The 48,406-nt window shown below is 68.5% G+C and carries 50 protein-coding genes (1 of these 50 running past the window's edge); 17 read left to right on the forward strand and 33 right to left on the reverse strand.

Going from position 1 to position 48,406, the window contains the following annotated elements:
* On the reverse strand, positions 1–193 hold the 5' end (the start) of the coding sequence (gene dnaK / locus DXK21_RS07645; RefSeq protein ID WP_114817188.1) for a molecular chaperone DnaK. 1,721 nt of this gene lie to the left of the window's left edge; the window shows 193 of its 1,914 coding nt (coding positions 1–193); it begins with the start codon at positions 191–193; the stop codon falls past the left edge of the window.
* Between the two features lie 468 nt (positions 194–661).
* Between dnaK and DXK21_RS07650 the strand changes: the two genes are divergently transcribed.
* Positions 662–1,279: an alpha-ketoglutarate-dependent dioxygenase AlkB family protein gene (locus DXK21_RS07650; protein WP_114817189.1), complete on the forward strand. Its 618-nt coding sequence runs from the start codon at positions 662–664 to the stop codon at positions 1,277–1,279.
* A 73-nt stretch (positions 1,280–1,352) separates the two neighbouring features.
* Complete coding sequence (locus DXK21_RS07655) at positions 1,353–2,258, forward strand: dienelactone hydrolase family protein (protein ID WP_114817190.1); 906 nt, start codon at positions 1,353–1,355, stop codon at positions 2,256–2,258.
* A gap of 212 nt (positions 2,259–2,470) precedes the next feature.
* Here DXK21_RS07655 and grpE read toward each other — a convergent pair whose 3' ends face one another.
* Both grpE and hrcA read right to left on the reverse strand, forming a co-directional pair.
* The gene (gene grpE, locus DXK21_RS07660) at positions 2,471–3,115 is read right to left on the reverse strand and encodes a nucleotide exchange factor GrpE (protein ID WP_114817191.1); all 645 of its coding nucleotides are present in this window, start codon (positions 3,113–3,115) and stop codon (positions 2,471–2,473) included.
* Positions 3,112–4,200: a heat-inducible transcriptional repressor HrcA gene (gene hrcA, locus DXK21_RS07665; RefSeq protein WP_376856798.1), complete on the reverse strand. Its 1,089-nt coding sequence runs from the start codon at positions 4,198–4,200 to the stop codon at positions 3,112–3,114. The genes grpE and hrcA overlap by 4 nt, the downstream gene beginning before the upstream one ends.
* A gap of 50 nt (positions 4,201–4,250) precedes the next feature.
* On the opposite strand from hrcA, the gene rph reads away from it, so the two are divergent.
* Together rph and DXK21_RS07675 are read left to right on the forward strand one after the other, a co-directional pair.
* Complete coding sequence (rph, locus tag DXK21_RS07670) at positions 4,251–4,967, forward strand: ribonuclease PH (RefSeq protein WP_114817193.1); 717 nt, start codon at positions 4,251–4,253, stop codon at positions 4,965–4,967.
* A gap of 84 nt (positions 4,968–5,051) precedes the next feature.
* Positions 5,052–5,492 (forward strand): hypothetical protein, encoded by a 441-nt coding sequence (locus DXK21_RS07675; protein ID WP_114817194.1) that lies wholly within the window; start codon positions 5,052–5,054, stop codon positions 5,490–5,492.
* 267 nt (positions 5,493–5,759) lie between these two features.
* On the opposite strand, the gene pnp is transcribed toward DXK21_RS07675, so the two are convergent.
* The 14 genes from pnp to htpX all read right to left on the reverse strand — a co-directional run bounded on the left by pnp (position 5,760) and on the right by htpX (position 22,202).
* Entirely contained in the window at positions 5,760–7,994 is a 2,235-nt protein-coding gene (gene pnp / locus DXK21_RS07680; protein ID WP_114817195.1) for a polyribonucleotide nucleotidyltransferase, read from the reverse strand.
* Positions 7,995–8,293: 299 nt separating this feature from the next.
* On the reverse strand, positions 8,294–8,563 hold the full coding sequence (rpsO, locus tag DXK21_RS07685; protein ID WP_114817196.1) for a 30S ribosomal protein S15: 270 nt from the start codon (positions 8,561–8,563) through the stop codon (positions 8,294–8,296).
* A gap of 47 nt (positions 8,564–8,610) precedes the next feature.
* A complete protein-coding gene (gene truB / locus DXK21_RS07690; protein ID WP_114817197.1) occupies positions 8,611–9,543 on the reverse strand; it encodes a tRNA pseudouridine(55) synthase TruB in 933 nt (310 codons plus the stop codon).
* Positions 9,543–10,001, reverse strand: coding sequence for a 30S ribosome-binding factor RbfA (gene rbfA, locus DXK21_RS07695; RefSeq protein ID WP_114817198.1), 459 nt, complete (start codon positions 9,999–10,001; stop codon positions 9,543–9,545). The genes truB and rbfA overlap by 1 nt, the downstream gene beginning before the upstream one ends.
* A 62-nt stretch (positions 10,002–10,063) precedes the next feature.
* Complete coding sequence (locus tag DXK21_RS07700; protein ID WP_245945140.1) at positions 10,064–10,804, reverse strand: DUF2459 domain-containing protein; 741 nt, start codon at positions 10,802–10,804, stop codon at positions 10,064–10,066.
* Positions 10,805–10,811: 7 nt separating this feature from the next.
* Positions 10,812–11,336, reverse strand: coding sequence for a hypothetical protein (locus DXK21_RS07705; protein WP_114817199.1), 525 nt, complete (start codon positions 11,334–11,336; stop codon positions 10,812–10,814).
* Between the two features lie 149 nt (positions 11,337–11,485).
* Positions 11,486–14,521, reverse strand: a complete 3,036-nt coding sequence (gene infB, locus DXK21_RS07710) for a translation initiation factor IF-2 (protein ID WP_114817200.1) — start codon at positions 14,519–14,521, stop codon at positions 11,486–11,488.
* A 79-nt stretch (positions 14,522–14,600) separates the two neighbouring features.
* Positions 14,601–15,305, reverse strand: coding sequence for an RNA-binding protein (locus tag DXK21_RS07715; RefSeq protein ID WP_114817201.1), 705 nt, complete (start codon positions 15,303–15,305; stop codon positions 14,601–14,603).
* 18 nt (positions 15,306–15,323) lie between these two features.
* Positions 15,324–17,051, reverse strand: coding sequence for a transcription termination factor NusA (gene nusA / locus DXK21_RS07720; protein ID WP_114817202.1), 1,728 nt, complete (start codon positions 17,049–17,051; stop codon positions 15,324–15,326).
* Positions 17,051–17,659, reverse strand: coding sequence for a ribosome maturation factor RimP (gene rimP, locus DXK21_RS07725; RefSeq protein ID WP_114817203.1), 609 nt, complete (start codon positions 17,657–17,659; stop codon positions 17,051–17,053). Before rimP ends, nusA begins: the two co-directional genes overlap by 1 nt.
* Before the next feature lie 174 nt (positions 17,660–17,833).
* Entirely contained in the window at positions 17,834–19,783 is a 1,950-nt protein-coding gene (locus DXK21_RS07730) for a methyl-accepting chemotaxis protein (RefSeq protein WP_114817204.1), read from the reverse strand.
* A 109-nt stretch (positions 19,784–19,892) separates the two neighbouring features.
* Complete coding sequence (locus DXK21_RS07735) at positions 19,893–20,396, reverse strand: DUF1993 domain-containing protein (RefSeq protein WP_114817205.1); 504 nt, start codon at positions 20,394–20,396, stop codon at positions 19,893–19,895.
* A 34-nt stretch (positions 20,397–20,430) separates the two neighbouring features.
* Positions 20,431–21,174, reverse strand: a complete 744-nt coding sequence (gene trmB / locus DXK21_RS07740; protein WP_114817206.1) for a tRNA (guanosine(46)-N7)-methyltransferase TrmB — start codon at positions 21,172–21,174, stop codon at positions 20,431–20,433.
* A 53-nt stretch (positions 21,175–21,227) separates the two neighbouring features.
* The gene (htpX, locus tag DXK21_RS07745) at positions 21,228–22,202 is read right to left on the reverse strand and encodes a zinc metalloprotease HtpX (RefSeq protein WP_114817207.1); all 975 of its coding nucleotides are present in this window, start codon (positions 22,200–22,202) and stop codon (positions 21,228–21,230) included.
* A gap of 85 nt (positions 22,203–22,287) precedes the next feature.
* Here htpX and DXK21_RS16900 point away from each other — a divergent pair, with 85 nt between their 5' ends.
* Together DXK21_RS16900 and DXK21_RS07755 are read left to right on the forward strand one after the other, a co-directional pair.
* Positions 22,288–22,536, forward strand: a complete 249-nt coding sequence (locus DXK21_RS16900; protein ID WP_245945141.1) for a DUF1674 domain-containing protein — start codon at positions 22,288–22,290, stop codon at positions 22,534–22,536.
* A gap of 96 nt (positions 22,537–22,632) precedes the next feature.
* Positions 22,633–23,394, forward strand: a complete 762-nt coding sequence (locus tag DXK21_RS07755; protein WP_114817208.1) for a hypothetical protein — start codon at positions 22,633–22,635, stop codon at positions 23,392–23,394.
* A gap of 317 nt (positions 23,395–23,711) precedes the next feature.
* Here the strand turns inward: DXK21_RS07755 and pyrF are convergent, their stop codons facing one another.
* On the reverse strand, positions 23,712–24,446 hold the full coding sequence (pyrF, locus tag DXK21_RS07760; RefSeq protein WP_114817209.1) for an orotidine-5'-phosphate decarboxylase: 735 nt from the start codon (positions 24,444–24,446) through the stop codon (positions 23,712–23,714).
* A 99-nt stretch (positions 24,447–24,545) separates the two neighbouring features.
* On the opposite strand from pyrF, the gene DXK21_RS07765 reads away from it, so the two are divergent.
* Positions 24,546–25,244, forward strand: coding sequence for a MarC family protein (locus tag DXK21_RS07765; protein ID WP_114817210.1), 699 nt, complete (start codon positions 24,546–24,548; stop codon positions 25,242–25,244).
* A gap of 122 nt (positions 25,245–25,366) precedes the next feature.
* On the opposite strand, the gene DXK21_RS07770 is transcribed toward DXK21_RS07765, so the two are convergent.
* From DXK21_RS07770 to DXK21_RS07790, 5 genes are all read right to left on the reverse strand, one after another.
* A complete protein-coding gene (locus DXK21_RS07770) occupies positions 25,367–26,173 on the reverse strand; it encodes an SDR family NAD(P)-dependent oxidoreductase (RefSeq protein WP_114817211.1) in 807 nt (268 codons plus the stop codon).
* A 10-nt stretch (positions 26,174–26,183) separates the two neighbouring features.
* On the reverse strand, positions 26,184–26,657 hold the full coding sequence (locus DXK21_RS07775; protein ID WP_114817212.1) for an Rrf2 family transcriptional regulator: 474 nt from the start codon (positions 26,655–26,657) through the stop codon (positions 26,184–26,186).
* 268 nt (positions 26,658–26,925) lie between these two features.
* Complete coding sequence (locus tag DXK21_RS07780) at positions 26,926–27,999, reverse strand: phosphotransferase family protein (RefSeq protein WP_114817213.1); 1,074 nt, start codon at positions 27,997–27,999, stop codon at positions 26,926–26,928.
* Positions 27,996–29,501 (reverse strand): glycerol kinase GlpK, encoded by a 1,506-nt coding sequence (gene glpK / locus DXK21_RS07785; RefSeq protein ID WP_114817214.1) that lies wholly within the window; start codon positions 29,499–29,501, stop codon positions 27,996–27,998. The genes DXK21_RS07780 and glpK overlap by 4 nt, the downstream gene beginning before the upstream one ends.
* Positions 29,498–29,806 carry a hypothetical protein gene (locus DXK21_RS07790; protein WP_114817215.1) on the reverse strand — a complete coding sequence of 103 codons (309 nt, stop codon included), beginning with the start codon at positions 29,804–29,806 and terminating at the stop codon, positions 29,498–29,500. The genes glpK and DXK21_RS07790 overlap by 4 nt, the downstream gene beginning before the upstream one ends.
* Before the next feature lie 63 nt (positions 29,807–29,869).
* Here DXK21_RS07790 and DXK21_RS07795 point away from each other — a divergent pair, with 63 nt between their 5' ends.
* The 3 genes from DXK21_RS07795 (at position 29,870) to DXK21_RS07805 (ending at position 33,243) form a co-directional block, all read left to right on the forward strand.
* A complete protein-coding gene (locus DXK21_RS07795; protein ID WP_114817216.1) occupies positions 29,870–30,844 on the forward strand; it encodes a threonine ammonia-lyase in 975 nt (324 codons plus the stop codon).
* Positions 30,845–31,007: 163 nt separating this feature from the next.
* A complete protein-coding gene (locus DXK21_RS07800; protein ID WP_114817217.1) occupies positions 31,008–31,475 on the forward strand; it encodes a MaoC family dehydratase in 468 nt (155 codons plus the stop codon).
* 94 nt (positions 31,476–31,569) lie between these two features.
* Positions 31,570–33,243 carry an MHYT domain-containing protein gene (locus DXK21_RS07805; protein ID WP_114817218.1) on the forward strand — a complete coding sequence of 558 codons (1,674 nt, stop codon included), beginning with the start codon at positions 31,570–31,572 and terminating at the stop codon, positions 33,241–33,243.
* On the opposite strand, the gene DXK21_RS07810 is transcribed toward DXK21_RS07805, so the two are convergent.
* Positions 33,240–34,172, reverse strand: a complete 933-nt coding sequence (locus DXK21_RS07810) for a Gfo/Idh/MocA family protein (protein ID WP_114817219.1) — start codon at positions 34,170–34,172, stop codon at positions 33,240–33,242. The two genes, DXK21_RS07805 and DXK21_RS07810, sit on opposite strands and share 4 nt — an antisense overlap.
* Before the next feature lie 5 nt (positions 34,173–34,177).
* The gene (locus DXK21_RS07815; RefSeq protein ID WP_114817220.1) at positions 34,178–35,338 is read right to left on the reverse strand and encodes a DegT/DnrJ/EryC1/StrS family aminotransferase; all 1,161 of its coding nucleotides are present in this window, start codon (positions 35,336–35,338) and stop codon (positions 34,178–34,180) included.
* A gap of 215 nt (positions 35,339–35,553) precedes the next feature.
* On the opposite strand from DXK21_RS07815, the gene DXK21_RS07820 reads away from it, so the two are divergent.
* The 3 genes from DXK21_RS07820 to DXK21_RS07830 all read left to right on the forward strand — a co-directional run bounded on the left by DXK21_RS07820 (position 35,554) and on the right by DXK21_RS07830 (position 38,103).
* Positions 35,554–36,645 carry an AGE family epimerase/isomerase gene (locus tag DXK21_RS07820; protein WP_245945142.1) on the forward strand — a complete coding sequence of 364 codons (1,092 nt, stop codon included), beginning with the start codon at positions 35,554–35,556 and terminating at the stop codon, positions 36,643–36,645.
* A gap of 8 nt (positions 36,646–36,653) precedes the next feature.
* A complete protein-coding gene (locus DXK21_RS07825; RefSeq protein ID WP_114817222.1) occupies positions 36,654–37,160 on the forward strand; it encodes a D-glycero-alpha-D-manno-heptose-1,7-bisphosphate 7-phosphatase in 507 nt (168 codons plus the stop codon).
* 67 nt (positions 37,161–37,227) lie between these two features.
* Positions 37,228–38,103 carry an alpha/beta fold hydrolase gene (locus DXK21_RS07830; protein ID WP_114817223.1) on the forward strand — a complete coding sequence of 292 codons (876 nt, stop codon included), beginning with the start codon at positions 37,228–37,230 and terminating at the stop codon, positions 38,101–38,103.
* A 196-nt stretch (positions 38,104–38,299) separates the two neighbouring features.
* Here the strand turns inward: DXK21_RS07830 and DXK21_RS07835 are convergent, their stop codons facing one another.
* The 3 genes from DXK21_RS07835 to DXK21_RS07845 form a co-directional block, all read right to left on the reverse strand.
* Entirely contained in the window at positions 38,300–38,524 is a 225-nt protein-coding gene (locus DXK21_RS07835; protein ID WP_114817224.1) for an alkylphosphonate utilization protein, read from the reverse strand.
* A 63-nt stretch (positions 38,525–38,587) separates the two neighbouring features.
* Entirely contained in the window at positions 38,588–39,172 is a 585-nt protein-coding gene (locus DXK21_RS07840) for a DUF4168 domain-containing protein (RefSeq protein ID WP_114817225.1), read from the reverse strand.
* A 157-nt stretch (positions 39,173–39,329) separates the two neighbouring features.
* Positions 39,330–41,375, reverse strand: a complete 2,046-nt coding sequence (locus DXK21_RS07845) for an NAD(+) synthase (protein ID WP_114817226.1) — start codon at positions 41,373–41,375, stop codon at positions 39,330–39,332.
* 306 nt (positions 41,376–41,681) lie between these two features.
* Between DXK21_RS07845 and ftsY the strand changes: the two genes are divergently transcribed.
* From ftsY to DXK21_RS07860, 3 genes are all read left to right on the forward strand, one after another.
* Entirely contained in the window at positions 41,682–42,617 is a 936-nt protein-coding gene (ftsY, locus tag DXK21_RS07850; RefSeq protein WP_114817227.1) for a signal recognition particle-docking protein FtsY, read from the forward strand.
* 5 nt (positions 42,618–42,622) lie between these two features.
* A complete protein-coding gene (locus tag DXK21_RS07855) occupies positions 42,623–43,267 on the forward strand; it encodes an inner membrane-spanning protein YciB (protein ID WP_114817228.1) in 645 nt (214 codons plus the stop codon).
* Positions 43,268–43,546: 279 nt separating this feature from the next.
* Positions 43,547–44,194 (forward strand): MarR family winged helix-turn-helix transcriptional regulator, encoded by a 648-nt coding sequence (locus DXK21_RS07860; protein ID WP_114817229.1) that lies wholly within the window; start codon positions 43,547–43,549, stop codon positions 44,192–44,194.
* A gap of 156 nt (positions 44,195–44,350) precedes the next feature.
* Here the strand turns inward: DXK21_RS07860 and DXK21_RS07865 are convergent, their stop codons facing one another.
* The 5 genes from DXK21_RS07865 to DXK21_RS07885 form a co-directional block, all read right to left on the reverse strand.
* Positions 44,351–44,590, reverse strand: coding sequence for a hypothetical protein (locus DXK21_RS07865; protein ID WP_114817230.1), 240 nt, complete (start codon positions 44,588–44,590; stop codon positions 44,351–44,353).
* Positions 44,591–44,662: 72 nt separating this feature from the next.
* Positions 44,663–45,223, reverse strand: coding sequence for a DsbE family thiol:disulfide interchange protein (locus DXK21_RS07870; RefSeq protein WP_114817231.1), 561 nt, complete (start codon positions 45,221–45,223; stop codon positions 44,663–44,665).
* Complete coding sequence (gene ccmD / locus DXK21_RS07875; RefSeq protein ID WP_114817232.1) at positions 45,220–45,372, reverse strand: heme exporter protein CcmD; 153 nt, start codon at positions 45,370–45,372, stop codon at positions 45,220–45,222. The genes DXK21_RS07870 and ccmD overlap by 4 nt, the downstream gene beginning before the upstream one ends.
* Before the next feature lie 11 nt (positions 45,373–45,383).
* A complete protein-coding gene (locus DXK21_RS07880; protein WP_114817233.1) occupies positions 45,384–46,103 on the reverse strand; it encodes a heme ABC transporter permease in 720 nt (239 codons plus the stop codon).
* A gap of 223 nt (positions 46,104–46,326) precedes the next feature.
* Positions 46,327–47,352, reverse strand: a complete 1,026-nt coding sequence (locus DXK21_RS07885) for an adenosine kinase (protein ID WP_114817242.1) — start codon at positions 47,350–47,352, stop codon at positions 46,327–46,329.
* Positions 47,353–47,450: 98 nt separating this feature from the next.
* Here DXK21_RS07885 and DXK21_RS07890 point away from each other — a divergent pair, with 98 nt between their 5' ends.
* Positions 47,451–48,341 carry an ATP-grasp domain-containing protein gene (locus tag DXK21_RS07890; RefSeq protein WP_114817234.1) on the forward strand — a complete coding sequence of 297 codons (891 nt, stop codon included), beginning with the start codon at positions 47,451–47,453 and terminating at the stop codon, positions 48,339–48,341.
* Positions 48,342–48,406: the final 65 nt, after the last annotated feature.

Here is a 48,406-nt window from a genome sequence, read left to right on the forward strand (position 1 = left end):
TGTTGGTCGGGTTCGTGACCGCCTGGCGACGCGCAGGCTGGCCGACGAGGACCTCGCCGCTGTCCTGGATCGCCACGACCGACGGGGTCGTGCGGTTGCCTTCGGCGTTCTCGATGACCTTGGGGTTCTTGCCGTCCATGACGGCCACGCACGAGTTGGTCGTGCCGAGGTCGATGCCGATGATCTTGGCCATGAGCTTGTCTTTTCACTCCTTGCGGCGGGCGATGCGGCGGCCTTCGAAAAGCGCCGCGCGTGACCGCCCCCAGTTGGGCTGAAAGCCGTCCCGGACATCCGGTCGGGCGGGTTGAATGGTTTCGGTCGAAAGCCCCAAGAATTTCGGGGTTTCTTCCGGACAGGCCCGGATATGGGAAAGACCGCAGGGGCTGCAAGGGTTTCGTGCGGTTCAGGACAGATTCGGCGCCGTTTCCCGCAATAGACCCTCTCCCGGCGGCTGAGGGCTCGAGCCTCCAAGAGCGAAGTCTGCACCCCCGCCGTCACCCCGGACGGCCCGAAGGGACGATCCGGGGCCCAGTCGCTGGATCCGAGGACGACTCGGCGGAATGTTGGGCGCCTGGGTTCCGGGTTCGCTTCGCGCCCCGGAATGACGGCAAGGATGGACGAGACGCTTCTCCCATTGAGGGATGGGGCTTAAACGGGGAAGATGTCTCCACCTCGCGAAACCCCGACCGGCCTGCCCGGCTTTCGCCTGTGGCCCGGCGCGCTGGACGCAGAAGCCCAACAGGCCCTGCTGACCGAGGTGCTGGCGGCGGCGCAAACCGCGCCCTTCTATCGTCCCATCACCCCCGGCGGACGGCCCTTTTCCGTCGAGATGACCGGCATGGGGCCGTTGGCCTGGGTTTCGGACCGGGCGGGCTATCGCTATCAGGCGACCCATCCGATCACCGAGCAGACTTGGCCGCCGATGCCGCAGACCCTGCTCGACCTGTGGGACGCCCTGACCGGCTGGCCCGTCCCGCCCGACGCCTGTCTGGTCAACCTCTATCGTCATGAGGCCAAGATGGGCCTGCATCAGGATCGCGACGAAACCGACCTGACCGCTCCCGTCCTGTCGGTGTCGCTGGGCGATACAGCGGTGTTTCGCATCGGCCCCGCCGAGGGCGGGAAGACGCAGAGCCTGAAGCTGGCCTCCGGCGACGTCTGCGCCCTGACGGGGCCGGCAAGGCTGGCGCGCCACGGGATCGACCGCCTGCTGGCGGGGTCGTCGCAGCTGATTCCCGGCGGCGGGCGCATCAATCTGACGCTGCGGCGGGCGCGCTGAAGGGGACTCGACGGCGGCGTCAAAGCCGGGCCACAGTCCCTGCCTCATTTTGACGCCGCACCGGAGACCCGCGATGACCCTGATCACCCGGCCCGAGGGCCTGAGCGCCGACCAGATCGCTCCCAGCTGCCGCAGTCTGGGCGTGGCCGCCCTCGGCGGCGTCGCCTTCGCCGCCTACGCCCCCGCCGCGCTGAGCCAGGCGGCCAGCCCGATCACCACCGACAGCGCGGACCTGACCACCGCCAACGTCTCCTATGCCGCGCCCGACGGTTTCGACCTGCCGGCCTTCGTCGCCCGGCCCGAGGGCGAAGGCCCCTTCCCCGTCGTCATCGTCGTGTCCGAGATCTTCGGCGTGCACGAATACATCCGCGACATCTGCCGTCGCCTGGCCAAGGCCGGCTACGCCGCCGTCGCCCCGGCCTTCTTCGTGCGCCAGGCCGATCCCGCCCCGCTCAGCGACATGTCGGCCGTCATGGCCATTGTGGCCGCCGCTGGATACGAACAGGTCATGAGCGACGTGGGCGCCACGCTGGACTGGATCGGTCTTCAGTCCTGGGCCAAGTCGGACAAGGTCGGGATCACCGGCTTCTGCTGGGGCGGCAAGGTGGTTTGGCAGGCCTGCGCCCGCTTCCCGCCGCTGGACGCCGGGGTCGCCTGGTACGGTCGCCTGGCCCCGGCCGCCAACGCCACCGACGAACAGAAGACGGCCGGACGCCCCTGGCCGATCGATCTGGCGGGCGAGCTCAAGGCCCCGGTCCTGGGCCTCTATGGCGGCCAGGACAGCGGCATTCCCAATGACACGGTCAAGGCGATGAACGACGCCCTCGCCGCCGCCGGCAAGACCGACAGCCAGATCATCCTCTACGACGACGCCCCGCACGGCTTCCACGCCGACTATCGCGCCAGCTACCGCGAGGCGGACGCGAAGGACGGCTGGGAAAGATTGCTGGCCCTGTTCGAGGCGCGACTGAAGCACTGACCCCGCCATAGGCCCCTGCCGTCATTCCGGGGCGCGAAGCGAACCCGGAACCCAGGCGGTCGACACTTCACCGGCCCTGTCATGAAGGCGAACGCCTGGGCCCCGGATCGTCCCTTCGGGCCGTCCGGGGTGACGGCGAAAGAATGCGGTCTCAAATAAAAAAGGCCCGGAGCGTCTGCTCCGGGCCTTTCCCGTTCTCAATCAGCCGACACTCACGCCTTGGCGTCGAAATTCCCGCCGGTCGTATTGGCTTCCGAATAGGCGCCGCCCGAGGCCGGGCCCGAGCCCTTGGCCGCGACCGCCACCATGGCGGCGCGCACGGTGCGGCCGAACAGGGCGTAGCCGGGTTGCAGGGTCTGGATCACCGTGCCGCCCGGCACGCTGTCCGAGGGCTGCTCCATCACGGCCTGATGCAGGTGGGGGTCGAAGGCCTCGCCCGGCTCGGGCGCGACGCGGGTCAGGCCGTTGGATTCAAAGGCCGACAGCAGGGACTTCTGCGTCAACTCCAGACCCGTCACCATGGCGGCGACCGGACTGTCGGCCTCGACGCCCTCCAGCACCTTGGGCGCCGACAACAGGCCGCGCTCCAGGGTGTCGGCCACGCTCAGCAGGTCCTTGGCGAAGCGCTGGATGGCGTAGGCGCGGGCGTCGTTGGCCTGGGTCTCGGCGCGGCGCTTGATGTTCTCGGCGTCGGCCACGGCGCGCAGGGCGCGGTCCTTCCACTGGTCGCGCTCGGCGATCAGGGCGTCGATCACGGCCATGTCGCCGTCGTCAGCGCCTTCGGCTGCGGCATCGATGGCGGATTCTCCCATGTCCTGCTCGAGTTGGTCGCGGGTCTCGTCGTTGATGTCGTTCACGTCTCTTGTCCGTCCAGAATCCGGCCCAGCACCCGGGCGGTATAGTCCACCAACGGAATGACACGGGCATAGTTCAGTCTTGCAGGGCCGATGACGCCAATGGCGCCCAGCATCCGCTGCCGACCCGTCATATAGGGCGCCGCGATCACGGCGGAACCCGAAAGCGAAAACAAGCGTGTTTCGGCGCCGATGAAGATGCGCACGCCCTGGGCCGCGCCGACCCCGTCGAGCAGGCCAATCAGCTGTTCCTTCTGCTCCAGATCGTCGAACAGGACGCGGACCCGCTCCAGATCCTCGAGAGCCTGGGCGTCCTGCAACAGGTTGGCGCGGCCCCGCACGATCAGGGCCCGATCGCGCTCCCCGCCGCCGGACCAGGCGGCCAGACCATCCTCGACCAGACGGGCGGCGGCGGCGTTCAGTTCCGACCGGGCGGCGTCCAGTTCAGCGCTCATCTCGGTGCGCGCCTCGGCCAAGGGGCGACCCTTGAGCCGGGCGTTGAGGAAGTTGGAAGCCTCGCTCAGCGTCGAGGGCGTCACCCCCGCCGACAGGGGCATAAGCCGGTTCTCGACCGTGCCGTCATCGCCCACCAGAACGGCCAGGGCCTGATCGTGGCCCAGGGCCACGAACTCGACGTGCTTGACGCCCGCGTCGCGCACCGGGCTGGCGACGATGCCCGCCCCGCCGGCCATGCCGGACAGCAGGTTGGTGGCGGCGTCCAGCGCCTCCTCGAAGTTGCGGCCCTTCCCCGCCAGCCGCGCGTCGATCTCGCGTCGCTCGTCCTGGCCGATGTCGCCGACCTCCAGCAGGCCGTCGACGAACAGACGCAAACCCGCATGGGTCGGCACCCGCCCCGACGAGGTGTGCGGCGAGGCCAAAAGGCCCGCCAGGGTCAGGTCCTGCATGGTGTTGCGGATCGACGCGGGCGACAGGGCCAGCCCCCCGCGCGAGATGGTGCGCGACCCGACCGGCTCGCCGGTTTCCAGATAGGTCTCGACGATGCGGCGGAAGATATCGCGCGCACGGGCGTCCAGCGTCCCCAACCCGGCGGGGGCGCTTCCGAACGGAGACGGGTGGGGGGCATACAGGCTCACGCTTTCAGGATAAGCACGCCGCACTCAGGTTCCAAGGAAATCCCATGCGCCCGTCCGAACGCACCCCCGAACAACTCCGCACCGTCACGCTGGAAACCGGCGTCAACCGCTACGCCGAGGGCTCGTGCCTGGTGTCGTTCGGTCACACCAAGGTCCTGTGCACCGCCTCGATCGAGGAAAAGGTGCCGGGCTGGATGCGCAACACCGGCCAGGGCTGGGTCACGGCCGAATACGGCATGCTGCCCCGCGCCACCCACACGCGCGGCCGTCGTGAAGCCGCCGCCGGCAAGCAGTCGGGCCGCACGCAAGAGATTCAACGCCTGATCGGCCGCTCCTTGCGCGCCGTGGTCGACCTGAAGGCGCTCGGCGAGCGCCAGGTCCTGATCGACTGCGACGTCATCCAGGCCGACGGCGGCACCCGCACCGCCTCGATCACCGGCGCCTGGGTCGCCATGGCGACGGCGCTGAACTACCTCAAGGACGAGGGCGTGCTGAAGACCGACCCTATCATCGACCAGGTCGCCGCCGTGTCCTGCGGCATCTTCAACGACCTGCCGGTTCTGGACCTCGACTATGAGGAAGACTCCACCGCCGAGGCCGATTCCAACTTCGTCCTGACCGGCGCGGGCGGCATCGTCGAGATTCAGGCCACCGGCGAGAAGCGCGGCTTCAGCCGTCCCGAGTTCGACCGCCTGTTCCAACTGGCCGAGATCGGCTGCGCCGACCTGTTCGCCCTGCAACGCGCGGCGCTCGGCAAGTAGGCTGGACCACTAAAAACCGAAGACTAGGCCGCGAGGGCCGATCAAGGCATGGTGGGGTCTTCTGCGAACGGAGATCCCCGCCCCATGCCGTCCATGATGCGCCCCGCCCTCGCCGCCTCTCTTCTGGCCCTGTCGCTCGCTCTGGCGGGGTGCGGCCAGCCGCAGCCTGCGCCCGCCGAGGCGCCGACCGCGGGCGCTGACGCCTCGCTGTCGCAGGAACCGATCGACGCCGTGCCGATCACGGCCGAGCCGACGCCGGCGCCCGCCCCGGTCGCCCCGCCCAAGCCCAAGACCGAACCCGTCGTCTCCAAGCCCGCAGAACCTGTCGGCGAGCCGGGCTCCTGCCTGGCCGAGATCGGCGAGGCCCGGTCCAAGCGGCTGGTCGAACGCTGCATCCAGGTCAGCCCCGCCACCCGCCCGCCCTGCAACAGCGCCAACCCCTGCGACATGATCCAGGGCGAGATCGACCGTTCCTGCGCCATGTACGGGCCGGATGAAGCCAAGCCGAAGGAATGCGCCGCTTGATCCAAGACGCCGCAGCCTCTCCCTCCCCTTGATGGGGAGGGTGGTCGCGGAGCGACCGGGTGGGGAGGGCCAGGCTGATTATCCGCAGCGCCTGACCTGCCGAAGCGCCCCCACCCGTCTGCCGCTTCGCGTCAGCCACCCTCCCCATGCAGGGGAGGGAGAAACAGCGCTCAAGCAGCCCGCGACCGCGTCGCGGGCGATAGCGCCCTAAAAAGAAAAAAGGCCCCGCTGTTTCCAGCGGGGCCTTCTTCATTTCAATCGCGAGGCCTAGTCGCGACGGCGACGGCCGCGGTCGCCGCCGTTGCGGTCGCCTTCACGCTTGGGACGGCCGCCGGTGTCGTCGGACAGCGGGGCTTCACCGCGTTCAGCGCGCTCGGCGTTGATCTTGTCGGTGATGTCTTCGCCGGTTTCCTGGTCGACGACCTTCATCGACAGCTTGGTCTTGCCGCGATCGTCGAAGCCCAGGAACTTGACCTTGACCTCCTGGCCTTCCGACAGGACGTCGGCCGGGTTGGCGACGCGTTCCAGAGCGATCTGGGACACGTGGACCAGGCCGTCCTTGGCGCCGAAGAAGTTCACGAAGGCGCCGAAGTCGACAACCTTCACGACCTTGCCGGAGTAGATCATGCCCAGCTCGGGTTCCGAGGCGATGGACTGAATCCAGGCCTTGGCGGCGTCGATCTTCTCCTGGTCGTTGGCGGCGACCTTGATGGTGCCGTCATCGCCGATGTCGATCTTGGCGCCGGTCTTCTCGACGATCTCGCGGATGACCTTGCCGCCCGAACCGATCACTTCACGGATCTTGTCGACCGGGATCTTGATCGTTTCGATCTTCGGAGCGTGCTCGCCCAGCTCAGCGCGCGGGGCGTCCATGGCCTTCGACATTTCGTCGAGGATGTGCAGACGACCGGCCGAAGCCTGCGTCAGAGCCTGTTCCATGATCTCCTTGGTGATGCCGGCGACCTTGATGTCCATCTGAAGGCTGGTGATGCCTTCCGAGGTGCCCGCGACCTTGAAGTCCATGTCGCCCAGGTGATCTTCGTCACCCAGGATGTCGGACAGGATGGCGAACTCGCCCGACGGCTCCAGGATCAGACCCATGGCGATGCCCGAGACCGGACGGATCAGCGGCACGCCGGCGTCCATCAGAGCCAGCGACGAACCGCAGACCGTGGCCATCGAGGACGAGCCGTTGGACTCGGTGATCTCGGAGACCAGACGGATGGTGTAGGGGAAGTCTTCCTTGGTCGGCAGCATCGGACGGATCGCGCGCCAGGCCAGCTTGCCGTGACCGATTTCGCGACGGCCGGGCGAACCCATGCGGCCCGCTTCACCCACCGAATAGGGGGGGAAGTTGTAGTGCAGCAGGAAGGATTCCTTGTACGTGCCCGACAGGCTGTCGATGTACTGCTCGTCCTCGCCGGTGCCGAGCGTGGCGACGACCAGGGCCTGGGTTTCGCCGCGCGTGAACAGCGACGAACCGTGGGTGCGCGGCAGGACGCCGACTTCCGAAACGATGGCCCGGACCTTGTCGAGGGCGCGGCCGTCGACGCGGTGGGCGTTCTCGATGATGTCGCGACGCAGGACGTCGGCTTCGCATTCCTTGAAGGCGGCCGAGAACTTGGACGAGTCGACGCCCTCAGGGTTCTCGTCGGACTTCACCAGGGCGGCGGCGGCGGTCTTCTTGGCCGCGTCGACGCCCGAACGGCGCTCATACTTGCCCGGGTGGGCGTAGGCGGCCTTGATGTCTTCGCCGACCAGCTTCTTGATCGAGGCGACGACGTCGGAGTGGTCTTCGGCCTGGAAGTCGAAGGGCTCCTTGGCGGCGTGTTCGGCCAGTTCGATGATGGCGTCGATGACCGGCTGCATGCCCGCGTGCGCGAACATCAGGGCCTCGAGCATCTTCTCTTCCGACAGCTCCTTGGCTTCGGATTCGACCATCATCAGGGCGTCTTGCGTACCGGCGACGACCAGGTCCAGCGTGGAGTCAGCCAGGGTGTCGATGGCCGGGTTCAGCACCAGCTCGCCGTCGATCAGGCCGACGCGCGCGGCGCCGATCGGGCCCATGAAGGGCACGCCCGAGATGGTCAGGGCGGCCGAGGCGGCGACCATGCCGACGATGTCCGGGTCGTTCTCCATGTCGTGCTGCAGCACGGTGATGACGACCTGGGTCTCGTTCTTGAAGCCCTTGACGAACAGGGGGCGGATCGGACGGTCGATCAGGCGCGAGACCAGGGTCTCTTTTTCCGACGGACGGCCTTCACGCTTGAAGTAACCGCCCGGGATCTTGCCGGCGGCGAACGTCTTCTCTTGGTAGTTGACGGTCAGGGGGAAGAAATCCAGGCCCGGCTTGGGCTGACGGCCATAGACGACGGTGGCCAGAACCACGGTCTCGCCGTAGGTCGCCAGCACGGCGCCGTCAGCCTGACGGGCGATGCGGCCGGTTTCCAGCGTCAGCGGGCGGCCGGCCCACTCGATCGTCTTGCGTTTGATATCGAACATTTTTCTTCTTTCAGATCCCGGCGGGCGTATTCCCGGCGGGGGCGGAGCGGCAGGCGTTTTCGTCCCACGGTTCCCGATGAACCCGGCGGCGCTTCGCGGCCGGGCGGGTGGAGTGAGGACCGCCTTCATGGCCCTCGCGTCTGCGCCGATTTAGGACCTGCGGCGCGCAGGAAGCTCACTGTTTGGCATATCCGGAGGCGGACGACAGCCCGCTCCATCGGAAATGCTCTAGGTGCGGAACGAGGCGCGGACGTGTCCGCCCGCGCCTCGAAAATCGTTTCCGCTGCTGGTCGGCCGCCTTAGCGACGCAGGCCCAGCTTGGCGATCAGAGCGGTGTAACGCTCGCGATCGGTCTTGATCAGGTGGTCAAGAAGACGACGACGCTGCGAGACCATCTTGAGCAGGCCGCGACGCGAGTGGTTGTCTTTCTTGTGGGTCTTGAAGTGGTCGGTCAGGTTGGCGATGCGTTCCGAAAGGATCGCGACCTGAACCTCGGCCGAGCCGGTGTCTGCAGCCGAACGAGCGTTGTCAGCAATGACTTCGCTCTTGCGTTGAGCCGTAATCGACATCGAAAGTCTCCATGTTGGAGCCCTGTCGCGTCGTCCGAAAACGAACGCTAGGGGAGATTGAAAACGCGGTCGGGTTCTAGCCGTCCGGCCCGCATGGTGCAGAGCGCGACCAGGGTTTCTCCCGCGAAGGCCGACACCGTGCGCGAGCCGGCGCTAAGCTGGCTCTTCAAGGTTTCAACCTGACGGGGGAGCAGAACGATCGGCCGACCCTGCCTTAGCGAGAAGGCGTCCTGATCCGTGACGGCCAGTTCCGGGATGTCGTCCAGAGCGGTCGAAACGGGCAGCAGGCCTTCCAAGGCGGCGCCCTTATGCGCCAGATCGGCGAGAAAATCCAGAGTGACGGCGTTCTCGGCGGTGAACGGCCCCACCCGTTCGCGCCGCAGAGCGGAAACATGCCCCTCGGCGCCCAGCATCACAGCCAGGTCGCGCGCCAGCGAACGCACATAGACGCCCTTGCCCGTGCGCATGGTGATTTCGACGTGGTCGGCGTCCGGAGCGTCAGTCACCGCCGCCTCATGGATCATGACCTTGCGGGCTTCCAGTTCGAACTCGGCGCCGTCGCGGGCCAGGTCATAGGCGCGCTCGCCGTTGACGCGGATGGCCGAGAACTGCGGGGGAACCTGATCGATCTCGCCGGCGAAGGACGGCAGGGCCGCCTTCACCGCCTCGACCGAGGGGCGCACGTCGGACCGGGCGATGATCTCGCCCTCGCGGTCGATGCTGTCGGTGGAGATGCCCCAGTGGATGGTGAAGCGATAGACCTTCTCGGCGTCCATCATGAAGGGCACGGTCTTGGTCGCCTCGCCCAGCGCAATCGGCAGAACGCCCGAGGCCAGCGGGTCCAGCGTCCCGGCGTGACCGGCCTTCTGGGCGTCGAACAGGCGGCGGACCTTGGTCACCGCCTCGGTCGAGCCCATCTCATAGGCCTTGTCGAGGCAGACCCAGCCGTTGACGATCTCGCCCTTCTTGCGGCGCGCCATCAAGCTTGGCCTTCGTCGTCGCTTTCCGGGCGTTCGAGATCAGCGCGGATGCGCGGATCGTCCATCAGCCGGTCCATATAGCTGGCCGCCTCGAAGCTCTCGTCGTGGCGGAACTTCAGGTCCGGGGTGTATTTCATGTCGATCAGGCGGCCCAGCTGGCCGCGCAGGAACTTGGCGTGAGTGTTCAGCGCCTTGATGATCACCGACTCCTGCCCCGCCGTCTCGGCCGTCTTGACCCCGGCGCCCAGGGGCTCGACGAAACAGATGGCGTGACGCAGGTCCGGCGACAGACGCACCTCGGTCACGGTGATCGACACGCCGTCCAGGGCCTCGTCGTGGATGCCGTGTTCGCGCAGAACGTCGACCAGGGCGTGACGGATCAGTTCGCCGGCGCGCAGCTGGCGCTGTGACGGACCCTGAGGACCGCTGGCGTTGCGGGTATGTTGTTTGCGGCTCATGGCGCGCCTCCCTTGTCGCTCGCCGGGGATCGGACGCCGGCTGAAAAAGCGAAGGGCGCGGTCTAGTCGCGGACGGGCGGCAAGTCCAGCTTGGCCGCATCCGCCTTGCCCGCATCGATCTGGCCCGCAACGGTCTGGCCCCGCGCCGCCGTGCGCATCACCTCGCCCGAGGTCAGGGTTCGCCAGGGCCGGATCGGCAATCCCGCCGCCGACAACAGGTCCGCCGTCCAGTGGTTGCACAGATGACCGACCCAGAAGGTCTCTCGGCTCTCAAAGAAACGCGCGTCGTCACCGGATCGGGCCGTCGCCAGCACAGGCCGCCCCGCTGCGTCGGTCACGAGCGAGGCCTGGACCCGCCTCCGCAAGGCCGCCATCCCCGCCGCCGACAGGGTCAGCGCCTGTCGACCCTCGGCCCGGAACCGCCGCGCAGGATGGGTCGCCACCGGGTCCAGCATGACGACCGAGGCGTTGCCCGGCTTGAGAAAGGCGCGGACGCCGTCCACCAGCCGCGCCGAGATCGGGCTCTGATCGACATAGAAGGTCGCGTCGCCCCAGCCGATCAGGACCCAGTGGCCGGGCGCCAGCCCCGCCGTCGCCTCGGCCAGCGGGCCGCCGCCCTCGACCAGGGCCGCGCGCGGCACGGCCAGATCGGTGTGGAAACCGTTGTCGAGCAGATAGACGGTCACGCCCGCCTCGCTCGGCCCGGCCGGATAGAGGGCGGGATCGCCGGGCCGGGTCAGGGTCCACAGCGCCGCGACTGCACCGATCAGGGCCGCAATCAGGAACCGGCCCAGCGCCCCCACGGCGTCCTCAGTTCGGGCCGTAGGCCAGGGGCGCGTCCCTGGCCGGACCGGCGCCCTGCTGCGTCGCCCATTCGCCGCGGTAGTCGTAGTTCAACTGCACGCAGTGGCGATACTGGCCGTCGCTCCACCGGCCCACGGCCTGCATGGTCATGGGCCGCCCGGCCTTGACGCGACCGATCACCACCCAGCTCTCGTCCGCACCGGGGCACAGGGCCCGCGCCAGACCGCGTCCGTCGCCTTCCTGAACGATGGAATAGACGCCGCTCTCGCTGGCCCCCGCCGGCAGGGCGCGACGCACCGCGTCAGGGCCGCCGCGCTCGAAGCGGGCCGACCCACGCGAGGTGCTGGAAAACAGATTGCGCACCGCCACGGCGCCGAAGAGGCCGCGCTCGACCTCCAGGGTCACGCCGCGCGTCAGGGCCTGGGTCGTGCGGTCGCGCGCGTCAAAAGCCAGAAAGCGGGTGTCGGCGGCGGCCGTGCCCGCCGTGGCGGAGACGGCGACGAGAGCCGAGATCAGGATGTGGCGGCGCATGGCGACCCCTTGATGAACGCCCCCCGGCGACGGCCCGACCCTAGAACCGGCCAGGCCCAAGGTGAAGCCTCCATAAGGTCTCGCCCAAAGACAAAGGGCGCGGTCCCTTGCGAGACCGCGCCCTGAAGCCTTGAGCGAGCTCAGACGTCCTAGTCGAGGGTGCGCTTGACCGATTCCACGGTAAAGCACTCGATGTAGTCGCCTTCCTTGATGTCCTGGAAGCCCTGGAACTGCATGCCGCACTCCTGGCCCGAGGGCACTTCGTTGACCTCGTCCTTGAAGCGCTTGAGCGTGTTGAGGACGCCCAGTTCCAGCACCACGACGTCGTCGCGGACGATACGGACGCGCGCGCCCTTGCGGACCACGCCTTCCGACACCCGGCAGCCGGCGATCTTGCCGACCTTGGTGATGTCGAAGACCTGCAGCACCTTGGCGTTGCCCAGGAAGGTTTCGCGCTGGAGCGGCGCCAGCATGCCCGAGAGCACGCCCTTAATGTCGTCCAGCAGGTCGTAGATGATCGAGTAGTAGCGGATCTCGACGCCTTCACGGTCGGCCAGATCACGCGCCTGCTTCGACGCACGAACGTTGAAGCCGAGGATCGGCGCCCCGGCCGACTTGGCCAGGTTGACGTCGCTCTCGGTGATGCCGCCGGCGCCCGAATAGATGGTGCGCGCACGGACCTCGTCGTTGCCCATCTTGTCCAGCGAACCGACGATGGCCTCAGCCGAGCCCTGAACGTCGGCCTTGATGAGGACCGGCAGTTCGTTGACCTTCTTGGACTGCAGCTTCTGCATCATGTCGACCAGCGAGGCCGAACCACCCGAAACCTGATTCTTCTCGCGGCGCGCACGCTCGCGATATTCGGTCAGTTCGCGCGCGCGGGCTTCGCTTTCGACGACAGCGAAGACATCGCCCGGCGACGGCGCTTCCGACAGGCCGAGAATCTCGACCGGAACGGAGGGACCGGCTTCGGTCAGTTGAGCATTGCGTTCGTCCAGCAGGGCGCGCGCCTTGCCCCAGGCGGAGCCGGCCACGACGATGTCGCCGCGCTTCAGCGTGCCGCGCTTGACCAGGACGGTGGCGACCGGGCCCCGGCCCTTGTCCAGCTTGGCCTCGATGACCACGCCTTCGGCCGAACGGTCCGGGTTGGCCCGCAGGTCCATGACCTCGGCCTGGACCAGGATGGCTTCCAGCAGGCCGTCGAGGTTGGTGCGGTTCTTGGCCGACACCTCGATGATCTGCGTGTCGCCGCCCAGGCTTTCGGCGATGACTTCGTGCTGCAGCAGTTCGTTGACCACCTTCAGCGAGTTCGCGTCCGGCTTGTCGATCTTGTTGACCGCCACGATCAGGGGCGCGCCAGCCGCCTTGGCGTGCTGGATGGCCTCGATCGTCTGGGGCATGACGCCGTCGTCGGCGGCCACGACCAGGACCACGATGTCGGTGACATTGGCGCCGCGCGCCCGCATCGCCGAGAAGGCGGCGTGGCCCGGGGTGTCCAGGAAGGTGACGCGCTGGCCGCTTTCCAGACGCACCTGATAAGCGCCGATGTGCTGGGTGATGCCGCCGGCTTCGCCGCCCGCCACATCCGTGGTGCGCAGGGCGTCGAGCAGCGAGGTCTTGCCGTGATCGACGTGGCCCATGATGGCCACGACCGGCGGACGCGGCGTGGTGGCTTCCTCGTCGTCGGCCTCGGCCAGGAAGCCGGTTTCGACGTCGGATTCCGACACGCGCTTGACGGTCATGCCGAACTCTTCGGCCACCAGTTCGGCGGTGTCGGAGTCGATCACGTCGTTGATCTTCATCATCAGACCCTGACGCATCAGGAACTTGATGATGTCGACGCCGCGGACGGCCATCCGGTTGGACAGCTCCTGCACGGTGATGACGTCGGGGATGACCACTTCACGCGCCGTACGCGGCTCGTCCGTGGACCCGCCCTTGCGCTTTTCCTTCTCGCGTTCGCGCGCCCGGCGGACCGAGGCCAGCGAGCGCATCCGCTCGGCGGTGTCGCCGTCGCCGGCGACCGACTGGATGGTCAGGCGGCCTTCACGGCGCTTGGGTTCGCCGCGCGTGCGCGACACGGCCTTGCCGGCGTCCGAGAAACGCTTGTCGCGATCGTCCTCGGGACGGATCGGACGGCCGAAGCCGACGCCGGGGGCGCGGCTGGGGCGCGCCACGTCGGGCGTCGCCGGCGGGGCGTTCGGCGTCGGACGGCCGCCGGGGCCGGCGCGGGCGGCGCCCGGACGGGCGGCGCCGGGAGCCGGTTTCGGGTTCAGGGCCGAATAGCGAACGGTCTGGCTGGCGGCCGGACGGGCGCCCTGCGGACGATCACCTTGCGGGCGAGCGCCTTGCGGACGGTCCGAAACCTGGGGCCGGTCGGACGCGGGACGGTCGCCTTCGCCCATGGCCTGTTCGCGGGCCGAGCGGCCGCCGAAGGCGGGACGCTCGATCGGCGCACGGCCGGTCGGGATCTTGGGCGCGCGCTGGCCGAAGTTGACCACCGGACGCACGGGCGGAGCCGGACGCGGCGCGGGCGCCGGCGTCGGCGCAGCGGCGACCGGGGTCGGCGCCGGCACGAGCGGCTTGGGCAGTTCCACCTTGGGCAGTTCCACCTTCGGGGCGGCGGGCTTGGCCGGGGCGGCTGAGGGCGCGGCGGCCGTCAGCTTGGCGGCTTCGGCGCGGGCGGCGTCAGCGGCGGCCTGGGCGGCTGCGGCTTCGGCGCGAGCGGCTGCAGCGGCCTTGTCGGCGGCGGCGGCCTGATCGCGTTGTGCGGCTTCGCGGGCGATCTTCTCGGCGTCGGCGGCGCGGGCGCGCTCAGCCTGCGCCTGGGTGGCCAGGGCGATGGCGCGGCGACGCGCCTCCTGTTCCTCGACCGACAGCGCGCCGCCGGCGGGACCGCCGCGGGGGGCGTTGGAACGGGGTGCGTTGGAGCCGCCCTGATCGGCGCGCGGACGCGAAACATCGAAGCCCTGCGGACGCTGATGTCCGGGGACCGCGCCGGCGCGGCGCTTCGTCTCGACGACCACGGTCTTGGATCGGCCGTGGCTGAAGCTCTGCTTCACGGTGCCGGTCGAGACCGATCCCGCGGCGCGCGGCTTCAGGCTCAGCGGAGCGCGCGGCCCCGTTTGAGAAGGCGCGTTCGCAGGGGTCTTGCCGTCTTCGGTCTTGTCGTTTTCGTCGCTCATCCGGTCGCTTTACTCGGGGCGGAGAATTCCGCCATCGTCTCGTCAAACACCCATAGCCGGGCGTGGTCCCGCTTCCTGGTCAGGAAACAGGGCCTCGTCCGCCAAAAGCCTCAGGCTCTCGTTCCGGGGTCTCGCCCCGGTCGTCCTCGGCGCCGTCGCCGGGGCCATCCCGGCGCCAGCTCTCTGGACTCAGAGGCCGAAATCCCGCCAGTCGCTCGACCTCAATGGTCCAGCGATCGGCTCGCCCGCCTTTCAGCAGGATGGCGTGTATCGCATTTTCCAGCCCAAGGGCCAAACTCAAATCGTCCGCGCTGAAAGCGCCGCAGATTTTGGGCGCCGGGGACGGGTGTTTCGCCAGGGCCAGAAGCTTGCCTCGACCGTCGGCGGACCCGTCCGCCGCCTCGATGACCCAAGCCGCTCGCCCGCCACGAATGGCGGCGGCGCTCTTTTCAAAGCCAGAGATAAGCACGCCTTCGCGCCGGGCAAGACCCAGCTGGTCGAGACAGCGCCGAACCAGCAGCTTCTCGACCAGATCGGCCAGGTCCGCCGCCGGTTTCAACGGCGCCTTGGCCGAGCGGGCGAACAGGTTCTTCTTCACCGCCGTCTCGATCGAGGCGCGGTCGGCGGCGACCCAGAGGCCGCGGCCGGGCAGTTTTCGTGCGAGATCGGGGGCCACCGAGCCGTCCGGCGCCGGCACGAAGCGGATCAGGCGAGATTCATCGAGAACCTGGCGGGTCACCAGGTCCTGACGGTCTCTATCGATCAGCGCCTCGTTCGAAGTCATGGACAGCTGCGGCTCCCATCACGCGTCTTGGGTCGGCTCGAGGTCTTCGGCGAAGACCTCCGCATCGACATCAACGGCTTCAGCCTCGTATTCGGCGGCCTCTTCACCGGCTTCGGCGAAGATTTCTTCCTCATACTCGGGCTCTTCGACCTGCGGCAGTTCCGAGGCGTCGATCCAGCCGGCGGCCACGCGGGCCTGCAGGATCAGCAGCTCGGCGTCCTGTTGCGACAGGTTGAAGCTTTCCAGAACGCCCGGCAGTTTCACGCGCTCGCCGTTCTTGACCTCATAGCCGCCGCGGATTTCGTCGGTGGCCAGGTCGGCCAGGTCCTCGACCGTCTTCACGCCGCCTTCGCCCAGGGCGACGGCGATGGCGCCGGTGACGCCCGGAACCGCCAGAACGCCGTCCTCGACGCCCAGGGCCACGCGCTTGGCGTCCAGTTCGGCGGCCTTGCGGTCCAGGAACTCACGGGCGCGGGTCTGCAGCTCTTCGGCGGTGTCCTCGTCGAAGCCTTCGATCTCGGCGACTTCATAGGCTTCAACGAAGGCCAGATCTTCGACCGTGGCGAAACCTTCGGTGACCAGCAGTTGGGCGATGGTCTCGTCGACGTCCAGGGCTTCCTGGAACAGGGCGGTCCGCTCGGCGAACTCCTTCTGACGACGCTCAGAGTCCTGCGACTCGGTGATGATGTCGATCTGCCAGCCGGTCAGCTGCGAGGCCAGACGGACGTTCTGGCCGCGACGGCCGATGGCCAGCGACAGCTGCTCGTCGGGCACCACGACTTCGACGCGGTCGGCGTCTTCGTCCATGACCACCTTGGCGACTTCAGCCGGGGCCAGGGCGTTGACGATGAAGGTGGGCTCGTCGTCGTTCCACTGGATGATGTCGATCTTCTCGCCCTGCAGTTCGGCGACGACCGCCTGAACGCGGCTGCCGCGCATGCCGACGCAGGCGCCGACGGGGTCGATCGAGCTGTCGTTCGACAGGACGGCCATCTTGGCGCGCGAACCGGCGTCGCGGGCGGCGGCGCGGATCTCGATCACACCGTCATAGACTTCCGGCACTTCCTGGGCGAACAGCTTGGCCATGAAGCCCGGGTGGGCGCGGCTCAGCATGACCTGCGGGCCCTTGGCCTCGGGACGGACGTCGTAGATGTAGGTGCGGACGCGGTCGCCGACGTTGAAGACTTCGCGCGGGATCGACTGGTCGCGGCGCATGATGCCTTCGCCACGGCCCAGGTCGACGATGGTGTTGCCGTATTCGACGCGCTTGACCGTGCCGTTGACGATTTCGCCGACGCGATCCTTGAACTCTTCGTACTGGTTGGCGCGCTCGGCCTCGCGGACCTTGCCGGTCACGACCTGGCGAGCCATCTGGGTCTGGACGCGGCCGAACTCGAACGGCGGCAGGGTCTCGACGTATTCCTTGCCGACCACGGCTTCCGGGTCGCGCTTGGAGGCGTCGGTCAGGCGCACCATGGCGCTGTCGTTGAACTCTTCCAGCTCGTCTTCCGGCTGCCAGTCGTCCGGCACGATGGTGACGTGGCGGGTCAGCGACAGCTCACCGGTCTTGTGGTCGATCTTGGCGCGGATGTCGTGGTGAGCGCCATAGCGCGACTTGGCGCCCTTCTGGATCGCCTCTTCGATCGCCTCGATGACGACTTCTTTGTCGATGTTCTTCTCACGCGCGACAGCGTCGGCGATCGAGAGGAGTTCGAGACGGTTGGCGGAAATACCGGTGACGGCCATCAGGCTTTGTCCTTGGTCGAGGTCGTGATGTTGGTCGTGTCTTCAGTTTCGGCTTCGGCTTCGCCTTCCGGCAGGCCGTCGTCTTCGGGTTCGCCGCGCGCCGCGCGCAGGGCCGCGCCCCGCTTCAGCAGCTCGTCGGTCAGGATCAGCTTGGCGTCCGACACCCATTCGAAGGGGATCAGGGCGGTGTCTTCCTCGCCGTCCAGATCGATGGCGACATTGTCGCCCTCGACGCCGGCCAGCACACCCTTGAAGCGCTTGCGGCCCTCGACCATGCGGTCGGTCTCCAGGCGCGCCTCGAACCCTTCGAACAGCTGGAAGTCCAGCAGGCGGGTCAGCGGCCGGTCGACGCCGGGCGACGAAACCTCCAGCAGGTATTCGCCCGAGATCGGGTCGGCGGCGTCGAACACTTCCGACACCGCGCGCGACAGGCGGGCGCATTCCTCGACCGAGATGTCGTTGTCGACCACGCGCTCGGCCATGATCTGCAGACGGCGACGCAGGGTGCCGCCCATCAGGCGCACGCGAACGACAGCCAACCCCAGGCTTTCAGCCACGGGGTCGATCATCTCCAGCAAGGCGCGGTCTTCAGCAGTCTTTGCGCGCAAAGGCTTCACTCTTTATCCGGCCGCCACGCAGGCGCCGGATGGGTCCAAAACAAAAGCGGCGGTCCGTCCGGGCCGCCGCTTGAAACGACGCCGTTGGACGCCGGTCTAACGATGTGAGCGGTCATATAGGCGAAAGCGGGGGCCGTGTCAGCCCCCGCCGTCGTCAGACTCGATTCAGAACTCCTCCCAGCCGTCCGTGACCACCGCCAGGGCCGGCTTGCGCGCGGCGCCGCCAGTGTGGCGCAGGGCGGCGACCGTCTGGGCCACCGGCTGCGGCGTGCGAACCTGAACCGAGGCCGGGGCCGGCTTGCGCGCGGCGACCGGCGCCGAGGCCGAGGCATGGCCGGTGCGGAACCGGGCGACCGAGGCGGCCAGGGCGTCGGCCTCCTGCGACAGCGAGTGGCTGGCGGCGGTCGATTCCTCGACCATGGCCGCATTCTGCTGCGTCACCTGATCCATCTGGTTCACGGCGGTGTTGACCTGTTGCAGGCCGGTGGCCTGCTCCTGGGCCGAGGCCGAGATTTCCGAGACCAGGCCGTCGATTTCGGCCACGCGGCTGACGATGCGTTGCAGCGCCTCGCCCGTCTGACCGACCAGGGCCACGCCCTGCCCGACCTGCTGGCCCGAGGCTGAGATCAGGGTCTTGATCTCTTTCGCCGCTTCCGCCGAGCGCTGGGCCAGGGCCCGCACTTCAGACGCGACCACGGCGAAGCCGCGACCGGCGTCGCCGGCACGCGCGGCTTCGACGCCGGCGTTCAGCGCCAGCAGATTGGTCTGGAAGGCGATCTCGTCGATGACGCCGATGATGTTGCCGATCTCGGTCGAGGACCGTTCGATGGCGGTCATGGCCTGGACGGCGTCGTGCACGACCTTGCCGCTGGTCTCGGCGTCGCCGCGCGCGGACTGCACCACGCTGGAGGCCTGACGGGCGCCGTCGGCGGTCTTGTTCACCGTGGCGGTGATCTGATCCAGGGCGGCGGCGGTTTCTTCCAGCGAAGCCGCCTGCTGCTCAGTGCGGCGCGACAGGTCGTCGGAGGCCTGGCTGATCTCCCCGGCGCCCGAACGGATGGCGGCGACATTGTCGACCACCACGGCCACGGCCTGTTCCAGTTGGGCGATGGCGGTGTTGAAGTCGGTCTTCAACTGTTCCGAACGGGCCGCGACCTGGGCGGTCATACGGTGAGTCAGGTCGCCGCTGGCCATGGCCTGCAGACCCTGGCCCAGGGCGGTGACGGCGACGTGGTCTTCCTCGGCGATGCGGGCCTTTTCGGCCTCTGCGCGAGCGCGTTCTTCGTCAGCGGCCTGACGCGCGGCGGCGGCTTCGACTTCCAGACGCTCATTGGCGATCGAGGCTTCTCGAAACACGTCCAGCGCCAAGGCCATCCGACCGATTTCGTCGCCGCGCGTCAGGCCGGGAATAACCGACGTCTTGTCGCCTTCGGCCAGGGCCTTCATGCGTCCAGCCAGAGCCACGACCGGTCGCGATACCGACCGCCCCAGGGCCCAGCCGGCCGCACCGGTGGCCAGCGCCACCAACAGAGCCATCCCGCCCAGGGTCAGGGCCATCCGCCCGACCGCGGCCGCGATCTGATCGGTATAGACGCCCGAGCCAATGACCCAGCCCCAGGGCTTGAAAGCCTTGACGTAGGAGATCTTGCCTGCCGGTTCCTCCTGGCCAAGCTTGGCCCAACTGTAGTTGAGAAAGCCTTCACCGTCGCGACGCGCGATCTCGGTCATCTCGCGGAACATGAAAATTCCGTCGGCGTCTGTCTTGCCGGTCAGATCCTGACCTTCCAGTTGCGGGCTGAACGGGTGCATGATCATGCGCGGGTGCATGTCGTTGACCCAGAAATAGTCGTCCTTGCCGTAACGCAGGGCGCGCAGGGTCGACAGGGCCGCCGCCTGGGCCTGTGGCTGCGTCATGACGCCCAACTGCTCCTGCGCCTGATAGTGGGCGACGACGCTATAGGCGACCTCGACGGTCTTCTTGGTGCGATCGCCGATTTCGGACCGCATCACCCCATCCAGCTTCAGCAGCGACAGCCCCAGCAAGATCAAAAGGCCGGCCACGGCCAGGCACGTCAGCAGGTTTACCCGCCCGCCAATGGTCAACGCCCGCAACATCACGCAAATCCCCCAATGAGTCCGAAGGAAGATCGGCGATACGGGTAAACGTCAGGCGAAGCGGGACCTGCGTGGTATTCCCTGCGTAACTATCCTTACGACGAAGGTCTTAGGCCAGGGCCAGCTGCCCCATGTAGTCGCGCTTGCCCAGCGCCACCCCGGCGTGGCGCAGCAGGGCGTAGACCGTCGTCACGTGGAAGTAGAAGTTCGGCAGGGCGAAGCTGGTCAGATAGCCGGCGCCTTCGAAATTCAGCTCCATGCCCGGAAATTTCAGCTGCACCGCACGCGTCTCGGCGCCCGCGAACTGTTCCGGCCCCACGCTCTCGACATAGGCGATGGTCCGCATGATCCGCGCCCTCAGTTGGGCCAGGGTCGTCTCATCGTCGGCCAGAACCATGGGCTCCACCTCGGCCAGCCGGGCCACGGCGCCCTTGGCCAGGTCGGTGGCGATCCGCACCTGCGACACGAAGGGCAGCATGTCGGGCGCCAGACGCCCCTGCATCAGGCCCTCCTCGTCCAGTCCCGAGGCGGCGGCCTTGTCGATCAGCCCGACCAGGACGTTGAGGCCGCGCACGAACATGGGCGCGGAAGCGTCATAGAGGCTGAAAGTCATGCTCGGCTCCTCGGATCAGATCCGCAACATATGGCTAGGCTCGGCGCTCGAACTCAAGGAAGATCGGCGCAGTGTCGCCCAGCTTCTTTTCCTCGTAGCGGGTGACGACGTGGTCGGCGGAAACCGCGAACCAGTCCTCGCCCTCGGCCATGATCCGCGTGAGGCCCGGCGTGCGTTCCAGCCGCTCCAGCGCCCATTCGGCATAGTCCAGCCAGTCGGTGACGAAGCGCACCCGACCGCCAGGCTTCAGGAGGCGGGCGATCTCGACCGCCGTTTCATCCTGAAGGAAGCGGCGCTTGTTGTGCCGCACCTTGTGCCAGGGATCAGGGAACAGGATCATCACCCGGTCCAGCGAGGCGTCCGGCAGGGCCGTCATCACGGCGCGGGCGTCGTCGGCGTGCAGGCGGACGTTCTTCAGACCGCCCTCCTCCACATGGCGCAGGGCCGAGGCCACGCCGTTCAGAAAAGGCTCGCAGCCGATCATCAGGGCCTCGGGGTTGCGACCGGCCTGTTCGGCCAGATGCTCGCCGCCGCCGAAGCCGATCTCCAGCCAGACTTGTTTCGCTTCCGGCATCAGTGCCGCAGGGTCGATCGGCCCCTTGGTCGGGTCCGGCACGGCGATCTGCGGCATCAGGGTGTCGAACAGGGCCGCCTGACGCGCCTTGATCGGCCGCGACTTGATGCGCCCGAATGAGCGCAGCGGGCCGTGGGCTTGGGCCCACTCGGGGCGGTCGCTGTCGAAGGCGGGCAGATCGGCGGGGTCGGACTTGTCGGTCATGGCGCGCGCTCTAACCCCTTAAGGCCGCGCACGCAAAGGCGATCCGCCGGAGATCAGCCCCAGGGACCGCGCGATGCGCTCGGCGTCGAAGGCGTGGTCGGCACGCTGGTGCGAGGCGCGCCCACACGCTGAGCGGACGCGACGGACGCCGGCGCCGGGCGTCGGCTCATGCCCATCTTGGTCCCCAGATCCATCAGGGCGCGGACGCGGTTGCCGGTCGCCGGATGGGTCGAGAACAGGCTGTCGGCGCCCTTGCCGTTCAGCGGATTGATGATGAACATATGGGCCGTGGCCGGATTGCGCTCGGCGGGCGCGTTCACCGCCCCGCGGGCATAGGCCTCGATCTTCTGCAGGGCCGAGGCCAGGGCGTGGGGATCATTGGCGATCTCGGCCCCGACGCGGTCGGCCTCGTATTCGCGCGACCGGCTGATGGCCATCTGCACCAGGCCCGCCGCCATGGGCGCCAGCAGCATCAGGGCGATGGTTCCGATCATGCCGCCCGGCCGTTCGCGGTCGTCGCCGCCGCCGAAGAAGAAGGCGAAGTTGGCCAGCATGGCGATGGCGCCGGCCACCGTCGCCGTCACCGTCATGGTCAGGGTGTCGCGGTTCTTAACATGGGCCAGTTCGTGCGCCATCACGCCGCGCACCTCTTCGCGCGTCAGCATGTCCAGCAGGCCGCTGGTGGCGGCCACGGCGGCGTTCTGAGGATTGCGGCCGGTGGCGAAGGCGTTGGGCTGGTCGTTGGGGATGATGGTGATGGTCGGCAGGGGCAGGCCCGCATCGGTCGCCATCTGCTTCACATCGGCGACATAGGCCCGGACCACGGCGTTGGGGTGGGTCTCGTCCACCACCTGGGCCCGGTACATCTTCAGCACGATCTTGTCGGCGTTCCAGTAGCTGAACAGGTTCATCCCCGCCGCCACGGCCAGGGCGATGACCATGCCGGGGCCTTTGCCGATCAGATAGCCGATCCCCATGAACAGGGCGGTCATCACGGCCAGCAGGGCGAAGGTCTTGAGGTGGTTCATCGGGTCCGGGCGTCGTCAGGGGTGGCGAAGAAGTCCTGAACGTCTATGTGAGGCCCTGTATCCCCGCCCTCAAGGCAGTCCCCCTGTGACCGAACAGCCCACCTCCCCCGCCGCCGACCACGTCGATGAGACGCCTGCGTTCAACGCTGACGTGCCCCACGCGACGCCCGAGCGGCCTCTGAACGCGGTCGCGCGCCGCGCCCTTCTGGAAGCGGCCGAACGTCGCAAGGCGAGCGAAGAGCCGGTTCTCGACACGGAACACGGCGGTCCGCGCGGTCCCGAGCCCACCCGCTACGGTGACTGGGAGAAGAAGGGTCTGGCCGTCGACTTCTGAGCCGGCTCTGGTCCCGTCCGTTCGCGTGACGGGAGAATATTGAACGCTTCCGCCGAAACCGCATTAACCTTTGCGGCTGAAACAAGGAGCGTGGCCATGAAGGCTGTTCTGTCTATCGCTGTCGGCGCGACCCTGTTCGTCGCCGGAACCGCCGAGGCGCAGACGCGCCATGTCCGCCACAACGCCGCCTCCGGCTACGCCCAGCAGGCCTATGCCCATCACGGGGGTCCGCGCGGCCCCATGGTCGAGAGCCGGGTCCAGACCTACTACAGCGACACCGGCTGGCAGGGCGGCTACGGCCCGGTCGAGGCCTATGGCTATGGCTACGGCTATGGCGGCGCCGGTCAGCGCCCGCCCGTCGTCGTCGTCGCGCCGCAGCAGCCGATCCAGCACGGCGGCTACAGCTACGGCGTCACCCGCTCCATGCCCTTCGGCTATGTCGTCGACGGCTATGGCCGCTACCCCTGGGCGCGCGGCTACGCATACGGCCAGGGCCAGTATCAGCACGGCCACCACCAGCAGGGCTATTATCAGGGCGGCTACGCCCCCGCGCCCCAGCCCGCCTATTATCAGCCCGCGCCGGTCTATGTGAGCCAGCCCCCGGTCTATGTCTCGCAGCCGCCCATCTATGTGGCCTCCCCGCCGGTTTATGTTCAGCCCGCAGAGGTTCGCGTCGCGCCGCCCCAGGTGAACGTGGCCCCCCCTCAGGTCTATGTCGAACCCCCGCGCGTCGAGACGGCGCCGCCCCAGGTCAACTTCGAGCGCGGCTACTACGCCATGCCCGACACGCCCCCGCCTCCGCCGCACCGCTCCCCGACCGAGCGGCCCTATATGCAAGAGCCCGGCGAGCGCGGCTGAGACGACAAGGGGCGGCCCCTTCGCAGAGGCCGCCCTATTGTTGGTTGTCTTTACTTGCCGTGTTGGCGACCCCACGACCTGATGCATGGCGTCATCCTCGCCCTTGTGGCGAGGATCCAGATACGAAGCCAAAGCCAGTTTGAGCGATCCACTCAAACCAAGGCACCCGTCGAGGTTCTGGATCCTCGCCGCAAGGGCGAGGATGACGGAGGGATAGGAGACCCCGCCGACAGGTAGCGTCAGTTCAGCTTTTTGTTTCACGTGGATCAAGAGGTTGAGGCCGCTCAGACGAGCGCCATCTCTGCCGAGATCGGCCTTTACACGAGCGCGATCTCTGCCGAGATCGCTTGCGCTGATGCGCGCGGATCGCTCGCCGCCGTGATCGGACGCCCGATGACCAGATGGGTCGCGCCGGCTTCCAGGGCGCTGGCCGGGGTCGCCGCCCGCGCCTGATCGTCCAGAGCCGCGCCCGTGGGCCGCACGCCCGGCGTGACGATCAGGAAGTCCTCGCGTCCCGCAGCCAGAGCGATCTCGCGCACCCGCGCCGCCTCGTGCGGGCTGGAGACGACGCCGTGGACGCCCGCGTCCAGCGCCTGACGCACCCGCAGCTCGACCAGGTCCGCCGCCGACAGACTGTGATCATCCGCCTTCAGGTCGTCCTCGGTCAGGCTGGTCAGGACGGTGACGCCCAGAATCTTCAGGTCAGACCCCGCCGCCCCGCGCGCCGCCGCCGCCATGACCTGAGGCCGGGCATGGACGGTCAGCAGGTCGCAGCCCGCGCCCGCCAGCACCGCCGTCGCCTTCTCCACCGTCGCGCCGATGTCGTGCAGCTTCCAGTCCAGAAACACCTGATGGCCCGCCGCCTTCAGCTCCCGCGCCAGACCCATGCCGTCCGAGGCGAACAGTTGCAGCCCCACCTTGTAGAAGCCGACCGCGTCGCCGATGCGCTCGACCAGGGCCCGCGCCTCGTCGGTCGTCGGGACGTCCAGGGCGCAGATGACGCGCGGATCAAACGGGCGATTGGCCAGGTCAATGGGATGGGCTTCGGACATTTCCGGCTCTCGGCGGGTTGCAGGCGCGCGCGGATGCCCCGATAGGTGAGGCGAAGCGTCGCGGGATCGCGCGGCGGGTTTTAAGGGCGGGACGAAGCAATGAACGCGGTCGATCTGGGGGTCAACCTGTTCGTGGCGCTGTTCGCGCTGCTGGACCCCATCGGCAATGTGCCGATCTTCGCCGCCGCCACCGCCGGGGCCTCCCTGCGTCAGCGCATCACCGTCTCGGCCATGATCTGCGGTTTCGCAGCCGTCTTCCTGGGCTTCTTCTTCTTCACCGGCCTGGGCCTGCTGCAGTTCTTCGGCATTTCGCTGGCCGCCTTCCGCATCGCCGGCGGCATTCTGCTGCTGCTGCTCGGCCTCGACATGGCGCGCGAGGACTTCCTCAAGATCTTCGCCGACGCCGACGCCGTGACCGACGCCAAGGACGTGCGCGGCTACGCCAAGCGCCGCTTCAAGCGCCTGATCGTGCCCTTCGCCATCCCGCTGATGATCGGCCCTGGCGCCATCTCGGCCATCATTATCAACGCCGGCGAGGCCCAGAAGCTGGGGGCGGCCGGCACGGCCTCGTCGCTGGTGGCCATGGTCGCCGCCTGCGTCGTCACCTTCTTCTGCTTCGCCGCCACCGGCCCGATCAGTCGCATCCTCGGCGACGTCGGCATGGCCATCGTGGTGCGTGTCCTGGGCCTGATCCTGTGCGCCCTGGCCATCCAGTTCATCATCGCCGGTCTGGGCGAAGCCATCCCCGGCATGTTCAGCCTCGGGGTGACAGCGCCTTACCCCGCCGGCGGTCACTGAACTCAACCGTCATCCCGGAAAGCGCAGAGCGCTTATCCGAGACCGCCACAAACACTAGCCGCTGAGCCTTGAGCGGTCCCGGATAGCGGCTTCGCCGCTTCCGGGAGGATGGAGCGTCTTTGCTAAAGTCGATCCAGCCGTTTGGCGTGGCCGCCGACCATCCTTAGCGCCAGGGCGTCGGGCAGCAGCCCCCCCAGGGCCGCCAGCACATTGTTGGCGACGCCCGGCGTGACGCGCGGGCGATTGGCCTCGACCGCGTCCCAGCCGATGCGGGCCACGCGGTCGGCCTCCATCCACATCCACTTCGGATAGGCGCTCGACACCTGCTCGCGCGAGCCGTTGACGTCGTGGAACTCGGTATAGGTGTAACCGGGGCAGAGCGCCGTAACGTGCACCCCCGTCCCCTGCGTCTCCAGCCACAGCCCCTGCGAGGCCTTGATCAGGAAGCTCTTGATCGGTCCGTACAGGGTGTCGCCGCCGGTCGCGGGCATCTGCCCCGCCAGCGAGGCCACGTTCAGCACCCGGCCCCAGTTGCGCGCCGTCATGCCGGGCAGCAACAGACGCGACAGCTCGACCGGCGCGGTCAGCATGACGCGGATCATGGCGGCATGGTCGGCGGGGTCGGTGGACAGAAAGCCCGTGGTGCGGCTGAACCCGGCGTTGTTGATCAGACCATCGACCTTGAGACCCCGCGAAGCGACGGCCTCGACCAGACGCGCAGGCGCCCCCGGTTCGGCCAGATCGGCGGCGATGACGCTGGCGACCACGCCATGCTGCGCCGTCAGCTCTTCGGCCAGAGCCTTCAAGGGCGCTTCGCGGCGCGCCGTGAGGATCAGGTCATACCCCCGCCCCGCGCACTCGCGCGCCAGGGCCGCGCCGATGCCGGCGCTGGCCCCCGTGATCAGGATGGTGCGGCGCAACTCCCCCAAGCGAGGCGCGTCAGGCGGCGGCGACGGGGCAGGCCGAATGCGGCGCGAATTCGCGCAGCGATTCAGGGTCCGCTTCCAGCAGGTCGGCGATGGTGATCTTCGACAGGGCCGCGCCCGCGGCCTGATCGGCGGCGGTCAGGGCCTTGGCCACCTGACGCGGGATATGCTCCCCCACCGGACAGCCCTTGGCCCCGGCGGGCGGCGAGCCCAGATGGGCACAGCCGTTTACGGCCTTCAGCACCTCGGCCATGCAGATGTCTTCCGGGCGACGCAGCAGCCAGGACCCGCCCGAGGCGCCGGGTCGCGTGGCGATCAGCCCCGCCTTGGCCAGCAGGGCCGTCACCCGGCGGATCACCACCGGATTGGTCGGCACCGAGGCGGCCAGCACGGCGCTGGGCGCCGCATCCGCAGCCGAATAGGCGCCCTTGTGGGCCAGATAGGCCAGGGCATGGGCGGCGACGGGGAATCTTTGGCTGTCAGACATCTCGGTTTCGTACTCCAGACCGGAAGGTAGGGCTTCCGGCGCGGTTTTCCAAATCCATCCGCAACAAAAACTGTTTCTTTTTACGCGGTGCGGACCTTCGAGGTTCGAGTGGAGGTCTCCGCCCTCCCCCTCCAAACGTCATCCCCGGTCTTGTGCCGGGGATCCAGAAACACCGCGTCAGCCCCCTATTTCTCGCAACATCAAGCGTCGTGTTTCTGGATTCTCGGGACAGGCCCGAGAATGACGACCCGACTTAATCTTGACCGCTTCACGCCCCGGCCTTCCGGGCGAAGCTCCAGGCCGCGTCCGACAGGGGTCCGACCTGGGCCGCCATGGTCCGGGCGTGGGCGCTGGCGGCGGTGCCGTCGCGCACCCGACCGGCGATTCCCTGACAGATGGCCGCCAGCCGGAACAGGTTGTAGGCGAACAGCCAGTCGAGGTTCTGCGGCGGCGCCGTGCCCGTCTTTGCGGCGTAGCGTTCGACCGTCTCCTCGACCGAGGGAATGCCCAGTTCTTTCAGGTCCGCCCCCGCCAGTCCGTTGCGCAACGACGCCGGAATGACCCAGGCGATCAGCAGATAGGAGAAGTCGGCCATTGGATCGCCCAGGGTCGACAGCTCCCAGTCCAGCACCGCCCGCACCCGCGCCTCGACCGGATCAAGGATCATGTTGTCGAGGCGGAAGTCGCCGTGGACGATCCGCGTCGGCCCCTCCGGCGGCAGGCTGTCGGGCAGGAAGGCGATCAGCCGGTCCATGGCCGGGATCGGCGCGATCTCCGAGGCCCGATACTGCTTGGTCCAACGCCCGACCTGCCGCGCGAAGTAGTTGCCCGGCTTGCCGTAGTCCGACAGGCCGATGGCGGCGGGATCAAAGGCGTGCAGCGCCGCCAGGGTATCGGTCTGGGCCTCATAGATGGCGCGGCGCTCGGCGGGCGACATCCTCGGCAGCTTCAGGTCCCAGAAGACCCGCCCCTCGACCTTGTCCATGACATAGAAGATCGAGCCGATGATGCCTTCGTCCGTACACAGAGCATAGGGCCGCGCCACCGGAAACCCTTGCGCATAGAGGGCCGAGATGACGGTGAATTCGCGGTCCACGGCGTGGGCGCTGGCCAGCAGGACGCCCGGCGGTTTGCGGCGCAGCACATAGGTCCGGCCCGGCGTGGTCAGCTCATAGGTGGGGTTGGACTGACCGCCCTTGAACTGGCGGATGGTCAGCGGCCCGGCGTAACCCGCGACATGGGCCGTCAGCCAGGCGTCCAGCGCCCCCTCGTCCAGCCGATAGCGTTCGTCCACCTCGCGCGTGCCGGAGAAAGCGGACTGCGCGTCCAGAGTGTCGGTCATGTCTCGTCTCCCCCAGCGGCGATGATGGCGGCCTTCACCGCCCCGCGCCAGCCCTTCAGCAGCCGCGCCCGCTCGGCCTCGTCCATGCGCGGGCGCCAGACGGCGGGCGCCTCAAGCGGGGCGGTCCACAGCTCACCCGTCAGGCCGACGCCGAAGGCCGCCAGCCGCGCCGCCCCCATGGCCGTCATCTCCTGAAAGGCGGGGCGTTCGACCTCGACCTCGCAGATGTCGGCGATGAACTGCATGGCGAAGGCGTTGGCCGTGACCCCGCCGTCGACCTTCAGCCGCGTCAGCGGCGGCGCGCCATCCTTCTTCAAGGCGTCCAGCAGGTCGCGGGTCTGATAGGCCAGGCTCTCCAGCGCCGCGCGGACGAAGTGGGCAGGGCCGCTGTCGCGGGTCAGGCCGATGACCGTGCCCCGCGCCTCGGGCTTCCACCAGGGCGCACCCAGGCCGGTGAAGCCGGGGACCAGATAGACCCCGCCATTGTCTTTCAGCGTCTGGGCCACGGCCTCGGACTGACGCGAGTCCGAGATCACCTTCAGCCCGTCGCGCAGCCACTGGATCGCCGATCCCGCCGAGAAGATCGACCCCTCCAGCGCATAGGCGACCTGACCATCAGCGGCGTAGCCCAGGGTCCCCAGCAGTCGGGAGGTCGAGGCCACCGGCGCCTCTCCGACGTTGGCCACCAGAAAGGCTCCCGTCCCATAGGTGATCTTGGCGTCGCCCGCCGCCAGCGCCCCATGCCCCACCAGGGCCGCCTGCTGGTCTCCCGCCGACCCGTGAATGGGCAGGGCTCGGCCTAACAGGCTGGCGTCGCAGTCGCCCAGATGATCGGCGCATCCGCGAATCTCGGGCAGGGCCGCCATCGGCACCTTGAACAGGTCGCACAGGTCCTCGCGCCATTGCAGCGTCGACAGGTCCATCAGGCTGGTGCGGCTGGCGTTGGTGGCGTCGGTGACGTGGCTTTTCCCGCCCGTCAGCTTCCAGATCAGCCAGGCGTCGATGGTGCCCAGCTTGACCTCGCCCCGGGCCGCCCGCTCCCGCGCCCCCGGCACGGCGTCCAGCAGCCAGGCGTATTTCGAGGCCGAGAAATAGGGGTCGAGGATCAGGCCGGTCGCGCCCTGCACCATGGCCTCATGTCCTTCCGCCGCCAGCCGCGTGGTCACGTCCGACGTGCGCCGGTCCTGCCAGACGATGGCCCGGTGCAAGGGCTCGCCGGTCGCCGCATCCCACAGGACCGAGGTCTCGCGCTGGTTGGTGATGCCCACGGCGGCGAAGCGATCCACCCCGCCCGCCTTGCGCACCACCTCGCGACAGGTCTGCAAGGTCGCGCGCCAGATCTCGGCCGCATCATGCTCGACCCAGCCCGAGCGCGGGAAGTGTTGCACCAGCTCGATCTGGCTGACGGCGACGGCGGAGAACGAACCGGACGGCGACACCTCGAAGGCGATGGCCCGCGTCGAGGTCGTGCCCTGGTCGATGGCGAGGATAAGACGGGTCATGACGCCCGGCTCTTCCAGGTTTCGACCAAGGCGACCGCTGAGGTCAGGAAGCTGTCAAACTCGGCAACCTCTCCACGCCAAGTCTGCTCAAATTCCTGGTCGTCATTGGTGTCCACCGAACGGGCGGTAACGACAACAGCGTCGTCGGCGGGCGGTTCAACCGAAATCTGAAAACAGTCAAAGGGCGCGCGCCCGCCAATATAGAAAAATCTGGCCGGCGCCTCGGCCCATTCCCTGACCACCGCCCAGCCGTTCTCGGCGGCTCGACGGTCCAGTTGCGCGTCTATGATCGAATAGGGGTCCATGCCGCCGATCCTGGGGGGTGTAGGCCTTCTCGACAAGCGAGCTGATGGGCGTATTGGCATCCTATGCACACGCCCTCCTTCTCCGGCGTACTCGACGCCGCCCGCCAGATCGCCCCCGCCGCCGTGCGCACGCCGCTGATCGAGCATCCGGCCCTGAACGAGGCCGTCGGCGGACGCGTCCTGATGAAGGCCGAGACCTTGCAGGTGGCGGGGGCCTTCAAGTTTCGCGGCGCCTATAACCGCATCAGCCGCCTGAGCGACGCCGAAAAGGCGCGCGGCGTCGTGGCCTATTCCTCGGGCAACCACGCCCAGGGCGTCGCGGCGGCGGCCCTGGCGGTCGGGACCCGCGCCCTGATCGTCATGCCGTCGGACAGCCCGGCGGTGAAGGTCGAGGGCGTGCGCGCCTTCGGCGGCGAGGTGCGCCTGTACGACCGCTGGAGCGAGAGCCGCGAGGCCATCGGCGCCGAGATCGCGGCGGAGCGCGGCGCCATTCTCGTCCCGCCCTTCGATGATCCCTTCATCATCGAGGGCCAGGGCACGGTCGGGCTGGAGATGCTGGAACAGGCGGGCATCGAAATGAACCAGCTGCTGTGCGGCGCCTCGGGCGGCGGCCTGATCGCCGGGATCAACCTGGTCATGGCCGAACAGAGCCCCGAGACCCGCGTCATCGTCGTCGAGCCCGAGGCCTTCGACGACACCCGCCGCTCGCTGGAGGCGGGCAAACGGACCGCGCATCCGCAAGGCGCCCCGTCCATCTGCGACGCCCTGATGGCGCCCCTGCCCGGCGAACTGACCTGGCCGATCAACCGGCGTCTGGCGGGCGCCGCGACCGTCACCGACGCCGAGGCGGCCGAGGCCATGCGCTTCGCCTTCCGCTGGCTGAAGCTGGTCATCGAACCGGGCGGCGCCGTGTCGCTGGCGGCCCTGCTGTCAGGAAAGGTCGCTGGCAAGGGCCTGACCACCGGGATCGTCCTATCCGGCGGCAACGTCGATCCGGGCCTGTTCAGCGCCATCATCGAGGGCCGCTTCCCCGCCTAGCGGCCGTCATCCCGGACGCCCGCAGGGCGATCCGGGACCGCCCAAGACACCGCGCTTCCGGCGGTCCCGGATCATCGCTCACGCGATGTCCGGGATGACGCAGGATGCTCCCCTTGCGCCCGCCCGCGACGCAGGCAAGGCTGCACAAAACGGAGGGGCCCCGATGACGAAACCGAGCGATCTGCCATCCCTGATCGGCCAAGAGGTCGGCGTCAGCCGCTGGATCACGGTGGACCAGGCGCGCATCGACGCCTTCGCCCGCACCACCGAGGACGAGCAGTTCATCCACGTCGATCCCGAACGGGCCAGGACCACGCCCTTTGGCGGGACCATCGCCCACGGCTTCCTGACCCTCAGCCTGGCCTCGGCCATGAGCTATGACGCCCTCGCCCCGCTGGACGGCGTGGTCATGGGGGTCAACTACGGCTTCGACAAGCTGCGCTTCCTGGCCCCGGTCCCCGCCGGATCGAAAGTGCGCGGTCGCTTCAAACTGCTGTCCGCCGAGGCCAAGGGCGCCGACGACGGCGTGACCCGCTGGCTGCTCAAGCACGAACTGACCGTCGAGATCGACGGCGCCGACAAGCCCGCCCTGATCGCCGAATGGCTGACCATGCAGATGGTGAAGCCCTGAGCCTCACCCGTTTCCGGTGCTGGACAAGAACGGGATAACGGCGCTCCAGTAACCATAAAGCGCCGCGCACGGTCGGATCGAGGGAGGCTGGACAGTGCACCTACACGCCGTTTCCGTCTTCGACGGCCTGTCCTTTCTGGTGGCGGTGTTCGCGGCCTGGACGGCGCTGGACCTGTTTCAGCAGGTGCGGTCTCATCAGGGCGGCGCGCGGCTGGCCTGGCTGGCCACGGCGGCGACGGCCATGGGCGGCGGCGTCTGGTCGATGCACTTCATCGCCATGCTGGGTTTCGATCCCGGCGCGCCGGTTCGCTATGATCTGCCGCTGACCGTCGCCTCCTTCGTGCTGGCGACGGTCGGGTCCAGCCTCGCCTTCCTGATCGCCGCTGGCCGTGCAGACCGCCGCCGCATGATCCTGGCAGGCCTGGTCATGGGGGCTGGCATCTGCGCCATGCACTATGTCGGCATGGCGGCGCTGAGGACCTCGGCGACCCTGTCCTATGCGCCCGCTCTGGTCGTCCTGTCCGCCGTCATCGCCCTGTTCGCCTCCACCGCCGCCCTGTTCGCGGTCAACCAGGACCGCTCGCCGCTGTGGCGGTTGACGGCGGCCCTGGTCCTGGGTCTGGCCGTGGCGGGCATGCATCATGTGGCCATGGCGGCCCTGACCGTGACCCCGGCACAGGCCGCCGCCACACTGGACCCGCGCGGCGCCCCGCCCCTGATGCTGGCCGTGGCGGTCGCCGGCGTGACCGTCCTCATCCTGTTTCTGGCCCTGGCGGTCGCCATGGTGAATCAGCGCGACAAGCTGATCGCCATCATCGACGCGGGAGGGGTCGGCTACTGGGAGCTGGCCCTTCCGGGGCAGGACCTCTGGCTGTCCGGTCGGGCGCGCAAATACCTCGGCCTGGACCGGGGCGAGCCCTTCGGCGCGCGCGATCTCGCCAAAAAGCTGAAACCCGAGGACATGCTCCGGCGAACGGAAACCCTGGAACGCGCCCTGAGGGGGGACGGCGACTACGCCGCCGAGTATCAGATCCGCGACAGCGGCCGCTGGCTTCAGGTGCGCGGCCGGTTGATCCGTTCGCGGTCAGGCAAGCCGGTCAAGCTGGCGGGGGTGATCACCGACGTCACCGACCGGCATCAGGCCTTCGCCGCCCTGGCCACCAGCGAGCATCGCCAGCGCCTGCTGATCAATGAGCTGAACCACCGGGTGAAGAACACCCTGGCCACGATCCAGTCCATCGCCGCCCTGACGGCCCGCCGCGCGACCAGCGTCGAGGACTTCATGCGCCTGTTCCAGGCGCGGCTGATCGCCCTGTCCGACACCCACAACCTGCTGACCGCCAACGGCTGGGAGCGCGCCCGCCTGCGCGATCTGGTGCTGCAGGAGTTCCGTCCCTATGCCGAGGATCAGCTGCGGATGCAGGGTCCCAACGTGACCCTGGAGTCCGAACAGGCCCTGTCCATGGGCCTGATCCTGCATGAACTGGTCACCAACGCCGCCAAGTACGGCGCGCTGAGCAACCCGGACGCTGCGGGCGGGCGGGTGGACGTGACCTGGGGCGAGGTCGACGACGACGGCCTGATCGTTCTCGACTGGGTCGAAAGCGGCGGCCCGGCCGTCACGGCGCCCACCCAGTCCGGCTTCGGTTCACGCCTGATCGACACCAGCGTGCGCGGCACGCTGAGGGGCACGGCGACGATCGACTATGCCCAGGACGGCCTGCATTGCCGCCTGAAGTTTCAGCCGGGCGCGGCGCCCAAGACCTAGTGTTCGCCCAGGCAGCGCAGGGCCACTTCAAGATTGCGCAGGCCGTCTTCGCCCGAGACCGCCGCCGTCTCGCCGGTGCGAATGGCGTGGACGAAGGCCTCGTGCTCCTTCTTCAGCGGTTCCGCCGGCCAGGAGTTGAGCATCCGCGTCAAATAGGAGCCGTCCGGCTGCTGGCCGAAATACTCCGTCACCTGGCGGGTGATCAGGTCGGCGACGATGAAGCGGTTCTTGGTGGCGACTTGCAGGGTGCGGGTCTTGTAGGGCGTGACCCAGTTGGTGGTGATGTGGGCGATCACGTCATTGGCCATGCGGAACTGCAACAGGGCCGAGTCTTCGCGGGACGCATGGGCGTGGCCCAGCAGCGACTGGACCTCCACCACTTCGGACCCCGTCAGGTGGCGGATGATGTCGATGTCGTGCACCGCCAGGTCGATGACCACGCCCACCTCGCCCATGCGCGGCGGGAAGGGGCCGACGCGGGTGATCTGGATGGAGATGATCTCGTCGCCGTCGATGGCGCGCTTGACCGTGTCCACCGCCGGGTTGAAGCGCTCGACATGGCCGACCATCAGCACGCGGTTGTTGGCCTTGGCCGCATCGATCATGGCCTGGGCGTCGGCGGTCGTGGCGGCGATGGGCTTCTCGACCAGGACATGGACGCCCGCGTTCAGCAGGGCCACGCCCAACTCGGCGTGGAAACGGTTCGGCGTGGCGATGACGGCGGCGTCGAGGCCGGCGGCGACAAAAGCCTGCGCCGTGGTGACGGCGGTCGCGCCATAAGCCTCAGCCACGCCCTCGGCGGTCACGGCGTCGGGATCGAAGATGGTCGTCAGCTCGACGTCGCGCAGTTCGGACAGGACGCGGGCATGGTTGCGGCCCATGACGCCGGCGCCGGCGACGCCGATCTTGAGGGAGGTCTGCTGGGTCATGGGGATCAGGCCTTGAAGCTGGCGACGGCGGCGATGATGCGGTCCTGCGTCGCCTCGTCCAGATCCGAGTGCATCGGCAGGCTGATGACGCGCTGCATCAGGCGCTCAGTCACCGGCAGGCCCTGGGGTCCGCGCGGATACATCTCATAGGCCGGCTGAAGGTGCAGCGGGATCGGGTAATAGACGGCGGTCGGCACGCCCTGTTCCTTCAGGTGCGCGGCCAGACCGTCGCGGTCCTCGTGCTCGATGGTGTATTGCGCCCAGTTCGAGACATTGCCCGTCGGCACGTCCGGCACGGCGGCGACGTGGGGGCGCAAGGCCTCGTTGTAGCGAGCGGCGATGCGATTGCGCCACTCGATCTCCTGACCGAAGACCTTCAACTTCTCGATCAGGACGGCGGCCTGGATGGTGTCCAGACGGCTGTTCAGGCCGATCCGCATGTTCAGGTATTTGGGGTCGTGGTCGAAGGTCTTGCCCGCCAGATCCCGCGCCACAGCCTTGCCGTGGACGCGAATGGAATCGATCAGCTGGGCCAGGTCGTCGTCATTGGTCAGCACCGCCCCGCCGTCGCCGTAGCAGCCCAGGGGCTTGGCCGGGAAGAAGCTGGTGGTGGTGATGTCGGCCCACTTCAGCGGGTGCTCGCCGTCGATGGTGCAGCCAAACCCTTGCGCCGAATCCGAGATCAGCTTCAGGCCGTGCTTGTCGCAGATGGCCTTGATCGCCGGATAGTCGGCGGGCTGGCCGAACAGGTCGACGGCGATGACCACGCGCGGCGTCAGGCGGCCTTCCTTCAGCGTCGCCTCGATGGCGGCCTCCAGATGGCCCGGGTCCATGTTGTAGGTCGTCGCGTCCACGTCGATGAAGACCGGCTCGGCGTCGAACCAGGGCACGACCTCGGCGGTCGCCGCGAAGGTGAAGCTGGGCACGAAGACCGCGTCGCCGCGTCCCACGCCCCAGGCCATCAGCGGCAGGGCCAGGGCGTCGGTGCCGTTGGCGCAGCCCAGGGCGTGCTTGGCCTGACCAAAGGCGGCCAGGTCGGCCTCGAACTGGCGCACCTGCGGGCCCATGACCCAGGCGCCGCCGACGACGGCCTCCTGAACGGCGGCCTCGATCTTGCCGCCGAGGCGAAGGCGCTGGGCCTGAAGGTCGATGAAGGGAATGGTCATGAGGGGGTCGCTCTCTCGGTGGGGGCCGCGCAGGCGGAACTCGGTTCGGCGCACGGACGCGAAGGCGGATCAACTATCTTGAGCGCCTCCTACCAAAGCCCAGGGCCTCTCGACAAACCCGCGAGGGTCACTTCGCGTTGCCGGTTGCAACGAAAGCCATGCTTGGCAAAGCCCGCGACCCTGCCTAAGCCCACTGGAAGATGACGCTTCCAACGATGCAAGATCGGGTCCGCGACTGGCTGTTCCGCCAGGCCCTACCGCTGTGGGCGGACGCCGGGATCGACGCCGAGGGCCGCTTCTTCGAGAAGCTGGACTTCGACGGCCGCCCGATCACCGGCCGCCCGCGCCGCACGCGGGTGCAGGCGCGTCAGGTCTATGTCTTCGCCGAAGCCGTCTCGCTCGGGTGGGGGGAAGGCGAGGCCGTCGCTCGCCGCGCGCTCGACGTCCTGATCCGCGACTATCGCCGTGACGACGGCCTATGGGTCCGCAGCGTCGACGACGCGGGCGCCGTGCTCGACGCCACGCCCGACCTCTATGATCTGGCCTTCGTCCTGTTCGCCCTCGCCGCCGCCCATCGCGTGCTGAAAGACGAGCGCGCCCGGCCCCTGGCCCTGGCCACCCTCGCCGCCATCGAAGCCCGGATGGCCGACCCCGTCCACGGCGGCTGGCAGGAGGCCCTGCCCCCCGTCCTGCCGCGCCGCCAGAACCCGCACATGCACATGCTGGAGGCCCTGCTGGCCTGGCAGGCGATCGCCCCCGATCCGGCCTTCGAGGCGGCGGCGCGCCGCGTGCTGGACCTGTTCGACCGATGCTTCTTCGACCGCGAACATCTGATGCTGGGCGAGTTCTATGATCGCGACTGGACCGTGCGTCCCGGCTCGGAGGGCCAGTGCATCGAGCCGGGCCACCATATGGAATGGGTCTGGCTTCTGGGCGAGGCGGCGCGTCTGGGCCTGCCGGACCTCAGTTCCGCCGCCCGCGCTCTCTACACCAGCGCCCTGACCTGCGGCCTCCGCCCCGACGGCCTGGCCGTGCGCGAGATCAGCCGGATCGGACAGGTCCGCGACGGCGGCGTCCGCCTGTGGGCCCAGACCGAGCTTCTGCGCACCCTGAAGACGCGCGGCGAACACGCCAGGGCGGACCATCTGATCCAGCGCCTGTTCGAGACCCATCTGGCCACCGCCACGCCCGGCCTGTGGGTCGACAGTTTCGACGCCGCCGGCGCGCCCCAGGACGCCGACGTGCCCGCCTCCAGCCTCTATCACCTGATGACCGCCTTCTCGGCCCTGCTGACGGAACCCGCATGAGCCGCCCCATGAAGCGTCCTGGCGCCTTCCTCGACCGCGACGGCGTCCTGATCGTCGACTGCGGCTTTCCGCATCGCCCCGACCAGCTGGTGCTGATCCCCGGCGCCGCCGAGGCGGTGAAGCAGCTGAACGCGGCCGGCTATGTCACGGTCATCGTCACCAACCAGTCGGGCGTGGCGCGCGGGATGTTCAGCGAAGAGACCATGCACGGCTTCAACGCCCTGCTGGTCCAGCGCCTGGCCGAGGCCGGCGCCCGCATAGACGCCGTCTATGCCTGCCCCTTCCACGCCGAGGCCGTGGACGACCGCTATCGCCACCCCGACCACCCGGACCGCAAGCCCAATCCGGGCATGTTGCTCAAAGCCGTCGCCGAGCACGATCTCGACCCGGCCCGCTCGCTGATGATCGGCGACCAGGCCTCGGACATGGAGGCGGCCCGGCGCGCGGGCGTCGTCGGCTATCGCTTCGAGGGCGGAAATCTGGACCACCTGGTCGCCGCCGCCCTGTCATCCTGATCGCAATTCCGCATCCGGTGAATTAGGCTGCTGGCGACGCTGGACGCGCAAGCAAGAGAAACGCCTGATGACCGCCGCCTACGCCGAACGCCGCTGGACCTCGCCGGACGGCCTGAGCCTGTTCGCCCGCGACTACGCCCCCGCCGACGGCCCGGCCCGTCTTCCGGTCATCGCCATCCACGGCCTGACCCGCAACAGCGCCGACTTCGAGGTCATCGCCGCCCTGATCGCACAGAGCGGCCGCCGCATCCTGGCCGTGGACGTGCGCGGGCGCGGCCAGTCCGACCGCGCGCCCGACCCCATGACCTATACGCCCGACGTCTATGCGCGCGACGTGGTCGCCCTGATGGAACAGCTAGGGATCGAGAAGGCCGTCTTCCTCGGCACCTCCATGGGCGGGCTGATCACCATGGCCCTGACCGCGATCAAGCCCAAGGCCATCGCCGCCGCCATCCTCAACGACGTGGGGCCGGAGCTGGCGCCCGAGGGCCTGGCCCGCATCGCCGCCTATACGGGCCAGCCGGTCGTCATCGAGACCTGGGCCGACGCCGCCGCCTATGCCAAGCGCATCAACGAGACGGCCCTGCCCCACTACACCGACGCCGACTGGGCTGCCTTCGCCCGACGCACCTTCCGCGAGGGGACCGAGGGCGCGCCGGTGCTGGACTATGACCCCGACATCTCGGCGCCGATCAAGGCGGCGGGGGCCAAGGCCCTGATCCCCAACCTCTGGCCCTATTTCCGCGCCCTGGCGCGCAAGAAGCCGACCCTGCTGCTGCGCGGCGCGACCTCGGACCTGCTCAGCCCCGCCATCGTCGCCAGGATGCGAAAGGCCGCGCCCGCCATGGCCTACGCCGAGGTCCCAGCCGTCGGCCACGCCCCCATGCTGGATGAAGCCGAGGCCCGCGCGGCCATCTTCGAGTTTCTGGCGGGGGTTGGCTGACACCACCCCTCAGTCATTCCGGGGCGGCGCAGCCGAACCCGGAACCCAGGCGTTCGATCCACCCTCGCCGTCATCCTCGGGCTTGACCCGAGGATCGAGTGTAGCGGCGCGCTGAACTGATTCCTTCGTCGCGCGGGCGGATCGCCCGATCCTCGGGTCAAGCCCGAGGATGACGACTGAGGTCGAAGCCCCAGAACTACGCCTTCTTCACAAACTCCGTCCGCAGAACCAGCCCGCGCACCTTGTCGACATTGGCTTCGATCTCGTCGGTGTCGCCGGTCAGGCGGATGTTCTTGACCATCGTCCCGCGCTTCAGCGTCACCCCGCCCGAGCCCTTGACCTTCAGGTCCTTGATCAGGGTCACGCTGTCGCCGTCGGCCAGGATGTTGCCGTTGGAGTCCTTGGTCACGTCGTCGGTCATGGTCGGTCCTGCAGATGGAAAAGAGGGGTCGCCGCTTGCACGACGACCCCGGTTCCCTCTGGCCTATTCGGCCTGGCGGGCCTGGGCAAGGGCGATGCGCGCCTGAAGGTGCTCGTCCTGGGCCGAGGCCGCCGAAATGGCGTTGAAGCGTTCGATCTCCAGGCCGACCTTGGTGATGGCGGCGGCCATCTGGGCCTGCTGCTCGGCGTTCGGCTGGGCGCCGTTGAGGGCGCGGGCGACGCCCGAGATCTCGGCCATGGCGGTGGCGAACTGCGCCGCCTCGGCGTCGGTCACGCCCGCGCCGATCGAGCCCGGCGCCGACGGCGCAGCGCCGGCCACGGCGGCGCGGGCCTGAAGCACCCGATCCCCCGCCACCGCCGCCGAAATGGCGTTGAAGCGTTCGACCGTCAGGCCGGAATTCTGCACCGCGCCGGCCATCTCGGCCTGCTGTTCGGCCGTGGGAGCGCCGTTCTGAACGGCGGCGGAGACGGCCTTAACCTTGGTCATGGCGGCGGCGAACTGGGCCAGTTCAGCGTCGGTGGGGGCTGCGGCGGTCGCAGCGGCGGCCGAGGCCTCGGCCTCTTGCGCCAGCGCGGGCGCAGCGGTGATCAGGAATGCGGAGAGGGCGGCGGCGGTCAAAAGACGCATGGCTTGTCCTTCTTCGATCCCGAACGCTCAGCCCACGACTGACCCGGACTAGGCCGGGCTCTCCCGCACGACCGGGATGGAGAAGTCTCACAAGGGGGCGGGGAGGCCCAAACGCTAACCCATGCGTCAAAGCGGCGTAAACCCCGCGCGGGCCATTTTACGGAACGTTGGCGTCCAACTCGTCCAGCCAGACCCGCGCGCTGCTGTCCGACGGGGCCCGCCAGTCGCCGCGCGGCGACAGGGAGCCGCCCGTCACCACCTTGGGCCCATTGGGCAGGGCCGAGCGCTTGAACTGGCTGGTCTGGAAGAAGCGGATCAGGAACTTGCGCAGCCAGGCCTTGATGGTCGCCAGGTCATAGGCGACCCGCTCCGCCTCGGGCAGACCGGCGGGCCAGGCGCTCGTCGTCGCGTCGCCCCAGGCCTGATGGGCGAGGAAGGCGACCTTGGACGGCTTCAGCCCGAACCGGCTGATGTAGAACAGGAAAAAATCGTTCAGGGCATAGGGTCCGACGATGCTCTGCGTCGACTGGATCGCCCCGCCCGCGCCCGCCGGCACCAGTTCGGGCGAAATCTCGGTGGCCAGGATGGCGTGCAGGATGGGCGCGGCCTCGGCCCCGATCAGTTCTCCCTCGGCCACCCAGCGGATCAGGTGCTGGATCAGGGTCTTCGCCACCCCGCCGTTGACGTTGTAGTGGCTCATGTGGTCGCCGACGCCATAGGTGCACCAGCCCAAGGCTAGTTCCGACAGGTCGCCGGTGCCCAGGACGAAGCCGTGGTTCTGATTGGCCAGGCGGAACAGATAGTCGGTGCGCAGCCCCGCCTGAACGTTCTCGAAGGTGATGTCGTGAACCGGCTGGCCGTCGGCGAAGGCATGGCCGATGTCCTTCAGCATCTGTTCGGCGGCGGGACGAATGTCGATCTCGGCGCCCGTGACGCCCAGGGCCTGCATCAAGGCCCAGGCGTTGGACTTGGTCCCCTCCGACGTGGCGAAGCCCGGCATCGTAAAGGCCAGAATCCCCGTGCGCGGCAGCTTCAACCGGTCGAAGGCGCGACAGGCCACCAGCAGGGCCTGGGTCGAATCCAGCCCGCCCGAGACGCCGATCACCAGGGTCTTGGACCCCGTCGCGGTCATCCGCCGCATCAGGCCCTGGACCTGGATGTTGAAGGCCTCGAAGCAGTCCTGATCCAGACGGGCCGGATCGTCCGGCACGAAGGGGAAACGGTCCAGCGGACGGATCAGGGCGTCGTTCGGCCCCTCCCCCGCCTCAAATGGAACCACGGTCGCGGCTTCGCCCTCCAGCCGGGCGCAGTCGGCGAAGGTGCCGTTGCGCAGACGGTCCAGACCGATGCGATCCACGTCCACGTCGGCGATGGTCAGATGGCTTTCCAGCGCGAAACGCTCGCCCTCGGCCAACCGCGCGCCCAGTTCGTGGATGGTCGCCTGGCCGTCCCAGGCCAGGTCCGTCGTGCTCTCGCCCCAGCCCGAGGCGGCGAAGACATAGGCCGACAGGGTGCGGCTCGACTGGCTGGCGCAGAGCAAGGCCCGTTCGTCCGCCTTGCCGATGACGATGTTGGAGGCCGACAGGTTGCAGAGAATCCGCGCGCCCGCTAGCGCCGCCCGCGTCGACGGCGGCTGCGGCGCCCAGAAGTCTTCGCAGATCTCGACCGCGAAGACGAAGCCCGGCCGGTTGGTGGCCTCGAAGATCAGACCCGGCGCGAAATCGACGCTCTCGCCGTTCAGGACGACCGCGTCCTCTGACCGACTGGCGGCGGGCGCGAACCAGCGCTTCTCGTAGTATTCGCGGTAGTTGGGCAGATAGGTCTTGGGCACGACGCCCAGCACCTCGCCGCCGCCCAGCACCACGGCGCAGTTGAACAGGGCGTCGCCGTTGCGGATCGGCGCGCCGATCACGGCGATCACACCCGCCTCGTCCGCCACCTCGGCCAGTTCGGCGATGCGGCGCTCGACCTCCTCCAGCAGGGCCGCCTGCATCAGCAGGTCGTCGATGGCGTAGGCGCTGAGCGAAAGCTCAGGGAAGACCAGCAAGTCCACCCCCGCCTCGCCCGCCTGACGGATCAGCCTCGCGTGCTCCTCGGCGTTGGCGGCCGGATCGGCGACATGGACCACCGGGGTCGCGGCGGCCACACGCACGAAGCCATGGGCGCGCGGGGCGTGGAAGGGGTGCGTATCGGACTTCGCCATCTAGTTTCCGTTCCTGTCGGCTGCGCCGATCGAGGCTTCAAGCCCCTGCCGATCTCTCATCCCCGTCATCCTCGGCCTCGTGCCGAGGATCCATAGACTCGACGTTGGCTGATCCTGGCGTCGAGCCCGAACCCCCAAGCACGGCGTTTATAGATTCTCGGGACAAGCCCGAGAATGACGGGGGCTGGAAACCGGCGGACCGCCCCTCAGCCCTAGTCTTCCTCTCCATATAGGGTCGCGCCGCCGGGCCAAAGCCTTTCGCGGTTTGTAGTGACCTGCGAACCGGCGTCGGCTAAGGCTCAGGCCATGAGCGATACGCCCAAAAAAGGCTGGTTCCAGCGACTGAGCGCGGGTCTGTCCCGCTCCTCCAAACAGATGACCGAACAGGTCGTCTCGACCTTCGTGAAGGAGCCTCTGTCCGAAGAGGCGCTGGAGCGCCTGGAAGAGCACCTGATCGAGAGCGACCTGGGCCCCGCCGCCTCGGCCCGCATCGTCGAACGCTTCCGCGAGCTGCGCTTCGGCAAGACGTCGGACGAGCGCGAGATCAAGGAGGCCCTGGCCGAGGCCGTGGCCGCCGAGCTGCTGCCGCGTCAGGCGACCTTTGATCCCCTCAGCGGACCCAAGCCCTATGTCGTCCTGTTCGTCGGCGTGAACGGCTCGGGCAAGACCACGACCCTGGGCAAGATCGCCTCGGACCTGACGGCCAAGGGCGCCAAGGTGATGATCGTCGCGGGCGACACCTTCCGCGCCGCCGCCCGCGAACAGCTGAAGGTCTGGGCCGAACGCGCGGGGGCTGATTTCGAGAGCCGTCGCGACGGCGCCGACGCCGCCGGCCTGGCCTTTGACGCCTATGCCAAGGCCAAGGCCGAGGGCTATGACGTGGTCCTGATCGACACCGCCGGGCGGCTGCAGAACAAGTCCGCCCTGATGGACGAGCTGCTGAAGATCGTCCGTGTGCTGAAAAAGGTCGACGCCGACGCTCCGCACGAGACCCTGCTGGTGCTGGACGCCACCGTGGGCCGCAACGCCCTGGAGCAGGAAAAGGTCTTCGGCCGCACGGCCTATGTCTCGGGCGTGGTCATGACCAAGCTGGACGGCACGGCGCGCGGCGGGGTCCTGGTCCCCGTGGCCCAGGCCTCGGACGCCCCGATCAAGCTGATCGGCGTCGGCGAAGGCGTCGACGACCTGCAACCCTTCGACGCGCGCGCGTTTTCCCGATCACTGGTCGGGCTTGAGGACTGAAGCGTATGAGTGAAGCCGTCGAAACCAAACGTCCGCAGTGGATTCGTCAGGCCGTCGATTTCGGCGCCCTGATCGCCTTCATGGCCGCCTATTTCATCACCCGCGACATGATCAAGGCCACCTGGGTCCTGGTGATCGCCTCGATGATCGCCCTGGTCGTCGGCTTCGTGCTGGAGCGCCGCCTGGCCCCCATGCCCCTGATCACCGGCGGCTTCGCCCTGGTCTTCGGCGCCCTGACCATCCTGACCGACGACGACCTGTTCGTGAAGCTGAAGCTGACGGTGCAGAACGGGCTGCTGGCGGTCGTCCTGCTGGGGTCCATCCCGCTGAACAAGTCGCCGTTCAAGGCTCTGCTCGGCTCGGCCATCCAGGTGACGGACGCCGCCTGGCGCAAGCTGACCTTCCGCTACGGGATTTATTTCCTCTGCGTCGCCATCGCCAACGAGGTCTTCCGCAGCCCCGAGGCCGTCACCGCTATCTGGTCGGCGCTGAACCTCGGAACCCCCGACCCCAACGGCGTCTGGACCGGCTTCCGCGGCGTCCTGTGGATCGCCGCCTCCATCTTCGGTCTGTGCCAGGTGCCGCTGATCATGAAGAACATGATCAAGAACGAAGAGCCCGGCCCCATCTCGCCCGACACGGGGCTTTAAGCCCCGTCATCCCGGCCAAGGCCGCAAGGGCGCCGAGCCGGGACCGCTACAGACGCAACCCAGAGCAAGAGACGGCGTTACTTTGCGGTCCCGGATAACGGCTACGCCGTTTCCGGGATGACGATAGCTCGGGGCCTCAAGTAGCCCGTGAGGGCGGTAGGCCCCCAGACAAAATGTCTTCAAAACGTCAGGGTTTTCGTCGTCAAAGCGTAAAGCGCGGCTGTTAGCTGTCGCGCCATGTCCGGTTGCTCCACGCGGTCGGAACGGGGAACCAAGACGATGGTCAAGTCAGGCAAGCAGGCGAAGATCAAGGGCGGGCTGGCGGATTCGCCCAGCCACCTGATGCACCGGGTGTTGCAGCTGGCGCTCGACATCTACGCCGAGGAGGCCGGTCCTGACGGCCTGACCCAGCGCCAGTTCGCCGTGCTGGAGGCGGTCTCGGCGCGCTCGGGCCTGACCCAGACCGATCTGGTCAAGGCCACCGGCATCGACCGCTCCACCCTGGCCGATCTGGTCGCCCGCATGACCGCCAAGGGGCTGCTGGAGCGCGAACGCTCGGCCCTGGACGCCCGCGCCAAGGCCGTGCGCCTGTCCGAGGCCGGTCAGGCCGCGCTGGAGGCCGCCCGCCCGCGCGTCGTCGCCGCCGACAAGCGCATCCTGGCCCTGCTGCCCAAGGCCCGGCGCGAGGGCTTCCTCGACCTGCTGACCAGCCTGACCGACGCCGCCGACGCCGCCCCCGAACAGGCCCGCGCCGAGGCCAGGATCGCCAAGAAGGCCGCCAAGGAGGCCCGAAAGGCCGAGAAGGCCGCGAAAAAGGCCCTGGACGGCGCCCGGCCGAAAAAGAAGAAGAAGGCCGTTGAAGTCGTCGCCGAAACGGGCGCCGTCGAAGCGGTGATCATTCCGCTGAAAGACGTGGCGAAGGCCTAACCCCCTCGTCACCCTCGGGCTTATCCCGAGGGCCCATCGTTCGGCAAACGCCTCGCGTCCCTTGCAGACGAAAGGCGCGACCCGAGCGATTCCGCGCAGTTTGTGAGGCCGCCATAGGCCCTCGGGACAAGCCCGAAGGTGACGGTTGTTATGGGGTCAGACCCGGATATCCAGCAGCGAACCCGGCCGCTGATAGCGCGTAGCCGAAGGCGCTTCCTGCGTCTGAACTGATCGCACCGGCGTGTCCGCCCGGGTCTCGACCGGAGCCGCGGCGGGCGTCGGCGCGCTCACCCCCATGGCCGCGCGGAAGAAGGCGGACTGGGAGGTTCTCAGCGCATGGGCCGCGCCGCCTGCGGGAGGCGGAAAGGCCGGGCGGTCTGAAGGAATCGCGGACATGGGCCGACGATCCGCGCAAACGGTCTAGATATGGTTAATGCGCGATTCACCGTGTTTCGCACGGAAGCGGCGTTAGCGGACCGGGGCCTTCAGCGCATCGACCAGCTTCTGCAAGTCGGCGTCGGTCAGCACCGGCCCCGACGACTTGGCGACGATGGTCCCGTAGGCGTCGACGGCAAAGCTCTCCGGCACGCCCGAGACGCCCAGATCCAGCCCCGCCCGCCCCTCGCGGTCCACCAGGACCAGGGCGTAGGGGTCGCCCAGTTCGTCGAGGAAGGCGCGGGTCGCAATGGGGTCGTCCTTGTAGGCCACGCCGACGACATTGATCCCTTGCGCCTTGAGTTTCAGCAGCTGCGGGTGCTCCAGCCGGCACGGCGCGCACCAGCTGGCGAACAGGTTGACGATCATCGGCTTGCCGACCCCCGCCGTCTTCAGGTCCAGGCGCTGATCGGTCTCGACATCGCCTTGCAGGATGGGAAGGACCGTCAGGGGGATCGGCTGCCCCACCAGGGCGTCGGGCTTGTAGGACCGCCCCTGACCCGGCGCGCCGGACAGGGTGTTCAACTGGACCATCAGGAAGACGCCCACGGCCAGCAGGGCGACGATGGGGATCAGGGCGAACCAGCGGTTCATTTGCGGGCCTCTTCCAGGCGGGTCAGTTCGCGTTTCCAGCGCCGGGCGGCGACCAGGGCGCGCAGCGAGATCGCGGTGAGCGCGACTGCGCTGATCGCCCAGGACGACCAGACGAAGACGCCGTAGGGGCTCATGTCGAGATCCAGCATCGGCGGTTCCTTCAGGCTTCTTGCGCGGCGCGAGCGCGTAAGGACAGGACGCGGCGACGCCGCACCTCGGTGCGGATCGACGTCAGCCAGACGGCGCCGAACAGCAGGCCGTAGGCCGCCATCATGGTCAGCAGGGGCGCCAGATAGGCCGGGTCCAGACTGGTCCCGCCCGCGCGCAGCAAGGACGCCGGCTGATGCAAGGTGTTCCACCAGTCGACCGAAAACTTGACGATGGGCAGGTTGATCAAGCCGACCAGGCCCAGCACCGCGGCGGCGCGGCCAGCCTTGGCCTCGTCGTCGATCGAGGCGCGCAGGGCCATGTAGCCGAGGTAAAACAGGAACAGCACCAGCACGCTGGTCAGCCGCGCGTCCCACACCCACCAGGTCCCCCACATGGGCTGGCCCCACAGCGCCCCGGTGATCAGGGCCAGACCCGTCAGCACCGCGCCCGGCAGAGCGGCGGCGCGGGCGGCGGCGTCGGCCAGAGGGTGACGAAAGACGAGAGCGAAGAAGCTGGAAACGCCCAGGGCGGCATAGGCGCCCAGCCCGAGCGTCGCGGCGGGCACATGAATGAACATGATCCGCACCGTGTCGCCCTGCTGATAATCAGCGGGCGCGGTGAAGCTGAGCCAGGTCCCCACGGCCAGCAAGACGACCGCCAGCCCCCACAGCACCGGGGTGAGCGGGCGGGTGAAGCGCATGAAGCGGTCGGGATTGGCGAGGCCGAACATGGTCCGCCGATTACGCGGCGCGACGGGGAACGGCAAGCGCTCCGGATATCGCGTTCAGCAAAACAGCGGAGCGCGAAACCACCCACCCTCCGTCATCCCCGGGCTTGTCCCGGGGATCCAGAGACTCCAGCGTGGCAAGCGGCCCGCCCCGTGAGCCAAACAACAGGCGTCGTGTTTCTGGATTCTCGGCACAGGGCCGAGAATGACGGCCAAAATCTGCGACCTACAGCGTCAGCCCGTGCTCGGCGGCCAGGGCCTCCAGCTTGACCATCGGACGCGGTCCCCAGTGAGCGATGACTTCGGAGGCGGCCAGCGAACCCAGGGCCCCGGCCTCGGCCAGCGAAAGGCCGCGCGCCAAACCCAGCAGGACCCCGGCGGCGTACTGGTCGCCCGCCCCCGTGGTGTCGACCACCTTGTCCACCGGGACGGCGGCGATCTCGACCCGCTCGTCGCCACGGAACAGCACCGAACCGGCGGCGCCGCGCGTCACGGCGGCGACCTCGACGATGCGGCCCAGGTGGGCGGCGGCGGTATCAAAGTCCTCGGTCTCGAACAGGGCGTGCAGTTCGGATTCATTGGCCAGGACGATGTCGGCCGAGGCCTCGATGAAGGCCAGCAGCTCGGCGCGCCAGCGGTGGACGACAAAGCTGTCCGACAGGGTGATGGCGACCTTGCGGCCCGCCGCATGGGCGGCGGCGGCGGCGGCCTCGAAGGCGGCGCGGGCCGGGGCCGGATCGAACAGATAGCCTTCCAGATAGACGATCTCGCTGGCGCCGATCAGCTCGGCGTCGATGTCAGCAACCGTCAGCTGGTTGGCGGCGCCCAGGAAGGTGCACATGGTGCGCTGGGCGTCGGGCGTGACGTTGATCAGGCAACGGCCGGTGCCGAAGCCCTGCCCTGCGCCGTCTTCCAGAACCGGAGTGTCGAAGTGGACGCCGGCGGCGCGGATGTCGTGGCTGAAGACCTCGCCCAGGGTGTCCTTGGCCACCTTGCCGATATAGGCCGCGCGACCGCCGAACGAGCCGACGCCCGCCACGGTGTTGCCGGCCGACCCGCCCGAGGCCTCGACCCCCGCCGCCATGGCGTCATAGAGAGCCGCGCTCTGGGCTTCGTCCACCAGCTGCATCGAGCCGGGCGTCAGGCCCTGGGCGTCGAGGAAGGCGGGCTCGCACGGGCTCAGCACGTCGACGATGGCGTTGCCGACGGCGCAGACGTCGAAGCGGGCGGCAGAGATGGCGTTCTGGGTCATGCGCGCCCCATAGCGGGACAAGCGTCGCGACGCCAGCGCCGGGCTTTTCGCCGCCGTCGAAAACAGCCTATGCAGGTCGCCTCCGAGGAGCCGCCCCCATGATCGACGTCGCTGTCCTGACCCCCGACCCCGCCGACCCCTCCTACGCCGGGCAATGGCCGGGCGTGCTAGACCGACTGAGCGGGGCCCTCGCCACGGCGGGGATCAAGGCCCGGCCGACGCCCTGGACCGATCACGTCGAGAACGCCCATGGCCTGATGGACTATCCGTTGGTCCTGCCGCTGATCGTCTGGGGCTACCACCGCGATCATGACCTCTGGGTTCAGGCCTGCGCGACCTGGGCCGAGGCGGGCGCAGCCCTGGCCAATCCCGCCGAGGTGCTGCGCTGGAACTCCGACAAGCGCTACCTGGCCAAGCTGGCCGAGAAGGGCGTGGCCATCCCGCCGACCATCTGGACCGACCACGCCAGCCCCGCCGTGGTCGAGGCCGCCTTCGCCGCCACCGGCGCCGAGCAACTGATCGTCAAGCCGACCGTATCCGGCGGCGCCTGGCGCACGCTCAAGGTCGCTGCCGGCGACCTGCTGGAACAGGTGCTGACCGAGGCGCCGGAAGGCGGGGCCATGATCCAGCCCTTCCTGCCGACCATCGCCACAGCGGGCGAGACCTCCCTGCTCTTCTTCGGCGGCGACCTGAGCCACGTGGTCAACAAGCGCCCGGCCCACGCCGACGAGTTCCGCATCCAGGTCCAGTACGGCGGCCAGTACCGACGCCTGGATCAGGCCCCCGAAGGCGCGCTGAGCTTGGCCGAACGGACGCTCGCCGCCATCGACGAGCCCCTTCTCTACGCCCGCATCGACATGGTCCCCGACGCCGACGGCCAGTGGCTGCTGATGGAGGCCGAACTCATCGAGCCCGACTTCTACCTCAGCGCCGCCCCCGAGGCCGGCCCCCGCTTCGGCCGCGCCGTAGCGGAGCGGCTGGGGCTGTAGGGCCTCAGCCTATCACTAGCCCTCCCCCTCGAGGGGGGAGGGCTAGTGATAGGCTGAGGCCCTAC

It is taken from the genome of Brevundimonas bullata, assembly GCF_003350205.1.
GTDB lineage: Bacteria > Pseudomonadota > Alphaproteobacteria > Caulobacterales > Caulobacteraceae > Brevundimonas > Brevundimonas bullata.

Coding starts and splice junctions, on each gene's coding strand:
- htpX (WP_114817207.1), bottom strand. CDS start 22,202: ATGAACCACCTCAAGACCTTCGCCCTGCTGGCCGTGATGACCGCCCTG.
- DXK21_RS07735 (WP_114817205.1), bottom strand. CDS start 20,396: ATGACTTTCAGCCTCTATGACGCTTCCGCGCCCATGTTCGTGCGCGGC.
- DXK21_RS07650 (WP_114817189.1), top strand. CDS start 662: ATGTCTCCACCTCGCGAAACCCCGACCGGCCTGCCCGGCTTTCGCCTG.
- DXK21_RS07845 (WP_114817226.1), bottom strand. CDS start 41,375: ATGGCGAAGTCCGATACGCACCCCTTCCACGCCCCGCGCGCCCATGGC.
- rph (WP_114817193.1), top strand. CDS start 4,251: ATGCGCCCGTCCGAACGCACCCCCGAACAACTCCGCACCGTCACGCTG.
- DXK21_RS07815 (WP_114817220.1), bottom strand. CDS start 35,338: ATGACCATTCCCTTCATCGACCTTCAGGCCCAGCGCCTTCGCCTCGGC.
- ccmD (WP_114817232.1), bottom strand. CDS start 45,372: ATGCTGGATCTCGACATGAGCCCCTACGGCGTCTTCGTCTGGTCGTCC.
- DXK21_RS07765 (WP_114817210.1), top strand. CDS start 24,546: ATGAACGCGGTCGATCTGGGGGTCAACCTGTTCGTGGCGCTGTTCGCG.
- DXK21_RS07800 (WP_114817217.1), top strand. CDS start 31,008: ATGACGAAACCGAGCGATCTGCCATCCCTGATCGGCCAAGAGGTCGGC.
- ftsY (WP_114817227.1), top strand. CDS start 41,682: ATGAGCGATACGCCCAAAAAAGGCTGGTTCCAGCGACTGAGCGCGGGT.
- glpK (WP_114817214.1), bottom strand. CDS start 29,501: ATGACCCGTCTTATCCTCGCCATCGACCAGGGCACGACCTCGACGCGG.
- DXK21_RS07865 (WP_114817230.1), bottom strand. CDS start 44,590: ATGTCCGCGATTCCTTCAGACCGCCCGGCCTTTCCGCCTCCCGCAGGC.
- DXK21_RS07860 (WP_114817229.1), top strand. CDS start 43,547: ATGGTCAAGTCAGGCAAGCAGGCGAAGATCAAGGGCGGGCTGGCGGAT.
- DXK21_RS07730 (WP_114817204.1), bottom strand. CDS start 19,783: ATGTTGCGGGCGTTGACCATTGGCGGGCGGGTAAACCTGCTGACGTGC.
- DXK21_RS07825 (WP_114817222.1), top strand. CDS start 36,654: ATGAAGCGTCCTGGCGCCTTCCTCGACCGCGACGGCGTCCTGATCGTC.
- trmB (WP_114817206.1), bottom strand. CDS start 21,174: ATGACCGACAAGTCCGACCCCGCCGATCTGCCCGCCTTCGACAGCGAC.
- truB (WP_114817197.1), bottom strand. CDS start 9,543: ATGGCGCGCCGCAAGAAGGGCGAGATCGTCAACGGCTGGGTCTGCCTC.
- DXK21_RS07820 (WP_245945142.1), top strand. CDS start 35,554: ATGCAAGATCGGGTCCGCGACTGGCTGTTCCGCCAGGCCCTACCGCTG.
- DXK21_RS07655 (WP_114817190.1), top strand. CDS start 1,353: ATGACCCTGATCACCCGGCCCGAGGGCCTGAGCGCCGACCAGATCGCT.
- DXK21_RS07790 (WP_114817215.1), bottom strand. CDS start 29,806: ATGGACCCCTATTCGATCATAGACGCGCAACTGGACCGTCGAGCCGCC.
- infB (WP_114817200.1), bottom strand. CDS start 14,521: ATGAGCGACGAAAACGACAAGACCGAAGACGGCAAGACCCCTGCGAAC.
- DXK21_RS07880 (WP_114817233.1), bottom strand. CDS start 46,103: ATGTTCGGCCTCGCCAATCCCGACCGCTTCATGCGCTTCACCCGCCCG.
- DXK21_RS07840 (WP_114817225.1), bottom strand. CDS start 39,172: ATGCGTCTTTTGACCGCCGCCGCCCTCTCCGCATTCCTGATCACCGCT.
- rpsO (WP_114817196.1), bottom strand. CDS start 8,563: ATGTCGATTACGGCTCAACGCAAGAGCGAAGTCATTGCTGACAACGCT.
- rbfA (WP_114817198.1), bottom strand. CDS start 10,001: ATGAGCCGCAAACAACATACCCGCAACGCCAGCGGTCCTCAGGGTCCG.
- DXK21_RS07675 (WP_114817194.1), top strand. CDS start 5,052: ATGCCGTCCATGATGCGCCCCGCCCTCGCCGCCTCTCTTCTGGCCCTG.
- DXK21_RS07855 (WP_114817228.1), top strand. CDS start 42,623: ATGAGTGAAGCCGTCGAAACCAAACGTCCGCAGTGGATTCGTCAGGCC.
- DXK21_RS07835 (WP_114817224.1), bottom strand. CDS start 38,524: ATGACCGACGACGTGACCAAGGACTCCAACGGCAACATCCTGGCCGAC.
- DXK21_RS07705 (WP_114817199.1), bottom strand. CDS start 11,336: ATGCGCCGCCACATCCTGATCTCGGCTCTCGTCGCCGTCTCCGCCACG.
- DXK21_RS07755 (WP_114817208.1), top strand. CDS start 22,633: ATGAAGGCTGTTCTGTCTATCGCTGTCGGCGCGACCCTGTTCGTCGCC.
- pnp (WP_114817195.1), bottom strand. CDS start 7,994: ATGTTCGATATCAAACGCAAGACGATCGAGTGGGCCGGCCGCCCGCTG.
- DXK21_RS07780 (WP_114817213.1), bottom strand. CDS start 27,999: ATGACCGACACTCTGGACGCGCAGTCCGCTTTCTCCGGCACGCGCGAG.
- DXK21_RS07715 (WP_114817201.1), bottom strand. CDS start 15,305: ATGACTTCGAACGAGGCGCTGATCGATAGAGACCGTCAGGACCTGGTG.
- DXK21_RS07810 (WP_114817219.1), bottom strand. CDS start 34,172: ATGACCCAGCAGACCTCCCTCAAGATCGGCGTCGCCGGCGCCGGCGTC.
- DXK21_RS07890 (WP_114817234.1), top strand. CDS start 47,451: ATGATCGACGTCGCTGTCCTGACCCCCGACCCCGCCGACCCCTCCTAC.
- DXK21_RS07885 (WP_114817242.1), bottom strand. CDS start 47,352: ATGACCCAGAACGCCATCTCTGCCGCCCGCTTCGACGTCTGCGCCGTC.
- DXK21_RS07775 (WP_114817212.1), bottom strand. CDS start 26,657: ATGTCTGACAGCCAAAGATTCCCCGTCGCCGCCCATGCCCTGGCCTAT.
- pyrF (WP_114817209.1), bottom strand. CDS start 24,446: ATGTCCGAAGCCCATCCCATTGACCTGGCCAATCGCCCGTTTGATCCG.
- DXK21_RS07795 (WP_114817216.1), top strand. CDS start 29,870: ATGCACACGCCCTCCTTCTCCGGCGTACTCGACGCCGCCCGCCAGATC.
- DXK21_RS07830 (WP_114817223.1), top strand. CDS start 37,228: ATGACCGCCGCCTACGCCGAACGCCGCTGGACCTCGCCGGACGGCCTG.
- nusA (WP_114817202.1), bottom strand. CDS start 17,051: ATGGCCGTCACCGGTATTTCCGCCAACCGTCTCGAACTCCTCTCGATC.
- DXK21_RS07870 (WP_114817231.1), bottom strand. CDS start 45,223: ATGAACCGCTGGTTCGCCCTGATCCCCATCGTCGCCCTGCTGGCCGTG.